This is a genomic window from Falsochrobactrum ovis, from assembly GCF_003259955.1.
GTDB classification, from domain to species: domain Bacteria; phylum Pseudomonadota; class Alphaproteobacteria; order Rhizobiales; family Rhizobiaceae; genus Brucella; species Brucella ovis_A.
This window is the reverse complement of sequence record NZ_QLMK01000008.1, coordinates 1-57,671: the sequence shown is the minus strand read 5'-3', so window position 1 is coordinate 57,671 and position 57,671 is coordinate 1. Positions and strand designations below refer to the sequence as shown.

Here is a 57,671-nt window from a genome sequence, read left to right as displayed (position 1 = left end):
CTGCACAGCTTTGGAAATCTTTGGCCATTCGGGCGATGGCCCACGGGGTTGGGCATATTGCAACTGCTCAACAAAGACTTTAAGAGCTGCGTCCTTCTTTTCGTTACCCGTCGTCGGCGCGGGGATATCAGAGCGAGCAGGCAACTGCCCAAAATTGCCAAACATATCCTTGTCCTGAGACACGAAATATTCAATTACCTTGAATGCCTCGTTCGGATGCTTGCTGTTGGAGAAAATCGCCCAGTTGTAATCTCCCATAGCCGATGATCGCGGAGCATCTGCACTCGGTACGGGAAGTAGTGCTACACCCCAGTCAAATTTTGCGTCTTGCACCATACGATCGATCTCCCATGGGCCAGAAATTGCCATAGCCGCATTCCCCGCATTGAATGTGGCAGTGGCATCCCATTGGCTACGGGTTAGCGTATCCGGGGAAGCGAGTTTTTCGGATATAATCTTCTGCCACAATTCCAGCGCCTCCACAGCGCCGTCCGCATTGATATTGCTATAAGAACCGCCCCCCATCTGCACCCATGGCAAAAACTGGAATGTTCCTTCCTCATTGGCCTTTGCAGAAAACGCTAGGCCGTATATGCCCTTTGAGGCATCCGTTAGCTTACGCGAGACTTCATAAAGTTCATCCCAGGTTTGAGGCGGACTATTAGGATCAAGACCAGCAGCTTTAAACATATCTTTGTTGTAATAGAGCGCTATGGTGTTGGTAGCTTTGGGAACACCAAAATATTTGCCATCCCACATCGTCGACTTCAGTGGCCCCGGAAAATAGTTCTCGGTTCTCACAACATCTGATGCCGCAATTTTATCGGTCAGATCAAGGAAGGCGTTTCGTGCCGCAAACATAGCGTGGTACGGATTATCAATAGCAATAACGTCAGGCGCATTACCTGTTGTATATGCCCGCATGGCTTCGCTGGTGAGGTCATCAAACGGGACCTCACGGAACTCGACCCGAATACCATTGTTCAGTTTATTGAATGCTTTCGCTAAATTCGGGGTTGGCTGGCTGTCTCTGTCCACGGCCCATACGTTAATAGTCACCTCTTGCGCCTGAGCGGAAGATCCGACGAACGAAATGCTGGAAAATGCCACAGCCCCAGCAATCAGGTATTTTACGATCCCCATAGTCTCCTCCTCTTTGGTTCTCGTGTCACAGAATTAGAACTCCGATGCTCCGCAGGACTTCACACAAGTCGTTCTAACCTTTTAAAAGCAGAGCATGATTTATCCTAGATTGTGCCCGCATTACCAAAATCTGTTCTAAATAAGCGACCGCTCCTCTGGCCGCTTATTTGTCAAGCCGTACCGGTCGGTTATTCGGGGTCAGCGATGAAAGTTCCGCCACGGCAATTTTTGAGATAGTTCATCGCATGCACCTGTCCGGTCATTTCAAGTTCATCCCGATAAACCGGATCGTGCCAACCTTCGATGTCTATTGATCCCGACCAGCCAGCCAGACGCAATTCTGAAATAACATCTGTCCAGTTCGTGTCGCCAAAGCCCGGCGTCCGCATGAAAACAAATTTTTCTTTCCCGAAAATTCCATGCTCTCTAATGACGTCCCAGCGAATAGTCGCATCTTTGCCATGGACATGGAAAATTTTACTGGCCCATTTGCGGATCTGCGGTATCGGATCGATAAGATAAACCATCTGGTGGCATGGCTCCCATTCGATACCAATGTGATCATCGGGGGTCTCATTGAACATCAGTTCCCAAGCATCTGGGTTATGAGCGATATTCCAATCACCGGTTGCCCAATTGCCGTCCATTGCACAATTTTCAAATGCGATTTTGATCCCCTTATCAGCAGCCCGCTTACCAAGCTCGCTCCAAATTTCCTTATAGCGCGGCAGACTGTCCGTCAGTGGTTTACCGCGTATACGGCCTGTAAAGCCCGCAACACATGTGGCACCGAAGTGATGTGCATTGTCGATGCAATCTTTCCAACCTTGTAGGGTTTCAAGATCAATATCAGTTCTTTCCAAAGGATTGCCGAACATGCCAAGCGTAGATATCGTAATATCACGATCGCCAATCGCCTCAATACAGCGTTTGCCTAGCTCTGCTAAATCCTGACCATTTGTCGTTTGCCAGAAAAAGGGCTGAAAGCTCTCGAAACCCAGATCAGCGATCTGCGCGATACGCTTTGCGGCGTCACCCTTAGTTCCGTTAACCATCGTGCCGATGCGAATGGACTTTACCGGATTACTCATTATTTGCACCTCATGTTGCGATTGTTACGCGTTGATGCAGACGTGCACTTTCAATCGCGCCAATCACCATCGCCAGACTGTTGATATTGTCGACGGACGCGGTTTCGGGCACCGTTCCGTTATGGATTGCATGCAGAAACGACGAGATAACACTCGCGTGACCATGTGTTTCCTGTTCGTTTATGGATTCAGAAACGTTTACGGTATCAAAGCCCTTTAAGAGCCCCTCTTCATTACCCGCGACGGTGGCACGAGGCTCGTTCTCACCATCCCAGGTAATCATTCCTTTTGAACCGACGAGACGCCAGCAACTTTCCCAGCTCGTCCGCTCTCCTTCGGCGCACCACGAGCCGCGATACGTAAACACCACACTGTTGGAAAATTCAAAAATCGCATTGGCTGCCGCACCATGCGTATACCACGACCCCGCCGGATTGGTTTCAAGACAATAGACCGCTTCAGGCTTCTCTCCCGCCACAAACCTTGCCGCATCGAAAGTATGTATCGCCATATCGAGAAGCAACACATTTTGCATTTCTTCTCGAAATCCACCAAAGTGTGGACCGATAAAAAAATCACAATGTATGGCGGAGAGTTCGCCAATCAAACCCTCTTCCACGGCACGCCGCAAACGGCGTATCTCCTTGATAAAACGTCTGTTTTGTACAACAGCGTGAACTTTTCCGGACTTATTTGCCAGATCAATCAGCTGATTTGCTTCAGTGAGCGATGACGCCATCGGCTTTTCGCTCAGCACATGACATCCTGCCGCTAGGCCGGTCGAAACAACTGAAAAGCGCGCCGCGGGGACAACAATATCAAACAGAATATCGGCATTTGTAAGCCTGAGGATTTCCGCAAGATCAGACCCTATGATTGCGTCGGACAGGTCAAACTCTTCCGCTAGCTGTTCCGCTATTTCCCGGCGCAGATCAACCAGCCCAACAACGCGGATCGCTGAGGACAATTCCGGAGACGATCCAATTGCGCGCAGCCATCCCTTAGCCATAGCTCCGCACCCGCATATAACGGCATTCAATGTCACGATTTCCTCCCGATTACAGCGCGCATTCTCCTTAATGCGCACGACCTGTAAACGTTTACGACGCTATGAGATTAATGCTATATGTGTCAAGAGCTGAATAACAGAACGGGAAAATACTATTTGGGAGGGAATAATAATGAGCGGCATACGCCAGCTTGCAGAGCATCTGAATATTTCGATCGGCACTGTTTCACGAGCGCTGAACGGGAAGCCGGACGTCAGCGCAAAAACGCGTCAGCGTGTGCTCGAAGCGGCGGAAGCTCTGGGTTATGTTGCCAATCAGTCGGGGCGCAGCCTGCGGCAAGGCGTGACCAATGTTGTCGGGCTTATGACGGGGAGCACACCGGAATCCGCTGAGAATTCAGACAATTTCTTCATAGGGCTGACGGACGGGCTTCAGAGTGTGTTATCGCAACACAATCTTGATCTTATTATTCTTCCCTGTCCTGAAGGAGAAGATAGCGACGAATACATCAAACGTATGGTCGCCCGTCGTATAGTGGACGCTATGATCATTTCTTCGACCAAACGCATCGACCGACGTATCGATTTTCTGATTCGTGCACGGCTGCCGTTCGTTGCTCTCGGACGCTCACAGTCGGGCGGTTCCCATGCATGGATTGATTTGGACTTTGAAGGGGTGGCGCGATCTGCCGTCAATCGGCTTGTAGCCAACGGGCACAAGTGCATAGCTCTCGCAGTCCCTGACGACGAGACTAATCTCGGCTATCTTTTCCTTGATGGCTATAAAATGGGCCTTGCCGAAAATGAAATTTCATTTGATCCATCTCTGATTATACGCGCAAAATCAAGCGAACAGGGTGGCTATCACGCAGGAAGTGAACTGCTTCAAATGAAACCGCGCCCAACCGCAATTGTGCTAATTTATGACCTTATGGCGCTGGGATTATACAGGCGGCTTGAAGAAGCAAGCGTTTCTCCCGGAACGGATATTGCAGTGATAGGCTTTCGCGAAGAGCCGCGTGGTCGCTTCCTGCAACCAGCGCTGACAAGCTTTCGGCTATCGTTGCACGAATTAGGCGTCTCAGTTGGCCAATTATTGCTCTCCACGATGCCGTTATACAGTTCTGCCTATCCAGCTCAAGAAAAACAGATCATCTGGCCGATGAAACTTATTGAGGGCGAAAGCGGATAGAACATATTTCATCCGCACTGACTAGAAAATTCGGTTTGAGCAGGGGCGAGGCGGTGCGAAAAAATCCGTCTCGCCCCTTAGAGCCCTAACCGTTAACTAGGGGAGACCCCAGCCTGCTGTGGAATGTCGAACGCTGCCATGTAAATAGCACAATTACTGAATGAGCATCAAAAATGCCCATCAGAAACGATTCCTCCAGCCGGTATATTGAGTAGTTAAACCAGCTATTTAATTGAAAGACCCACTATCGCCTTTGCTTTCGGGGCGTTGCTTTGCGAGTTTTTCTCTGTAACCGCTCGCCCGGAAAGCCGCGATTGGTTCTATCGCACCTCCGGCGCGGCGGCGCGCTTCTGCCAAAATTGGTTCAACATCGGTACGATAGGCTCTTTTCAAAACATCCGTCGCCATAAGGGCGTCATTTTCTTCCTGATAAGCCTCCAAAGCTTCACGGTCCACCAGCAGAGCTTGCGCATAGGCGCGGCGGATTTCATTAGCGGATGAAATCAGGCTTTCTAACGGGTCAGTAACATTATGGCACTGATCAATCATATGTGCCGGACTGAAATTTTTTACCCCGCGATATTCAGCATCCACAAGCTCATTAAAAACCAAAAATAACCGATAGGGATCAATCGAACCAGCATCCAGATCATCGTCTCCATATTTACTATCGTTAAAATGGAAACCACCAAGTTTTTCGAATTGGATAAGCCGCGCAACGATCATTTCGATATTGGTGTTCGGTGCATGATGGCCAAGATCAACCAGACATTGTGCTTTAGGCCCTAATGTGGATGCGATCAGATAGCTGGTCCCCCAATCCTGCACCACTGTAGAGTAGAAGGCGGGCTCATACATTTTATGCTCTGTAAAAACTCGCCAATCATCGGGCAACGCTTGGTAGACCTTAGCCATGGAATCAAGATAGCGCTCAAAAGCACGGGTAAAATTCTGCTGACCAGGAAAATTAGATCCGTCCCCTATCCACACCGTCAGCCCGTTTGAACCTACTGCTTGTCCGATTTCGATACATTCAAGATTATGTTCAATCGCCTGTTCGCGAACAGCTTTATCGACATGTGTTAGCGATCCGAATTTATAGGACAATTTCTGTTCACTCGTATCGGCAAATGTATTGGAATTTATAGTATCGAAAGACAATCCCAGCGCATCTGCATGCGTTTTTAACTGTTTAGGATCGGCTTTATCCCAGGGTATATGCAAGGATACAGTGGGAGTTGCACGACTAAGCTGATTGATAATGGCACAGTCATCTAGCTTGTCAAAAATACTTCGCGGCTCGCCCTTACCCGGAAATCGTCCGAAACGAGTGCCCCCGGTCACGGTGCTCCATGAAGGCACTGCAACAAAATATTCCGCCACTTTGTCGGTAATTTTGTCGATCTCAATGCCGCGACGCAAAAGCTGCTCTCCAAGCGCCTGATAGTCGCTATTTAAAGCACGGTCGAAACCGGAATTATGCTCGGCAATAAAGTCAGCCGGAATAAGATGCTCGGACATATTTCCTCCCAGATTGCCCAGATTTTTCATTATGAGACCAGTTTTTCATTGTGGAACATGGCCTCATTTCTGCTGTGATTTTCGCGATCAACGCGGGAAGCTTTGCTGGTTTCCTGCGTCGACATTGATAATATTCCCGGTGGATTTGGCCGATGCATCGCTGGCAAGAAAATAGATGGCCTCGGCAATATCTTCCGGGAAAACATTTTGTTTGAGCATTGAGCGCTTGCGATAATGCTCTTCCAGCTCAGAAACCTCGATATTGGATGAAACAGCGCGCTGCTCGCGCCATTCTCCATCCCAGATTTTTGACCCTCGTAGCACCGCGTCTGGATTGACCACATTCACTCGAATACCGGCCTCAGCACCTTCCAGCGCTAAGCAGCGCGCAAGATGAATTTCGGCAGCCTTGGCCGTGCAATAGGCAGCCGCATTGGGAGATGCGGCAAGACCGTTTTTGGACGCGACGAAGACCACATTGCCGCCAATTTTCTGGCGGCGGAACAGACGAAAAGCCTCACGCGAAACAAGGAAATATCCAGTTGCCAGAATATCCATATTGCGGTTCCACGCACTCAATTCAGTCGTCTCGATGGAAGCTGAAGACGCAATCCCGGCGTTGGAAACCAAAATATCAATGCCACCAAATTGAATGATTGCTTCACTAAAGGCATGCGCAACCGCATTTTCATCGGTCACATTCATCACAATACTGCTAACTTGATCGGGGCCAAATCGCTCAGCCAGCCGCTCATGAGCGGATTTGAGCGATATTGCGTCAATATCAGCAAGAACCACGCAAGCTCCCTCCCCCGCCAAGCGTTCAGCTGTGGCAAATCCGATGCCGCCTGCGCCGCCCGTTATAAATGCAGCGCGTCCAGCAAGGCTTTTCGGCTTCGGCATTCGCTGTAACTTGGCCTCTTCGAGCAGCCAGTACTCGATATTGAAAGCTTCTTGTTCCGGTAAGCCTTGATATTCCGAGACGCTGGAAGCCCCACGCATCACATTAATAGCGTTGACATAAAATTCGGCTGCAATACGCGCAGTCGCCTTGTCACGTGCAAAAGATAGCATTCCCACGCCCGGGATTAGGAAAATCACCGGGTTAGGATCACGCATTTTGGGCGAATTATCGTGCTTGCATGCCTCATAATAGCGCTCATAATCATTGCGATATGCTTCAAGCGCATCTTCCAATTTAGAGATTACAAGATCGACATCAGGCTTGGCCGGGTTAAAATCAACAACCAGCGGCCGGATTTTGGTGCGCAAAAAATGGTCCGGACAGGATGTTCCAAGCGCTGCGAGCTTGCGCAAATCTTTGGAATTGACGAATTCAAGCACTGCATCTTGATCGTCAAAATGCCCGAGCTTTCGTTCATTCTGACCAATAAGTCCGCGGATCTCAGGCATGAGACGGGCGACAATGGCGCGTCTTTGGGATGCCGAAAGACTTTGGAAAGCTGCGCCCCCGAAAGCAGGCTTGCCTGCGGTCTGCGCGTCAAGCCATTGAATAGCCTTGTTAATTGTTGAAAGCGTGGTTTCGTAGCAAGTTTTGGCGTCGTCAGCCCAAGTAAATAGACCATGGCTTTCGAGGATAACGCCCTTAGCATTAGGATTGGCTTTTACAAACGCCTCCAAATCCAGACCGAGCTGAAAGCCAGGTCTCCGCCAAGGCAGCCATCCGATTTCATCGCCAAAAATTTCCTTGGTCAAGCTGCGCGAGTTTTTAGACGCTGCAATTGCAATGATTGCATCAGGGTGCATATGATCCACATGGCGAAACGGTACAAATCCATGCAGTGGCGTATCAATCGAAGCCGCTCGCGGGTTGAGATTAAAGGTGCAATGCGGAAGGAAACCAACCATACGGTCTTCATCTTCAACACCTTTATAGATGGACTTCAATGATTGAAGTTTTTCCTGATATAATGTGGCAAAGCCATCCAGTTGCATGGTTCCAACATCGCCACCGGACCCCTTAACCCAGAGAACCGTTACCTCCTCACCGGTCAAAGGATCGGTTTCTTCTACTTTTGCTGACGTATTCCCGCCGCCATAATTGGTAATACGCTTGTCGGCACCAAGCAGATTTGAACGATAGAGCAGCTTGCCTGGCTCATCCATAATAGCCGCTTTGGCATCATCCCATCTATTTTCGAGAATTCTGCTTTGAGCCACCTTATTCTCCTCCCAAACATCACTGGCAGATCGCTATGCGTCTTTAGACTCCGCCGCAAGCGATATTGCTTTGAGGCGAATATGACGTATTAAAAGAATTAGAGTCAATCAGAAACAGTCAAAAACAATCATTAACCTTATAATATCGATCAAGTTTGATTGTTTGTGATTGACAAGAGCGGTATTTATGCCCGATACACAAATAAGGAGGAGCCATGCACGAACGCGAACGCCACCGCATTATTCTGAGCGCAGTTCAGGAAAAACCGGTGATAACCATTCAGGATCTAGTGGAGCTGACGGAGGCGTCGGTTGCTACATTGCGTCGAGATATTGCATCGCTCCACAATCAAGGCAGGATCAAACGCGTTCGTGGTGGCGCGGAGGCCATTCACCCCCCACAATTTGGAACTCTCACCGGTCGCCCGTTCAAAGTCTCGGAATCCGAAAATCTTGATCTAAAACGTGTGATCGCTCGCGAAGCCGTAGCGCTGTGTGAAGAAGGCGACAGCATCATCATCAATGGCGGCTCCACGACTTTTCAGATGGTTCATTTTCTCGCATTGCGTCGCTTGCAGGTTCTTACCAATTCTTTTGCCATCGCCGAACATTTGTTGCGGCAGTCGAAAAGCACCGTGATTGTACCCGGTGGAGCTATCTATCGCGACCAGAGCTTGATTCTTTCGCCCTTTGACAACGACGTTATCCGCAATTTTTACGCACGGCGTATGTTTATGGGCTGCCAAGGCATCGGCCCTTTGGGGGTGATGGAATCGGATGCGCTGATCATCCAGAGCGAACAAAAGCTGATGGGCCAAGCAGACGAGCTTGTTTTGATGGTCGATTCAACAAAATTCACGCGTCGCACCAGTCTCATACTTTGCCCGCTTGAGCGTGTAAGCACGCTGATTACAGATGATGGCATCTCCGATGAGGCGCGGCGCATGGTGGAGAATGCGGGTATCAAGCTCATTATTGCGCAAGGATCCGCTAATACCGGGAAGGCTGATTCACATGGAGGTTCGGTAGAACTGGCCTGAGCGGATAGAATAAACTGATGTCTTTACTGGGAGGAACAAGACATGAAATTATTTAAAGCATTAGCAATTGGCACAGCTTTAGCGGTGGCTTTCATGGCAAATTCCGCACAAGCTGCAGATATGAAAATCGCGCTTGTCGCCAAATCCCTTGGTAATGGCTTCTTTGAAGCTGCAAATAAGGGTGCGCAGGAGGCAGCAGAAGAGTTGGGCGGTGTCGAAATTATTTATACTGGCCCAACCTCTACGACGGCTGAGGGCCAAATCGAGGTTATCAACTCGCTGATCGCGCAGGGCGTGGACGCTATTGCTATTTCAGCCAATGATCCGGATGCGGTCGTTCCTGCTTTGAAGAAAGCAGCGCAGCGCGGCATCAAAGTAATCTCTTGGGATTCTGGTGTCGCACCTGAAGGCCGCATCGTGCACCTCAACCCATCTTCAAATGAACTGATTGGTAAAATGTGCCTTCAGCTCGCAGCAAGTCACCTTCCCGATGGTAAGGGAGATTTTGCAATTCTGTCGGCGACCACCACTTCGACAAACCAGAATATCTGGATCGACGAGATGAAGAAACAGCTCGGCGATTTCCCGGGTCTTAATCTGGTTACGACAGTCTATGGCGATGATCTAGCCGATAAAAGCTATCGTGAAGCGCAAGGATTGCTGACCTCACATCCCAATGTGAAAGTTATTGTAGCACCTACAACAGTGGGGGTACTTGCCGCCTCACAAGCGGTGAAAGATGCAGGGAAAATTGGCGAAGTTTACGTAACTGGCCTGGGTCTTCCATCAGAAATGGCTGGAGCCATCAAGTCTGGTGCGACCAAGGAATTTGCAATCTGGAATCCTATTGATCTGGGCTATTCTGCCACCCAAATTGCCTATCGTCTTGTCAAAGGCGAGACAGACGGCAAGCCAGGCTCAGAAATAGAAGCCGGGCGGATGGGTAAAATTAAAATCGGCGAAAATGGTGAAGCCGCGATGAGTGATCCTTTCGTCTATGACGAAACCAACATCGATGAATTCTCCAAGATTTTTTAATCCAGCTAGGCGGGATGCGCCCAAGCATTCCGCCTTTTCACTCAACTGATTTAGACAGTTGTGATTTGACTTCAGGTATTGCGATGAATGCAGCTTTTCAAACTGCCGAGCGCCCGGGAGCGGCTGTTTCAAACACGCCGCTTCTTGAAATGCGCGGTATCACCAAGACTTTTCCCGGTGTGCGAGCACTGGATAACGTCAATATTGCGCTTTATCCCGGCAAAGTAACTGCATTAATCGGCGAAAATGGCGCGGGCAAATCCACGCTGGTTAAGATCCTGACAGGAATTTATCAGCCCGACGGTGGTGAAATCCGCATCGATAACAAGCCTGTCAATTTCAACTCCGCACAAGATGCAACCAATCACGGCGTCACCGCAATTCATCAAGAGACCGTGCTTTTCGATGAGTTGTCGGTCGGTGAAAATATTTATCTTGGTCATGCGCCGCGTACAAAATTGGGCTTCGTTAATTGGAAAGCTGTGTTTGCGCGCTCACAAGCCTTGCTATCCTCGCTGGAAACAACAGTGGATGCGCGGATCAAACTCAAAGAACTTTCAATAGCTCAGCGTCACCTCGTAGCGATTGCGCGCGCACTTTCGGTTGATGCGCGTATCGTCATTATGGATGAGCCCACCGCGGCTCTTTCGCACAAAGAAATCGAGGATCTGTTCCGAATAGTGGACCGACTGAAATCACAGGGAAAGGCAATCCTTTTCATCAGCCACAAATTCGATGAAGTCTATGAAATAGCAGATAATTACGCTGTCTTTCGTGATGGGCAAGCCGTTGGCAGCGGGGCTTTAGCCGGCACCACGCAGAATGATATCGTGCGTATGATGGTCGGAAGAACGGTAGAGCAAGCATTTCCGAAACAAAATGTGAAGATCGGAAAGCCCGTTTTAAGGGTGGAAAACTATTCGCATCCGACTGAATTTAGAGACATTTCTTTTGAGTTGCGAAAAGGCGAAATCCTAGGATTTTATGGTCTTGTTGGTGCTGGTCGGTCCGAGTTTGCACAATCCCTTTTTGGCATAACGCAGCCATCGACCGGCAAGGTGGTGCTGGAAGGGCGCGAGATCAGCATCCGTCGCCCGGGAGACGCCGTGGCCAATGGCATCGTCTATGTGCCTGAAGAACGCGGCCGACACGGCGCGATACTTCAACTCCCTATCTATCAAAACATCTCTCTGCCCTCACTATCTCGCACCTCCCGTCAAGGTTTTTTGCGGATGGCAGAAGAACTGTCGCTCACGCGCAAATATGCTGAACGTTTCGATTTACGTGCGGCCGCTCTCTCGGTGCCGGTAGGCACCTTGTCGGGCGGCAATCAGCAAAAGGTGGTGATTGGCAAATGGTTGGCCACAAATCCGAAAGTCGTCATTCTTGATGAACCCACCAAAGGTATCGATATCGGCTCGAAGGCGGCTGTGCACGCTTTCATAAGTGAACTCGCGGCTGAGGGTCTCAGCATTATTATGATCTCATCGGAGCTGCAGGAAATAATTGGCATGTCTGACCGCGTCATTGTCATGCGCGAAGGGTTGATGGAGGGCGTTTTTGAACGTGCCACTCTTGACGCAGAATTGCTGGTACGTGCAGCAACTGGAAATGTGGGGTAGTCAATGAAACAGTTGCTCAAGCAGCGTGAACTTCTGCTCCTTATCATCATTGGAGTTATGATAGGGCTTTTTGCCAGTCGCGCGCCGGGCTTTGCTAGTCCGAGTAACCTTGCAATTATTTTTAACGATACCTCAATCTTGATCATTATCGCACTTGGGCAAATGGCTGTCATTCTCACCAAGGCGATTGACTTGTCGGTTGCCGCAAATCTTGCCTTTACCGGCATGGCAGTCGCGATGCTAAACGCAGCTTTTCCCGAACTACCGTTAGTTTTTCTGATCATCTCAGCGATAGGAATTGGCGCGATTCTTGGGGCCATCAACGGAATTCTTGTATGGAAACTCAATATTCCGGCAATCGTGGTGACGCTCGGCACACTTACGATCTACCGTGGCATGGCCTTTGTTCTTTCCGGCGGCTCCTGGGTGAATGCCCACCAGATGACCGCATCCTTTCTTAATACGCCGCGAAGCCTATTATTCGGCCTTCCATTACTCGGCTGGACCGCAATTTTCATCATAATTGCAATCCATATCATCATGACACGCAGTTTTTTCGGGCGCGCGCTATACGCATCTGGTGGAAACCCCACAGCCGCTGTTTATACCGGCATTGATGTCGGGCGCACTCGGTTCTTTGCCTTTGTGCTTTCCGGCGCTTTGGCTGGGCTATGCGGTTATCTTTGGGTCTCGCGCTATGCCGTCGCTTCTGTCGATATCGCCGCTGGTTTTGAGCTAGACAGCGTTGCAGCCTGTGTTATTGGCGGGATTTCCATACTCGGCGGCATTGGCTCCGTTGCTGGCGCTGTGCTGGGCGCGTTGTTCCTTGGCATAATCAAAAACGCTCTCCCTGTAATTAACATTTCTCCCTTCTGGCAGATGGCGATTTCAGGTTCCGTGATCATCCTTGCCGTCATCTTTAATGCGCGACAAGAAAAGCGGAGCGGCCGCATCATATTGCGCGATAAGGCGGCAAAAACTTACGAGGAGGCAGCCACATGAGTAACGAGCAGCACCGTTATATTCCTGATCGCTTGGGCACACCTCTGTCGCGCTTTTTCGGAAGCTGGGAAATGCTATTGCTAAGCGTTGCGATAGCGATTTTTATCATCAATTCTTTCGCTTCCCCTTACTTTCTAAATGCCTGGAACCTTTCAGATGCGACCTTTAATTTCACAGAGAAAGCAATGATCGCTTTTGCGATGACACTGCTCATCATCTCTGGGGAAATCGACCTATCGGTTGCCGCCATTATCGCACTTGCATCAACAGCCATGGGCGCTGCTGCTCAGCTAGGCGTCGGCACATCTGGCTTGGCGATGATTGGCATCGGGACGGGTCTGATTTGCGGCGCGGTGAATGGTGGTCTAGTTTCTGGCCTGAGACTACCTTCAATTGTCGTGACCATTGGCACGATGAGCCTGTTTCGAGGCATTTCCTATATTGTTCTCGGCGATAAGGCTTTTGGTGGTTATCCAGAAAGTTTCGCCTATTTTGGCCAGGGCTATATTTTTTGGGTTATCTCGTTTGAATTCGCATTATTTGTGCTTTTTGCGGTCGTTTTTGGGGTTCTGCTCCACGCAACCAGCTTCGGTAGACGTGTCTATGCCATAGGCAACAATGAGTTCGCAGCCCGGTTTTCAGGCATTCCCGTCGAAAGAACGAAATTTACCCTATTTCTGCTCACCGGGCTTATGAGCGGAATTGCTGCCGTCTGCCTCACCTCGCGTTTAGGGTCTACCCGCCCATCCATCGCACAAGGATGGGAATTGGAAATTATAACTATGGTCGTGCTTGGCGGTGTCTCAATCTTGGGCGGCTCAGGCACAATTTTCGGCGTGGTGATCGCCGCATTTGTTATGGGGCTGGTCACTTTTGGCCTCGGCTTGCTCAACGTACCGGGCATTGTGATGTCAATCTTCATTGGCTTGCTACTGATCATCACAATTTCACTGCCTACCATTCTTAGGCAATTCAAAGTGAGGCGTGCAGAATGACACAAGAACGTTATGCATTTCGGATGAAGCTTAATGCCGGAATGGAAGCAGAATATCGGCGTCGTCACGATAATATATGGCCAGAGCTCGTTTCTCTCCTACGGGACGCCGGCATTTCAGATTATTCCATCTATTTTGACGAAGAAACCAATTGCCTATTTGGTGTGCTGACACGCACAGCAGATCATAAAATGTCCGCCCTGCCCGATCATCCAGTAATGAAAAAATGGTGGGCTTATATGGCGGACATTATGGCGACAAATCCCGATAATTCGCCAGCTTCCATTGACCTCAAACCCGTTTTTCATATGCCATGAAACATATCGCCATTCTCGATATAGGCAAAACAAATGCAAAACTAGTCGTTCTGGATGCCAGTTCCGGCGAAGAAATTGCATCTCAACGCATACCCAACGCGGTGGTGCACTCTGGCCCGTATCCGCATTACGATATTGAAGCATTATGGCGATTTTTTTTAAAAAGTCTTACTTCTTTCGCCCATGACCCGGGATTTGATTCCATCTCAATCACAACGCATGGAGCATCAGCAGTTCTCGTTAGAGAGGATGGCAATCTGGCTTTGCCCATGCTGGATTATGAATTCAATTTTACTGACGAAATCCGCAACGAATATAAAGCTATCAAGCCAGATTTTAAAGAAACCTACTCGCCTTCTTTATCCCATGGTTTAAATTTAGGATTACAACTTTATTTTCTAAGTAAAACTTTTCCTGCTGAATTCGCTCAGGCCAAATTTCTTCTTACCTATCCGCAATATTGGGCATGGCGGCTAACCGGCTGCGCAGCAACTGAAATTACCTCGCTTGGCTGTCATACCGATTTATGGCTTCCAAAGTCAGCAAAATTCTCATCACTTGTGGACCGGTTGAATATCCGCGATAAAATCCCACCTTTGCGCTCCGCTTTTGACAGGCTTGGTCTCGTTTTACCGGAAATAGCTGCGAAAATCGGACTGGAAAAACCTATTCCAGTTCATTGTGGCATTCATGATTCCAATGCTTCTTTGCTTCCACATTTGATGAGCCGGAAGCAACCATTTTCAGTCGTGTCATCCGGAACCTGGATTGTCAGCTTTGCCGTTGGTGGCGATTTGGACAGGCTGGATCCAAAGCGGGATATGCTCGCCAATATTGATGCTTATGGAAAAGCTATTCCTTCGGCCCGCTATATGGGTGGTCGCGAATTTGAGCTTATGACCGAAGGATTAAAGCCCAAACTGCCAGTGGGCGCCGATCTTGCGCAACTCATTTCACAGGTAATAGAAAAGCGCATCATGGCTGTGCCTTCGGCGGTACCAGGCTGCGGCCCTTATCCAAATTCACATCTGCGCTGGCTTAACTCTAGCACCGCAAGCCAGTCAGAACTCTATGTCGCCGCCTCTCTCTATGCCGCGCTGATGACGCGCACCTGCCTGCAATTATTGGGTGCTTGCGGTCCGATCATCGTAGAAGGGCCTTTTGCCGCGAACCCTATCTATACTCAGGCACTGGCAAATTTTTCGCGTAAATCGGTGGAAGCGATAAGAGGGTCCACCGGCACGTCACTTGGGGCTGGCCTGCTTGCCGGTGCACATCTCCCTGCCATCAGAGGCAAGATTTACCAAGCTGAATCTTCGCTTTATGCCGAGTACGAAAGGGAGTGGCTGAAGAATACAATGTCCCTATTGTGACTACTTTAAATGAAATCCTATTAAGATCACGCTCTATTGCAAAATCGCATCGGTTAGCCGCGCTGCTGCTTTTTGAGCCTTAGAGCAATTTTTCTCGCGCGCCGGGCTGTCTTTTCATCACAAAAAAGCACATTGCCGATTCCCGCAAGAAGAACTGCCGCAATGGCATTAGCTTTGTTTAATCCCCCCGAGGTGAAAACAACTCGTGGGACTTTTCGGAGCTCCTCGAATGAGGGAGCAATAGCACGTTCATTGATGGAATGTTTGATAGGCTTTCCGTAGCAATCGATAAATTGCGCAACAACGTCGCCACATGCGCCCGCAGCCAAAAGTTCATCCACTGTCACATCGGTTGGAAGACCATAGCGCATCAGGAGCGAACTATCTGTCATATCTCCTATGGTAAGAACCATTATATCATTGGTCTTAATACGGCGAAAAGCTTCTTCGAAAACATCCTGACTTATAATCGCATCGCGCGACCGCGCGCTTCCAGCGTAAATTGGTGCCGCAAGATATGCACATTGAGCATTCAACTGGCGCGCCAAATCGCTCGCTATATCGAATGTATTGATTTCAATACCATGAGTAAGCCCGCCCATAACCGAATTAACGCATATTTCCGGTCGTTTTAATGCCGGTATACACCTGACCATTTCCCGCAGCGTCGCGCCCCAGCCGACGCCAAGGCCGGTAATTTTTGTCGTATTGATCTGCTGCACAAGATAATCCGCTGTCGCCTGGCCCAACAGCGCCGGAATTAACTTTGGATTTTCCGGAGTGGGGATGATCGTTACATGGTTGAGGGAAAACTCTGCCATGAGCTGCTGTTCAAGCTCGACACAGGATTTTAGCTTCGAATTTAGAGTTATTGTTACCAATCCTGACTTGCGCGCTTCGGCAATGATCTTGTTTACACGCAAACGATTGGTTGAAAGCATATCTGCAATCTCTAACTGAGTGCAGCCTTCCATATAATAAAGCCAAACCACCCGTACCTGCATTTGCTCATCAGAGGACGCAGCCATCATTCGGGAAACAACTCTGTCGCTTGTCATTCAGTCCTCGCAAATCATGTCGAGTTCTAGGGACGATCGGAAAGCCGGGATTATTATTTCCAGCGAGTAGCACGAAATTCAACTGCGTGCATCTGCCCATCATTATCTTTCATATGTAAATGCCTGTTTACATATGAAAGATAATGAGTACTCTGCGGCAAGTGAGGAGGAATCGCGAAATGCTCTCAGGATTCGACAAGTGTCGAATTCGGTCTGTGCTCTCTATCACGGGCCAATGAAACATCGCGTTCCGTTGGAAACCGGCAATGTGTGAGACGAACTTAGCTGATATGTTGAAGAGAGATGCCGAGGCTATTGGCCCGCTTAATAATATCGACCTGGTGATTTTCGATTGCGATGGTGTGCTAATCAACAGTGAACCCATTGCAAGCCGGACACTGGCAGAAATGCTACAGGATGCCGGTGTTTCCATTTCCGCGGAAGAGGCGCATGTGAAATTTACCGGCAGTTCGGAATCTATCATCCGAGCCATATGCGAGAAGGAATACGGCCTTACGGACATCGACGCCCGGTTTAAAAATTGGCATGCAGGGCTTTTTGCCGAGTTTGCCCGCTCACTTGAGCCGATGCCCGGTATTTTCGAAATTGTAAACAGTATCGACCGGCCCAAATGCGTTGCTTCAAACAGTACTTTGGAGAGATTGCGCGAAAGTCTGGGTAGGCTACCGCTGTGGGATCAGTTCGATCCTCATATTTTTAGCGCAGAAATGGTCGCAAGACCCAAGCCCGCCCCTGACTTGCTTCAGCTATGTGCGGAAAAATTCGGTGTGCGGCCTGAACGCTGCGTGATGATCGACGATAGCCCCCATGGCGTGTCTGCGGCTGTCTCGGCTGGTATGATGGCGATAGGTTTTGTCGATCCGCTCGATCCGCGGCCCGGTCGAGCGCCGTTACTATCTGCTGATGGCGCCCAAATCGTTGTCGAAGGCGCAGCCGAACTGCCAGCCGCGCTACAATCGATAAATCTTATGCTGGGTAAAAAATGACCATGTGCTACTCATGCTTGGCGGCGCTAAAAGACCGAGATTTAAGGTCCGAAATGGAATCAAAATATCCTGCAAAGCAAGCAGTGCATTTGCAAACCTTAACAGACAAATGTAAATTAGCGCATGACACTATATCCGTTAGCGGAGTGCCAATGTAATGGTTTGTGTAATACAAATTACCGATACGCATCTTGGTCGTGACAAAACTCATTTTAACGAGAATTGGGAGCCTTTAGCTGCTTGGCTTTCCACTCAAGCGCCTGATTTGATCATCCATACGGGAGATATCAGCGTCGACGGTGCCGATGTGGAAGAGGATTTCTCATTTTGCACTGAGCTTATGGAAGAGCTTGCAGCCCCTCTGCTCGTAACCCCGGGCAACCACGACGTTGGCGAACCAAAGAATCAGCATCAGCCTACTAATGTAGACAGGTTGGATCGGTGGAACCGCTATTTTGGCGCTGATCATTGGGTCAAAGATATTGAAGACTGGCGCTTGCTCGGATTCAATTCGATGATTTTCAGCTCCGATCTCCCGGAAGAGGAAACACAATTCCGCTGGCTCGAAAAACAGATGAGTGAGGCCGAAGGCCGCCGTATTGCTTGGTTTACCCATCAACCTCTTTTTATCAATAATTGGAACGATGCCGATAATGGCTATTGGTCAGTGAAAGCGGGTCCCCGCGCTCGTTTACACAAGCTAGCCGAACGCTTCGACGTCGGTCTGATTGCTAGCGGGCATCTACATCTTTCCCATGATTTCACGCTGGATGGCATACAATTTGTCTGGTGTCCTGCGGCGGCATTCGTCGTTGGCCCGCAAATGCAACCCCCGCTTGGTGGGGAAAAACTACTCGGAGCAGTGAAATATATATTTTCTGGCCGGGACGTTACTTTTGAACGCATCCACTTGCCACAGCTCAAAGAGATGTGGATCGATGATGTCGTCGCTGAAGTCTACCCACCTCGGTAAACATAAACCACGTTCGGAACGATAAAGGTCGTGAGCGTGGATAAGGCAATTGGAGGAAAGCCTTTGTCGCAGGTTGATATTCAAAATATCACCAAGTCATTCGGAAGCCAAAAGGTTCTCGAGGACATAAATATTTCCATTCGTGACGGCGAATTTCTCACCCTTGTGGGCCCTTCTGGCTGCGGTAAATCTACTCTGATCCGCATTATTGCGGGACTTGAGCGCCAGACTTCGGGAACCATCGCGGTAGAGGGTCGAACCGTAGATCATTTGCGTCCGCACGAACGCCAGCTTTCGATGGTTTTCCAAAGTTATGCGCTGTACCCGCATATGACGGTCTTCGATAATATCGCCGTACCGCTGACGGTGCAGAAACTTAACCTGTTCGAACGATTACCTCTGATAAAGCATCTCTCGCCACGTCGGCGAAACGTGATGCGCGAAATTACGGATCAGGTTGTATCCGTTGCCGAATTGCTGAAAATCGACACTTTGTTGCATCGCAAACCAGCCCAACTCTCAGGCGGGCAGCGACAACGCGTAGCGCTGGGCCGAGCAATGGTGCGGGATCCTTACGCGTTCCTGATGGACGAACCTTTATCCAATCTGGATGCCAAATTACGCGTCCATATGCGTACGGAACTGACAGACCTGCACCGGAGAATGGGTGCCACCTTCATCTATGTCACCCATGACCAGGTCGAAGCCATGACCATGTCAGATCGAGTAGCAATGATGGATGGCGGGAGAATACAACAGCTTGGCACTCCTGCCGAACTTTATGAAACGCCCGCTAATCTGGAAGTAGCTCGTTTTATTGGCAGTCCCATTATCAATACGATGCCTGCCCATGTCGGATCGTCTGGCCGGGTTGAAATAGAAGGGAAAGATGTTGGTATCATCGTTGATTTGCCCCAAGGCACCCAAATAACGCTCGGCATACGGCCAGAAAATTTAAACATCCACCCTGTAACTGATGAGATAGAGACTGGTTATTCATTCGAGGCTTGCCTACGCCGGATCGAAAACCTTGGAGCGGAGCTGCTTTACCATTTCGATGTAAAGGGCCTGGAAGGAACAGGGCTTGTTACGCGAACCCAAGCTCGTTTCCCGGACTTGGCTGAGGGAGAAGCTGCAAGACTGGCATTTGAACCTGCATCTTGTCATGTCTTCGGACCAGATGGCCAACGGGTTCAGCAGCAGGGTGAAGTCAAGAAAATCTCCGCATCGGGAAGAGTGAGCCATGGTTGAAAATGCTGGTATAGCCAGAAACAACAATGTGGCGTTTCGGGAATTCATCGAAAAGATAAGAGGGTTTGGATTTGCCGCCCCGGCATTTTTGCTCCTTTTATTGCTCCATATTATCCCATTACTCGTGCTGGCAGTGCTGAGCCTCACCGACTACCAGTTTGGCGATTTGTCGTTGAATTTTATTGGTTTGAAGAATTTTGCCAACGCCATGCAAGACGATGCCTTTCGGCGATCTATGGTAAATACCTTCATTTATGTAGCCATTGTCGTTCCCGGTTCCGTGGGATTTGGACTGCTTTTTGCCCTTTTGGTGCATGGGCGCACAAAGAGCCGACCAATTTATGAAGTGATATTCTTCCTACCCGTCACAGCAACGCTTATTGCAATGGCCTCGGTTTGGAAATTTCTTCTCCATCCTTCCTTGGGGCCGATCAATGCAATCATCACCATGATGGGCTTCCAACCAATCAACTTTTTGAGTGATCCAGTCTATGCACTGCCCACATTAGCGGTCATTGGCATATGGCAGTTGGTTGGCTTTAATATGGTGCTATTCCTTGCAGGGCTTTCCACCATTCCTAAAGACCTTTACGAAGCTGCGGAAATAGACGGTATTGCAGGTCCGATAGACCGCTTTTTGACCGTAACCTGGCCGATGCTCGGGCCGACCACCATGTTCGTGCTGATCACCACTTCGATCACCGCTTTCAAAGTCTTTGATACGGTTGTCGCGATGACGCGGGGCGGACCACAAGGATCGACAGAAGTCATTCTTTACGCGATCTATCTTGAAGGTTTTCAGTATTTCTCGACTGCCTATGCGGCTGCACTGACATTGGTTTTTCTCGTATTTGTCCTGATCTTCTCGGGAATGCAAACCTTCCTCATTGATAAGAAAGTGCATTACTGATGACGGTTCAAGCAACATCCAGACGCACTTACGCCGGGCGCTCGAAAAGGGCAGTCCAATTTCGGCGTCTGCTATCTTTTCTTCTCGTCCATAGCATTTTGATAATCGGGGCCATTTTCATTGTGGCGCCATTTGTCTGGATGTTGGTCACCTCGATCAAACCACCTAATGAAATTTTCAGCGCACAATTGCGGTTGTGGCCAATGCAATTTTATGGGTTGGAAAACTATAGTTTCGCACTCAATAGCGCGCCGCTTCTTCGTTTTGCCCTCAATGGTGTCATTGTCTGCGTTGGAATCTTAGTGGTGCAATTGCTCATCGCAATTCCCTGCGCCTATGCGCTCGCTAAGTTGAAGTTTGCCGGTCGCAATCTCCTTTTCATATTAATATTGCTGGCGCTGGCAATTCCCATTCAGGTTCCGGCGCTGCCGCTTTATATTGCGCTTGCTTGGCTCGGTCAGTTGAATAGCTATTTCTCACTGATGGTGCCTTTTTTCCTGTCTGCCTTTGCAATTTTTCTGTTTCGGCAGTTTTTCCGCAGCTTTCCCGACGATATTATCGACGCGGCCCGCCTAGATGGCATGGGCGAATTCGAAATTATTTGGCGCATCGTGACACCAAGTGCAATGCCAGCGATTGCTGCATTCTCGGTCTTTTCGGTGGTCGCTCACTGGAATGATCTTTATTGGCCGCTGATTGTCATTTCTAACAATCAACTGGCAACGCCCCCATTGGGCATGCTGTTTTTCGCTGATGCTGAAACCGGTTCAAATTACGGAGCCCTCACCGCCGCTGCCACTATTCTCACAGCGCCACTGGTTGCCTGTTTCATTTTGGCTCGTCGGCGTTTCATTCAAGGTATCACCATGACAGGCGTAAAATAAAACAAGCGGACAAACCGTTTTTCAAAGGAGGATCAGATGAAATATTATGCAACCATCGTTGCTGCGGCTGCAATGACGATGCAGCTTACAAGCAGCGCATTGGCCGAAGATGTCACCCTTGACATTTTATACGCTCAACCGGGCTTCGCGAAGTTCCATGATCCAATCGCCGATGCGTTTATGAAAGAGCATCCGGACATCAAAATAAACTTCCTTGCACCGGCTAAGGATTACGATGAAGGGCATCTGCAAATGCAGCGGCTGGCGGTTACAAATCAGCTGCCGGATTTGTATTTTCCTGGCTATCATTTGTTAGGAGAGCTTGCCCGCACGCTGGCTCAGCGCGATCAGATTATCGACCTACAGCCATTGCTTGACGCTGAGTCAGACGAGTGGAAAACGGAAAATTATACGGACTCAATGCTACAATTGGGGATCGTCGACGGCACCAAATATGGCATGGCGTTTAATGCGTCCTTACCTATTCTCTATGTCAACGAAACCGCAATCGAGAAAGCTGGCTTAGACCCCAAGGATATCCCCAACAACTGGGATGAACTGCTGGAGCGCGCCAATAAAATTCACACAGCCGATCCAAATGTCTCCGGGATTGGTTACACGATTTATGACTGGCCGGATGATTGGCTTTGGCAGACTATTTTGCGCCAACAGGGCGCGCAGCTGGTTGACCCAGAGACTGGAAAAGCCGGTTTCGATAACGAGAATGGACTTGAAGCACTTAAAATTCTTCGCCGTTTCGTAACCGAAGGTGGTGAATCCTTGCTCGAATTTGAACAGGCACGCCAGCGTTTTGCTGCCGGACAAACGGCATATTTTGTCGATACGCCCGCACGTCTGGCCCAAATCATCGACCTTGTTGGCGATCGCTTTACGTTGAATACCGCTAAGGTCCCACTCAACAATAAGGAAACAGGCGGTTTTCCCACCGGCGGTAGTGCTGGCATTATCCTTACGGATGACGAAGCCAAGCAGAAAGCTGCATGGGAATATCTGAAATTCGCCACCGGTCCAGTGGGCCAAACAATCGTGGTTGAAACCACCGGCTACCTACCCACCAACAAACTGGCTCAAGGCCCCGATTATTTGGCGCCCTTTTATGAAAAAGAACCACGTTTCGCAACTGTCGCGTCCCAGATGGAACTCGCGCGCCCATGGGAGGGATATCCAAAAGGCTCGTCAGTACGCATATGGCGGGCACAACGCGATATTATTGGCAATGTCATGCGGGGGGAAATCAGCCCTGAGGATGGTCTGAAGTCGTTGGTCGAAACAACCAATGGCTTGATTAAGTAAAGCGCGGTTTCGTGGCGGGTTACCCGCTCAGAAATGGTCAAAAGCAAAGTGAAGGCGGTCAAGCCGCCTTCATTTTACGGCTGGAAAACCGGATCAGACTTTAAACAAATGTCTCGCTACAGCAGATTGTCCTGCCCATAATATGAGATTTATGGGCTCGGTTAGGGTAAACTGGAAGAACGCGAAACCGCATTATGGGCGGCGATCATTTGTGACTTAGTATACATCATTGCGTGCTGGACAAGATCATCACCGTCATCCCACGTCTCGCGCCAAATTCCTAAAATCCCGGATAAAGGCTGACCAACAACGCGAGATGAGAACGATTCATAAGTGATCGGGCCCTTATAATCGATCCGGGCCAATGCCTGAAAGATCGCTTTGAGGTCAATCGAACCCGTGCCCATATAGCCGCGATGGCTTTCGCCAGTGTGGAAATAACCAAGGCGGTCGCCCGTGGCATGTATGGCTGCAACGGCATCAGCTTCTTCAATGTTCATATGATAAACATCAAGATGCACTTTCACATTATCCGCCCCTACCCGGCGGCAATATTCAATGGCCTGCGCCGCTGTATTGAGCACATTTGACTCATAGCGGTTCACAACCTCCATCCCGAGCGTGATATCACTGGCCGCAGCTTTTTCCGCAATGCGGGCCATAACCTCGATTGAAGATGCGACCCCAGCTGCTGTTGCGGGCTCGGTATATTTCTGAAATGCGGAATAGAGAATACCGCAAACATGCGTAGCGCCAAGATCGCGAGCCATTGAAACCACATCCATCAAATGCGCCTCTCCTGCACGCACGCGTTGCGGATCGGTTGAAGAAATATCTTGCTCCGCCGCAAGACCAAGCGACATTGTCACACCGATACCCGCTTGCTCCAGCCGGCGGCGTGTCAGATCAATGTTCATCAGATGGGGCGCCATTGCGGAAATCTCTATGAGATCAAAGCCCTTTTCTGCGGTTTTATCGATCGCACGAATGGCTTCTTCGTCGCTCCACCCTGCCACCCATACATTGGCGTGTAGACCTAAACGGTTTCGCATTCATTCCTCCTCAGCCAAGTTATTCACCCCGCTACACGCCAACGCACCAATAGTTTTTGAGCTTTCCTCCGACGCAGCTTAGCGAATTTCTTTGGCTAGTTTTTGCAATTTTAGAAATGCGCTGTATCGATTGGCATGCAATGCCTGCAGTTCACCATCGCTCGGCAAATAAGTTGCACCAATGCGGCTTGTTTTCGCCATTGCTGTGCGTAAATCAGGAAAAACCTCACCGGCTACCGACCCCAGCAATGCCGCACCCAGTAGCACCGGCTCTTCTGCATCAGAAGCAAGCACCGGCTTTCCGGTTGCATCGGCAAGAAGCTGACGGATCAAAGCCGATTGACCCGCGCCACCGGATATTACAACCTTATCAATCGGCGCGCCTGCTTCCGTTTGTGTGTCGATGATCTGTCGTAATCCGTAGCCAATGCCAAGAACTCCTGCAAGATAGAGCTTGGCGAGACTTTCAATATCACGCTCAATACCCAGTCCGGAAATGATGGCGCGGGCATGAGGATCAGCATTGGGCGCACGATTCCCCAAAAACTCCGGTACCACATGCAGGCCGGAGACCTGATATACAAGGTCGGAGACGGAGGTGACCGTTGCCATCAATATTTCTGTAAGCAGCTCATTGACGGAAATTCCGCGCTCCTGCGCGATTTCTTGCGCTTTTTGACTGGCGGGGTGCCCGTCAACAAGTCGATCTATGGCAGCACCAGCAGCCGATTGCCCGCCTTCATTTAACCACATGCCGGGAATCATCGCTGAGAAATATGGCCCCCACACGCCCGGGATGAAAACCGGATTAGCAGTTGTGGTCATGGTGCAGGAAGAAGTCCCAAAAACATAAGCCATATGCGTTTCCGGGTTGCCTTCAATACCGACTGTGCCGATGCCGCCTGCATGGGCATCAATCATACCAGCGGCAACTGGGGTGCTCTCAAGCAAGCCCAGATCGGATGCTGCAGCAGGCGTCAAACCACTGCCAAGCCGGGTTCCCGGCTCAACAATTTTCGTGCCAATTCTAGCAAAACCTTCATCAGCTAGTTCCCCCAGTCCGATCTGGCGGAAATAGGTTTCATCCCAGCGCCGTTCATGCGCAAGATAGGTCCATTTGCAAGTAACGGTACAGGTCGAACGGGATAGATCGCCAGTCGCTTTCCATGTGAGAAAATCCGCAAGATCAAAAAACTGCCAGGCGCGTTTAAAAATTTCAGGACGCTCCTCTTTCAACCAAAGCAGTTTGGGCGTCTCCATTTCTGGAGATATACGGCCCCCCACATATTTTAGAACATCGTGACCCGCCGCGTTGATACGCTCAGCCTGCCCCACAGCTCTGTGATCCATCCAGACGATTATGTCGCGGTTTGGATCTTCTGATGGCCCCACCGCGAGAGAAGAACCGGCCTCCCCCAAAACAACAAGCGAGCAAGTTGCATCAAAGCCGATCCCTGCAATCCGTGCAGGATCAGCTTCCGCTTCTTTCATCGCAGCGCGAACGGCACCACAAACTGCATTCCAAATATCGGATGAAGATTGCTCAACAATTGAGCCAGGTTCGCGCCAGAGCGAAATATCCTGTTTAGAAGTGGCAACCATTCGACCGGAAAGATCAAACAAGCCGGCGCGCGCGCTGCCCGTGCCAACATCTATTCCGAGGATGAGTGGGTCATTCATATCTGCTTTTTTTACCATTTCAGTCCCGATTAGAGATCCAAGCTTGTCGGCACAATCACCAGATCACGAACGGTCACTGTGCGCTTTCGTGTCAGCATGAATAAAACCGCATCGGCCACTTCCTGTGGCTGCATCAGACTGCCATTTGCCAAGGCTTCTTCCATTTTTGCTTTAGGCCAATCATCAAGCAAAGCTGTGACGACGGGGCCGGGCAAAACCGCACCTACACGAATACCATGAGGAGCGACTTGGCGACGGGTTGAATGCACAAATGCCTGCACGGCAAATTTGGAAGCCGTATAAATAGGTTCCCATACAACCGGGACGACGCCAGCCACCGAGGATGTGAAGACAATGTCACCGCTTTTCTGTGCGATCATATGTGGCAATACGGCATGAACGGAGCGGAAAGCCGCATTGATATTGAGATTGAGCATCTTGTCCCAGGCATCGGGATCGCCTTCGGCAACCGCGCCACCAATATAGGAACCAGCATTAGCGTAAAATACGTCAAGCCTGCCCGCAATTTCCAAGATGCGTGGTAACATTCCAGAAACTTGCGCACCGTCCAACAGGTCCACAACGAGCGGCAATGCGTTGGGTCCGATTTCCTCACAGAGCTGCTTTAGCCTATCTTCGGCTCGGTCAATCAAAACAACCGTTGCGCCTGCCTCTATCAACGTCCGGGCGGTTTGCAGTCCGATCCCCGATGCTGCACCCGTAATAGCAACGACCTTGCCATTCATTTTTTCAGACATATTTCTCTCCAGGAAGATAGATCAGCCGCGACCATGACTTGCTCGTGAGCGCCGGGCCAGCGAGTCAACAATGACTGCGATAGCAAGAACGCCACCGGTAATCATGTAGCGTAGGCTGGATGGTAAATTTAATAGGGTCAGACCGTTGGAAATTGCCTGAATTACTATCACTCCCAACAGGGCCGAATAAGCGCTACCACGTCCACCAAACAGACTTGTGCCCCCAATCACTGCTGCGGCAATTGCATTGAGGTTAACATCTCCGGTGCCCGCTTGTTGACTGGAAGAAGCCAGTCGTGAGGCCGCCATTATTCCGCCAAGGGCCGCTAATGTCGAACACAGCATGAAGGCGGAAAGGTAGATCCGCTTGACATTAATACCAGCACGGCGCGCTGCCTCGCGGTTGCCTCCAACAGCAAATACCGAACGTCCCCATTTGGTGCGTTTTAATGCATAATTCATTATAACAACCAGCAGGACGAACAGGCCAAACATCCACGGAACACCTCGACCAAGGTTGAGATACCACACCGCAAATTCCAGGACGAATGTAAGCGCGATAGCGCGCACAAAAAGCATGCTTAGTGGCTGAGCGGTCAGCCCCACCGCTTTGCGCTCTTTCGAGACACGCAATCCGGTATAAAAAGAAACGGCACCGGGCAATAACGCAATAAGATGCGAGAACCAGGCTGGCATGATGAGCAATTGGCCAAACTTAACGAGCGGAGAAGCATAGGGCAGATTAATCGAACCGCTATTGCCAAGCAAATAGAGCTGGCAACCTAAAAGTGCCAGAAGCCCCGCTAAAGTAGAAATAAAACTTGGCATACCGATCCAGTTAAACAGCGTTGCATAGACCACGCCGACCAGCGCACCCGCAAACAGCGCCGCTAGAATAGCCAGCGGGATCGGTACCCCCATATTGACCCAAAGAACGCCGAGCAATGCAGATGCAAGCCCGCTCATAGAACCTACCGAGAGGTCAATTTCACCCAGCATCAAAACGCAAACAACGCCAAGCGATATAACCCCTACGGTAGCGCAATCGAATAGAAGATTGACCAGATTGTTCGGCGCCAGAAAAAGTGGATTTAAGCTGGTGAAAACAATCGAAATCACCACCAATCCGACAACAACAGGCACCATACCCAAATCGCCCGTCCGCACACGATCAACAAAGCCCGATAGCGAACCCATAAAGCCGTCATTGTGGCTTACGCGTTCATCAGCGCGGTCCAGAGGCTGGTTCTCTATCTTGCTCATGCCCGCGACCCTTCACTCTCACGCATTTTACGCTCACTTCGCCGCGAGACAGAGTTTTCGGTCGCTCCCGTTATGGCCGCGATCAGTTCTTGATTACTTGAATCTGGTTCAAATATGCCGTTATTTCTTCCCAGACGAAGCACCACAATGCGGTCCGCTACCGCGCGCACATCTTCCATATTATGACTGATGATAATCACGCCTAGGCCACGATCACGCACCCGCTCGATGAGGTTGAGCACTTCCGCAGTTTGCGCAACACCGAGCGCTGCCGTCGGCTCATCAAGCATAATAATTTTGGGATTGAGCAAAAGAGATCGGGCAATAGCAACCGTCTGGCGTTGCCCACCTGAAAGAGACGCTATCGGCTCACGAACCGAAGGAATTCGAGCTGCCAGCTCTTGCAACAAAGTCCAAGCACGAACTTCCATCTGCACTTCATCCAGACGCAAAGGATTGAGTTCGTGACCAAGAAACAAATTCGCAACCACATCAAGATTTTCGCATAGCGCAAGATCTTGAAATACCGTTGCTATTCCCAAATTCAATGCAGTGGCCGGATTATCAAGGCTGACGAGCTGATCCATGAATTTGATCGTTCCGGACGTGGGCTGATGAACCCCCGCCAGGATTTTGACCAAAGTCGATTTTCCAGCGCCATTATCCCCCACCAGCGCCACCACTTCGCCAGCATGCACTTCGAGATCAATATCAGTCAAAGCAGAGATCGCACCAAATTTTTTTGATACTCCGCTAAGACTAAGTATCACTTCACCTTTAGCGGGTGATTGACTTGAAAGTGTCATCTTGGCCTCAATAGCTTATTCCAAAAGCACTGATTTTACATCGTGTTAAAACAACCACTAGCGGCTGCTACCTGCCGACAAAATAGCCGGCAGGTAATCTGCTTAATTGGTTATCCCGAGTGCTTTGCATGGTTCAGCATATTCGCCAGTACAAACTTCTTCAGGGGTCTGAATCCCTTTATCAAATATTTCTGCCTTGATGTTTTCAGCCGTAACAACCGCCGGTACGAAAAGCTCTGACGGCGTATTGTAAAGCGTGGTCTTAGCTTCAGGCGTTTCTCCGTTGAGAAATTTGACTGCAACATTGGCAGCCGCCGCCGCAACAATTTCGGAAGGTTTTGAGATCGTATTATATTGATCACCCGAGATGATTAGTTGCAGCGCTGCGATCACCGCATCGTTTCCGGTCACGGGCGGAACCGGATCAACACCCGCAGCCTTGAACGCCGCGATTGCGCCGCCGCCGGTGCCATCATTCGCTGCCGCAACACCTTTGATATCATCACCAAAGCGCGTGATTTGTCCGGCTACCCATTCCTGTGCCTTGCTCGGCATCCAATCTGGCGTATCAAACTCTGCTAAGATTTTATAGCCTGAGCCTTCCAATCCACGGTGAATACCATCACGGATCAGGCCTGCAGCCGCATCGGTGGGCGAGCCATTGACTTGCAGCACGCCCGAACCTTCGGGTATCCCCTCAGCCTTCATATGATCGACCAAAGACTTTGAAAGCGCATAGCCTAAGCCTTCATTGTCAAAGGATACGTAGTAATCGGCTGGGGTATCAGGGATAGGGCGATCATAGGCAATCACCTTCACCCCCTGAGACTGCGCCAATGTCACAAGTGCAGCCGCAGCGGATGAATCTACAGGGTCAAGAACAATGACCTTCGCACCTTGAGTGATTGCGGAATTGAACTGCTGCTGCTGAAGCGATGAGTCTGCATTAGCATTCTGATAGATGACTTTACAATCAGGGCAGAGCTTGGCCATCTCAGCTTTAAAACCGGGATAGTCATGCTCTTCATAACGAGTTGACCCCTGATCCGGCATCAAGAATGCCACTGTTCCACTCGTCTGTGCTGATGCGACACCACAAACCACAAAGGCCGCGACGCCCACAGCGGCGTACAAAGCTTGTTTTTTCATTTTGTTCCTCCTCGGGAGCACGCCTTTTAGCCATCTCCCCGACCCCTAGCGTCCACAATTTTGCGATTACAAACGCCGGTCGAATGCAAAGATAGCCGCCCCTCCTGGCTTAGCGTTATATTTGCACAACCGATAGAGCTGTTTTGCTCAACCGATGTAGCAGACTTGCATAAGCATTTATACCCTGTCAAGTTTGCCATTCAGGCAGGAGATAAAATTGACAAAGCCCCGCAGAAAATTTGGTAAACGGCTAACGATCTATGACTTGGCTAAACTCGCCGGAGTTTCGCCAACTGCCGTAAGCTCAGTTTTAAACGGAACTTGGAAAAAGCGTAGGATCAGCGCAAATTTGGCTGAGCGTATCAAGCATATAGCGGATGAAAACGGCTATGCTTTAAATATGCAAGCGAGCGGGCTTCGTCGCGATAATTCACGCTTAATTGGCATGATCGTACCGAAATATGATAATCGCTATTTCGGTTCGATCGTCGAAAAATTTGAGAGCATGGCCCGTGATCGGGGACTTTTTCCGATTATTACCTGCACTCAGCGAAATCCAGAATTAGAAGTACAGGCGGCACGAGCGATGATATCGCATCAGGTGGATTGTCTTATTGCAACTGGTGCCACGGACCCTGATCGCATAACCAAAATTTGTTCAAAGGCAGGGGTTCGATCGCTTAATCTTGATCTGCCGGGTAAATTAACATCATCGGTTATTTCAGATAATTTTCATGGCGCTTTTGAGCTGACAAAGCGTATTCTTTCCGCTTCCGCAGGAACCCGTCAGCCCGATGAGCCGCTACTCTATATCGGCGGCAGAACGGATCACAACACGCTTGAGCGCATCAAGGGGTTCAGCAAGGCGCATGAAGAAGCGGGAATTCAAGTCGATAATAACTTAATTCTTGCCACCGGATACGCACCAGAAAAAGCACAAATTGCACTCGAGGAACTCGCTGCAACACGCGGAAAGCTTCCATCAGCAATGTTCGTCAATTCCACAATATCACTTGAAGGGGTAATGCGATGGATTAAAACCACCGGTCACTACGGCAAGAACATACCCCACATTGGCTGCTTTGATTGGGATCCATTGGTTTCAGTCTTTAATGAAAATATTTTGATGGTTCGGCAGGACGTTTCGACGATGCTTCAAACATTGTTTCAATTGATCGATAAAGGAACCGAGTCTCCCCAGCTCATCAAAATTCCGACCATTTTTGATTCATCAAAATAAGCCTTACACGAGAGCGTTTGGCCCATACGGACGCACATCCAAGCTTAGCCATCTCGCCTCCTCTCATTGCCATCTCTGGCAGTTTAGATATAATCGTAATGGCCTTGGAAGGAAATTAGGAATGTCCGAACCGCAATTATCTGTACGCAGCAGCAAAGCGCGCGATCTTGCGCATGCATTAGCTAAACGCACGGGTCAGCCGATCAACAGGCTCGTGGAACGAGCGCTTGAGCGCTATGATCAGGAATTGCGCCAGCAACAGGCTTCTACCCCGATGCACGCATTGTTGGAGCTCATGGCTGAAGGTCGGCAATCCGTTCCGGCAGGCACGACTTCTGCCCATGACGATCACTATGATGAGCATGGATTGCCGCGTTGATCGCCATTGATACGTCTGTAATCCTAGCCCTGGCCTTGGGCGAACCAGAAGCGGAACAATTTCAATATCTGCTGCAACGTGAAGCGATCATTATAGGTTGGCCTACCCTTTTGGAGCTGCGAATGGTGCTCACGGGCAAGGGCTTTGCGAACGCCAGCGCAATAGTCGATCAGCTCACCAATTTACCTAATGTCACAGCGGTTGCCTTTGATCAGGCCCATTATCGTGCGGCAGAAAAGGCTTTCGAGAAATTCGGCAAGGGCCGTCATCCTGCAGGGCTGAATATGGGAGACTGTTTTTCCTACGCGGTCGCTGAGGTTGCTAAGGCACCAATCCTGTTTAAAGGACATGATTTTGGCCAAACCGACCTCGAACTCCATCCGGAATCTGCCGTGCAATAACCAAAAGACAGTTGCTGGGACGCTTAAATATGCTCTAGCAGCACTACTGCAATTGGCTGGCCGAAGATCTGTAAAGAGTGGTTGTAATAACGTCTGCCGACACCGAAACCGCGTCTAATTGCGGTGCACGCTGGAAAGTTACGCGCACCTTGAAAGCTTTAATAAGGCGTGGATGTTTCGCTTGAAACCTCAGCAAATCATTACGGCTTACGCTCCACCAAAAGGATATGATCACAGGCCAAAACAACCTCATCGCGCTGGTTTAGCACCTCGCATCGTTCTGTAACCCGACCCATATTTGGCCGTTTTGGATCATCTTCTTTTGCACTGATTGTGACCCGCGTTCTGATTGTATCACCGATATGCACCGGGCGCACAAAGCGAAGGCGATCATAGCCATAAGAAAAAGCCACCGGGTTAATCAGCGTCGCTGTTAATCCGACACCGATAGAAAAGATCATAGTGCCATGCGCGATGCGCTGTCCCCCGGGCAAGGATTTTGCAAATTCGACATCCATATGGTGCGGAAAGAAATCCCCGGTATGGCCGGCGTGAACCACGAAATCCGTTTCCGTGATAGTCCGACCATAGGTCACCCGCTCGTGCCCGAGCTCATAATCTTCATAGTAAATTACCCGTTCGGTCATTTTAAAACTCCGGTTTTGCAGGAAGCGGGGTCGCGGGCGCCGCACTTGATTGATAGCCAGCTTCAACTAGGGCCATTGTATGCCAAGCATCTTCGACCGAACCGATTAGCTCGGAGTCTTCGCCGCTTGCAAAACGCTGCAACTGTGCCATGCGGTTAAGAAAAGCGTCTGGAAACCACGCACCTTCAAGCGGAACCGATACCCAGTCTTCATCAGTTTTTGTTTTGATCCACAACTCGTCGGGTTCGCCGTGCGGATAGTCGAGATTGACACCCAACTTAACATAGGCCGCACCTTCAGTCCCGCAGATGCGGAATTCGCAGGCCTGGAATTTCCGGCCAAAATCATGATCATGGTTGATCGACAATGCACAGCGTATGCGATCGCCATAATCAAGAATGGCCGCGGTGCGTGTTTGAGCCACTTCGTGGTTCGGATGACCAATTGTCTTGGCATGAACGCCTTGCGGATTACCAAGCAGACCACGCACGAAATCCAGATAATGGATCGAATGCATTGCAATCTCGATGCGCGGCAGACCTTTTAAGAAAGGCCATAGCCCCCATGGCGTAGCAAGTGCCAACCATGCATCAAAATCGACCACATCACCTAATAATCCCTTATCAACGGCATCATAGAGCGCAAGCATCATCGGTGCGAAACGCAGCTGGAAATTAACCGCCGCTTGCAAATTGCGCGCACGGCAAAGTTTTAGAATTTCCGTCGCAGCATTGAGATCGCTACCCATCGGCTTTTGGATAAGAGCGGCAGCACCATGAGGCAATTGTTCAAGAATTGAAATATGGACCGAAGGTGGCGTCGCAAGATCAAAGATTGCATTTTCGACAGCGAGGGCTTCTTCAATGCTGGCAAAAGCTTTCACATCCCATTTTTGGGCAAGCCTGCTTGCCTTGTCAAAATTAGGATCGAAAATGCCCGCAACCGGGAAACCACCTTTCTGATAAGCAGGCAGATGCGCATCGCCAACAATACTGCCCGCGCCAAAAATAACGATAGGTTTTGGTTGAGACGGCTTCGCCCACCATTGGCGCAGAGTTTTGGGATCAAAAACATCAGTCATAATGGAAAACCTCCTCCATCATTGCCCACCACTCGCCCTCTTTACGAGTTTCTAACGGTATCTGGCATGGCATACAGACCGACCACCATTCTTGGTTTTTGGGATTATTAGCCATTTTTTTCATGTCGGCTTCAAAATCTGTGCCCACATATTCCCACGTACCGAATAAAAGATTCTCAGGCTCTTTAAGAAAGATGGTGTAATTTGTGATGTTACATTCGGAAATAAGCGCCAGAATTTCCGGCCACACCTTTGCGTGCAACTCTTTGTATTCGGCGACTTTTTCAGCTTTCAGCCCAATCACCATACCCATTCGCTGTGTCATGAGCACCTCACAATCTCGCGGGTGAATTCGGGTATGGAGCGCGCAGCGATAGCATCCCAATCCCACGCAATACCAATACCCGGCTCGGATGGCGCAATCGCATGACCGTCACGGATTTCCATGCCTTTGGTGGTCAATTCATCAAGCTGTGGAATATATTCGACATAGCGGCCGTTCGGAACCGCGCAGGTAAGGCTAACATGAAGCTCCATCAGGAAATGCGGACAGACCGGAATATCAAAAGCTTCTGCGGCATGGGCCACTTTCAGCCAAGGCGTGATCCCTCCAATGCGGGCCACATCAACCTGAACGATGGAGCAAGCACCCTTTTGCATATATTCTCGGAAATGGCGGATTGAATAGATCGATTCACCAATTGCAATCGGTGTTGCCGCCGAACGCGAAAGACGGATATGGCCATCAATATCATCGGCGGGAAGCGGTTCTTCAATCCATGCAAGATCAAGTTCCTTCAGCCGTTCCGCACGTCGGATTGCTTCATCGACCGTAAAGCCCTGATTGCAGTCAGTCATGATTTCAAAGCCATCTCCGACGGCTGCACGCACCGCCGCAAGACGCGCATAATCTTCAGAACCGTGCGGTTTGCCAATTTTCACCTTGGAGCCGGAAAAACCCATGGACTTCGCCAGTAAAGCGTCTTCAACCAGCGCTTCTTGCTCAATATGTAGCCACCCACCTTCTGTGGTGTAGAGCGGGCACCGATCCTTAGCGCCACCCGCGAGCTTCCACAAAGGCAGGTTTTGCTTCTTGGCACGCAGATCCCAAAGCGCGGTATCAATAGCCGCAAGCGCCAAAGCGGTTATCGCACCAATCGTTGTGGCATGGGTTGCAAATTCAAGCTTGCGCCAAATCGCCTCGATACAATCCGCATCCTCACCAATAATCAACGGCACCAGATGGTCGTTCAGCAAACGCATGACCGATGAGCCGCCTGTACCGATAGTATAGCTGTAACCGGTGCCGACCGCGCCATCACTGTCAGTGATGGTAACGATTGGTGTCTCCTGGCTAACAAAGCTTTGGATTGCATCCGTGCGCTTGACCTTTGGCGGGAGGTCCACCATGCGCAGTTCGACTTTCTCAATACGTGCCATGATTACGTTCCCACGTTCTGAGCCAAACTCTTGCCGCTGGTTGCATCAAACAGATGCGCCTGTGACAGATCAAAATGCATAGGGATTTTTTCACCGGCATTAAGATGACGTGGGTTTAGCATACGAGCCACCCATTCTTTGCCGCCAAATTCGGTAAAGACCAATGTCTCATTGCCAAGAGGCTCGGTGATCGAGACACGCATCTCTACCTCATAAATGGTATCACCCGAGGAAAGCCCATGTCCTTTTGGAAAAAGATCGTCCGGACGCAGGCCGAAAATAACCTTTGCGCCCTCTTTAACCTGCGCCTTGAACTGTTGCGGTAATGGAAGACGTTCACCACTGATGAAAACCAACTCCGATCCCTGCACGGTAGCTTCTGCCATATTCATCGGTGGCGAACCGATAAATCCGGCAACAAACTGCGTTGCAGGGCGCTTGAACACTTCATCAGGTGTTCCGACCTGCTCAATATGGCCGTCACGCATGATAACGATACGGTCGGCTAAGGTCATTGCCTCAACCTGATCATGCGTCACATAAACAACGGTGGACTGTACTTTCGCATGGAGTTTTTTGATCTCCGTGCGCATCTGTGTGCGCAGCTTCGCATCCAAGTTCGATAATGGTTCGTCGAACAAAAATACTTCCGGATTGCGAACGATTGCGCGACCCATTGCCACTCGCTGACGCTGTCCGCCGGAAAGCTGTGCCGGGCGGCGTTCCATCAACGTTTCCAGACCAAGAATAGCGGAGGCTTCGTTGACGCGGCGGTCGATTTCTGCCTGGGGCTGTTTCGCAATTTTCAGCGAGAACCCCATATTCTCGCGCACCGACATATGCGGATAAAGAGCATAGGACTGGAAAACCATTGAGATATTACGATCACGCGGCGGTAGATCATTAACAACCTTGCCGCCGATCTCAAGCGTGCCATCGGATATGGTTTCAAGACCCGCAATCATGCGCAGCGTGGTCGATTTCCCACAGCCTGAAGGGCCAACAAGTGCAACAAATTCCTTATCAGCAATTTCGAGATTAATGCCATGAACGACTTCGACACTGCCGTAGCGTTTGACGAGATTTTTAATGGAAAGCTGGGCCATTGTACTATCAACCTTTAACCGCGCCGAACGTCAGACCAGCAACAAGATGCTTCTGAACGATGAATGTGAGGGTCAACGCCGGAATAATCATCACAACCGCCAACGCGCACATGCCGCGCCAATCAATAGTGAATTCAGCGGTGTAATCTAAAAGACCAACAGGAAGGGTCTTGGAATTAACGGAACGGGTCAGCTGGGAAGCCAGCGCATATTCGTTCCATGATGTGAGAAAAGCAAAGATGCCCGCCGTCGCAATGCCGGGACCTGCCAGCGGAAATTCTACCTGCCAGAAAGCCTGCCAGCGAGTGCAGCCGTCAATCTGTGCTGCCTCAGCGAGATCTTTTGGAACTTGACGGAAAAATCCGTCAATCAACCAGATCGTGAAAGGCACATTCAGCGCTACATAGGTGATAATCAGCCCAAAATGCGTGTCGATGATGCCAATGCGCGAATAGAGCATGAACAATGGCAACGACAAAGCAATGCCGGGAACCGAACGGGTCAGCATCAGGCCAAGAAAGGTGGTCGACTTGCCCCAGAACCGAAAACGCGCAAAAGCATAGCCACCAGATACGCCAACGATCAGCGCAATGATTGTTGATGTGATTGAGATAATCAGCGAGTTGCGGAAATAATCCCAGACTGGAATACCGCCGCCGCCCGCGCCAGAAAACATCGCATAATAAGCGTCGAGCGTAATGGTTTCCGGTATCCAAACGGGCGGTTTTGCCATGATTTCCACCGGCGAACGCAGCGACGACAGCACGATCCACAAACCCGGTAGACAAATGATTGACATCGCAATGAACAAGCCGACCAGATAGGCGAATTTTTTAACCCGGCGCAGCAGGCGATGCTGATTATTGGAAAGTGTATTTGTAGCCATGATTACCACTCCGCTCCGATTTGCGCACGTGCGGAAGCAAGCTTGCGGAAGAACATTACGGTGAAGATGATAGAAAGCAGGATCGCGATATATGCCATGGCGTTTGCCATGCCCATTTGCGCATCGGAATAGGCGGTTCGTCCCACCAGCGTCCAGATAAGCTCGGTACGACGTGCCGGGCCCCCGTCCGTCATGATCTTCACAATGTCGTAGGCCCGCGCCACATCAAGCGAACGTATGGTCATCGCGATAAAGGCAAAGGGCATCAAATATGGCCAGACCACATAACGGAAAGTTTGCCACGGCGTGCAGCCATCCACCCGAGCCGCCTCTACCGGATCTTGCGGCATGGACAACAGGCCCCCAAGGATCAGGATCGCAAAGACCGAAGTAGACATCCAGACTTCCGCCGTCAAAATAGCAAAGAGCGCCAGATTGCCATCAATCAACCAAGGAATAGCCGTATCGGTGAGCCCCAAGGATTGCAGGGCATTATTCACCAAACCGATATTATCGTTGAACATGAATTTGAACTGAAAGCCGACCAATACAGGCGAAAACATCATTGGGAACATCATCAACGTGCGCAATACACGTTGCCCATGGGTCGCCTTATTGACCAGCAGAGCCAGGCCGAGGCCCAATAGCATTTCCAGATTGAGGGCGATGGTGAGAAAAATCACCGTGCGGATGAATGCTGCCCAAAACACCCAATCACTCATGATACGCTGATAATTGCGCAAGCCGATGAAATTAAAAAGGCTATCGGGACGCGTCAGCCGAAAGGGGGTGAAGCTTGAATAAAGCGACAGCGCGAGGGGAAACAACACGACCGCCGCGAGAATGATGAAGGCCGGAAGCAAAAGCAAAGCCGGCGGAGAAATTCGTTTAAACATTGTTCTTCCGAAGCGGTGAAACCAGCCAGAAACCTATCAAAAAGGCCCGCCAATCGGTTCCCCAAAAGGCGAGCCATAGGTTCACGAAGCGAAATCAGAGTTCGCCAGCATCCTCAAGGATCTGCGTTGCCGTCTTGGCGGCATCGTTAAGCGCCTGCTGCGAGGTCTTATCGCCGAGGATCGCCGCCTGAAGCTCAGGATAGACGGCATTAGAAATTTCAATCCAGGATGGGGTCTGCGGAACTGGAAAAGCGGTCTTTGCCGTTTCCTGGAATACCGAGAGCACTTCCTTCTTATACGGATCGGAAGCAGCCTGTTCGATGACATAATCCCAAACAGCGTTACGTGTTGGCAGCGTGCCCGCAGCCGATTCCTGCTTCTGGGACTCCTCATTGGTCAGAAACCAGACCAAGGATGCGGCGGCTTCTTTATTATCGCAAGTTTCAGTAACAGAGAAACCGTGATGGCCAGACCAACCCGTGCGTTTGCCTGCTGAGCCTTCCGGTGCCACTACAACGCCGACATTGCCTGCAATTTTTGAGGATTCCGGATCGTTGAAATAGGCCGCCCAGCCTGGCCAATCGAGATTAAGCGCAATAGTGCCTGAAGCAAATCCGGCACCCAGTTCATCCCAAAGATAATTGGTCGTGCCAGCAGGAACTGCCTTATCCTTATAAAGATTAACGAACCAATCAAGCGCACGCACCCCGGCTTCAGAATTGAAAGCGGGCTTACCTTCGGCGTCGAGATATTCCCCGCCTTCGGCAACTAACAATTCATAGAACCGACCGTTGATCGCCTCTTCTTTTCCGGCAAATTGCGTGCCATAGAAATTAGGCGGATCGGCAAAGAAAACAGCCTGATCAGAAACTTCTTTCCAAGTTTTGGGTGGAGTTAGATCGTAACCGTATTTGTCTTTGAAAGCGACCTTCTTTGCTTCGTCTTCGTAGAGGCTTTTCTGATAATAAAGCGCCGATACGTCGAATTGTGCGCGCGGCAGCATCACCAGCTTGTCGTTAAGCGTGGAAGCCTGGATAACGGAAGGCACGAAACCTTCGATTTCTTCTTTGGGAAGCAATCCGTTCAGATCGACAAAAAGATCGGGATATTGGGGGGCAAAAGACGAGTGATTGGAGCCTACGCACCAATTGATCGAACGCGAAGCAATGTCCGATTTGATTTCTTTATCAAGCTCAAAATGGTTTTTCTTAGATAGAATACTTACTTTGGCGCCTGTTGCCTGTTCCCAATCAGCGATTCGCGAATAAAGCGCTTCATATTGCTGCCCGCCGATAAGCTTAGCATTGATGGTGACGCCTTCGAATTTGCCGGGAAGATCTGCTGCTCCGGCAGAAACTATACCTGTCGCCAGCAGAACCGATCCTGCCAGCATAAATGTCGTAAAATTTCTCATTCTTGCCCTCCTACGAGAACACCGCGCATCTTAGTAGACGCATCCTACGGCGCTCTAACCTCCTTCACCCCGAGGAACATAAAGGTCCGAAACCTACTTTGATTTCAGACCGGTGGCTGCGGACGGCTCCTCTGTCCTACAGCATGTCTCGGCTCTAATATTTATATGCAAACATACTATTTATAATTGGTCAAGATATTTTCGGTAGAAACGTTTCACAGAACGCCGAGCTAAAAACATCCGGCCCGACCAATAATTAAAACTGTACGGCATGAACTCCCAGTATGCGGCGCGGTGTCCGGCGATATATCCGACGGTGAATTGTCATTTGAAAATACGACACTTTTTTGGAACGATGAGCTTTGAGGAGAGCTAGATGATTATTGATACCCATTTACACCTGATCGACAGAACCGCGCTGGATTATCCATGGCTGAGCGATGTTCCTGCGCTAAACCGTGACTTCTTGTTTGAAACCTATCGCAAGCAAGCGGAGCGGTGCGGAATTACAGCCGCACTTCATATGGAGGTCGATGTTGACCCCGCCCAAATGGCCGCTGAAACGGCCCATATCGAAGCCTTGGCCAAAGAATCGAAAGGCTTTCTCAAAGGCGCCATCGCCGCTTGTCGGCCAGAAGAGCAAGGCTTTGCCGATTATCTGGAACAACAATGCAGCAATCCTTTTGTAAAAGGTTTTCGTCGCGTGCTGCATGTCGTGCCAGATGATGTTTCCGAAAGAGCCCTTTTTCGTGAGAATATCCGCCGGTTAGAGGGTACCAATCTCACCTTTGATCTTTGTACCCTGCCCCACCAGATAGACAAAGTACTTGCTTTGGCCGACCTCGCCCCCGCAGTTCAATTTGTGCTGGATCATTGTGGTGTACCAGATATTAAATCTGGCGCTTTGGAAAGCTGGCAAAAGGGTATCAGTGAGGCGGCAAATCGTGAAAATATAGTGGTGAAAATTTCCGGTGTTGTCGCCTATGCGGATGCGGATAATTGGACCGTCGAAACGCTGCGGCCCTATATCGAACATGTCATCCAATCATTCGGCTGGGAGCGTGTGATCTGGGGAAGTGACTGGCCCGTCTGCACCTTAGCAAGCTCCGTGGATGCAGGGCTCTCAACATGGGTTGCGGCAACCCATGCATTGCTTGAGGGATGTAGTGCGGAGGAAAAAGCGCGCTTATTTTCAGAGAATGCAAAGCGCCTTTGGCAATTGTGATACTAGCAGGTGATACTAGCCGGGCTGTCGCTGAAACGACAGCCCGATTTGATCAAAAGCTTTCGCTAAAAAGCCGGTTAAGATCGGCAATGACCGTTTCGGCTTTTTCATTATTTTGCAGACCTTTATTGATGCGTTCAGAAGCGCTTTCTTGGAACTGCATATAGCCATCGTGGCGCGGCCGCACCCATGCACCTTCCAATGTCGCCCGCGTATCGCGGTAGAAATTAGAAGTTGCTTCATTCACACTATCGTCTTCCCAAGCCGCCGCATGGCCCGGCTGACCGTTTGAACCCGCATATAGCGCTTTTTGCACATCACCGCTTGCGACCCAATAAGCAAAATCAAGGCATGCTTGGCTGTGCTTACTAAAGGCAGATATTGCGATACCTGTCCCTCCCAAAGCGGAGCCTGCAACGCCGGTCGCTCCCGATGGGATATCAGCAAAGCGGATTAGATTGTCTCGGAAGCCCGGCATTGCATAATTCACATAGCCGTAAATTAACGGTGAGCAGGCAATCTCTGATTGAGGTTTTGCCATTTCTTCCAGCACTGCTATCGGATCCATGCTGAAACATTCAGGCTTCACCAATGATGCGATTTCGCGCAATTTCTCATATGCTTTTATGCCATCGGATGCAGCGATAAGAGAGCCTTCAGTGGAACAAGGCGTCCCCGCATTCGCGGCAAGCGTGTAAAAACTCATCAATGAATGCGGCGAACGCAGCGGCAATAACACTTTTCCCGCGTGTGCGAGCTCAAGTACCTCATCCCAGGAGTTTGCAGGCCTGTCGATCAAATCCGGTCGCCATGCTTGAACCTGAGTTGCGGCATCCAACGGAAAAGCCCATTGTCTACCTTGCCAATTATAGCTCGGAAAAGACTGGCCGACTGAACCAGCCGCAAGGGCTTTAAACTCGGCGTCCCTTTCCGGAACATCGAGCGGCATCAAGCAATTTTCCTTGGTGATCTGTCCGACATGGGGATGATCAATCACAATCAGATCAAAATTACGCGCCAGTTCCTCGACCGGATAGGTCTCAAAATCCTGAAGCGAGCGCTTTTCCCATTCGATCTCAATGCCCTTATCCACGTGCCACTGTTTTGCGGCCGCGACCATTGGATCAAAGCCACGGGGATGGCTCCAGGTCATGCCTTTCAATTTGGTTCCACTCATAGGCCAAACTCCTCACGGATTTGGTTGCTGTTTTCCCCTATGCGCGGGGCTGCCCGCGACACCTTTGGTCGCTGCCCATTGATGCGCAGTGGCGAGCATGTGGTAACAATGGAAATATCATCTTCGCGCGTTACGGTCTGAAGCATATCAAGAACCGAAAATCCTTCGCTTGAAAGTAGCTCTTCCCAATTGAGAACGCGGGCACACCAAATATCGGCTGGCTCCAGAATCGAAAGCCATTCGTCTACAGTCTTTTCCGCAACACGATTTGCGATAATTCGTTTAATTTCATCACGTTTGCTAAATGCGACTTGCGGATCATCCGCGTAGGGAGCCAACGCTTCTGCTTCAAGCAAATCGACAAGTTTCGAAATCGGCATCATCGCAATCGCAAGATAACCATCTGCAGCAGGATAGACCCCATAAGGTGCAGCCAAATAGGCGTGAGCACTGCGAAACTCGGACCGCTTCGGCAAACGACGTCCGTCATTGAGATGCGTCGTCAAAACTTCGAACTGAAAATCAACCAATGCCTCAAGAAGACTGGTTTCCACGTGAGACCCCTTGCCCGAGATACCACGTTTTACCAGTGCTGCCAGAATGCCTTGCGCAATTGCGGCCCCTGCAAGCATATCAGCAACTGCCAGTCCGAACGGCACCGGGCCCTGGCCCTCGTCACCGTTGAGCCACATCAAGCCGGAGCGCGCCTGAGCCAGAAGATCCTGCCCCGGCCGTCCAACCCACGGTCCTTCTTCCCCATATCCACTAATCGATGCATAAACGAGGCGAGGATTGATTTGCTTTACGTCTTCATAGCTCAAACCAAGACGCTGAATGACGCCTGGTCGGAAATTCTGAACCATCACGTCAGCTTGCGTCAGAAGTTTCTTCAGGGCAGCAAGATCATCCGGATTTTTCAAATCAATGGTCAGACTATCCTTGCCACGATTTATGGCGTGAAAAATCGTGGAATCGCCACCAATCTCTGTGTCGCTAAGATAAAGTCTGCGTGAGAGATCACCGGTATCGGGCCGTTCGATCTTTATGACCCGCGCTCCTAAATCCATCAGCCGCAAGGTGCAATAAGGCCCGGATAAAAACTGACTCATATCGACAACGACAAGTCCGCTCAGCGGCAGATCGCTTTCCGACATTCTGAAATTCCCTCCTAATGAATTTCTTATGTGAATATAGTCTTCACATATGGATTACCAGAGTGCAAGTTGAATTGCCGTGTCGATGGCGCGGTTTTGCCAATAACCACCAAATATGTTGGCTGGAATTAAACAGGATCAGACCTGTTGGAGCAGAAAGCGGTTGAAAACAAAATCTCGCCGTCCGACTTTCGATGCCGCGCGAGCGCGGCTCGGCAAACCAAAACATGGATGAAGCACGTCCCTCCACTCATGCTTTATTTGGTGGAGTGAACTTTCACGAACGGTACGGTTAGAGCCAAAGAAACTGTCGAAGACGCGCTTACAATGCCACGCAAACCCGCTACCAACCGACTTTCTGCAACAGCTGATAGTCGGATCCTAGCTCCCAAAACGCTGCCTTAGCGCCCGGTCGGATAAATCCATAAAGCTCATCTTGCCCGATTAAACCGGCAGGAATGGCTGAAGCCATCCTCAAAGCCCTTGCGGGCGGAATTCCCAACACTTTTATAAGTCGACTAACCGCTTGCGGAAGCGTCAGGTCCGCGCCGGCCAATGTCCCGTCCTCTAGCGTCAATCTTCCGTCTTGTCGAATGACTTTGCGGCCATGCAGCTCCATTTCGGTTAGGTCAGTGCCTGCAAAAGACATACAGTCTGTAACAAGAAAAATTTTGTCATCCCGTGCGGCCAAGGCAATTTTCATCATCGCATCATTGACGTGCACCCCATCGGCGATCAGTCCTGCTGCTGCTGAACCGCTGAGCACAGCGCCCACTAGCCCAGGACTGCGATGGCCCATTTGGCTCATCGCATTAAATAAATGGGTCGCACAAACCGCGCCTGCGGCAAAAGCTTCTTCCGCCTCATAATAGCTGCAGTCACTATGACCCAAACTAACAATAGCACCAGCCGCGCTTAACATCGAAATTTGCTCCAGACTGGCCGCTTCTGGTGCCAGAGTTACCATCAAAACCGGTAATTGCCGTGCCGCATCACAGAGTAGTTGCAAGTCGTCTTCATTCATCGGACGGATGAGAGCGGCATCATGAACACCTTTACGGCGTGGGTCTAAATGGGGCCCTTCCAAATGCAGCCCAAGAAAACCTGGCACCTGAGTTTTGGCTGCCAAAATGCCTGCATGAACGAGTGCAGCAGTTGCCTCTGGCGTGTCGGTTATCAATGTCGGCAAAACGCCAACCGTGCCAAGTGCCTGATGCGCCGCACAAATTCTGCGCAAACCTTCAACCGTCGTTGCGCCGTTGACCATATAGCCCCCGCCGCCATTGACTTGAAGGTCTATAAAGGCAGGGACCAATAGACCAGTAATATTAATGTCGGGCTTACGAGCATTAGACACGGGAACAACGGCCTCTACTCTCCCCTCATTGATGAGAATGGCCCGGTCAGACAAAAATTCTTCGCCATTAAAAATATGTTTGGCTGCAATAACCTGCTGCACTATTCTTTCCTTTGTCTGGTCCTTGCTGTTGTCGGAGCCTCATTATTGTCCCGACCTTTTGCCCGAAATGGCTTGCCCAGCTTTCAAACTGTTTCTGTAACCTTATGAAGATGCGGCGGCATATCCGGGTTATATCCTCTGCGGCGGGCGAGAATTTCAACCATTCTGTAAAATGAAACCGCCAAAATGATGGGCTGCATAAGAGGGTGAACCGTAGCAATTGAGGGCAAAGTTACAACGCCTGGCACCTCTGCGCCGGTAAGAAAAACGTCGGCCCCCTGTTCAAACAAACGTCTGACGGTGGCTATCATCTGTGGCAGTGCTTCATCCTGAACGCCAAGGGTAATGACCGGAAAGCCCGCGGCGACAATAGCCGAAGGGCCGTGGAGAACCTCCGCAGCGCTGAATGCCTCGGCATGTAACCCGCAGGTTTCCTTCAACTTTAACGCCGCCTCACAAGCAATGGCAAAGGCCGGCCCCCGCCCTAGCAGATAGGCCGATTGCGCTTTTGAAAGCCGCTCGACCAGCGGCGACCAATCCTGAGCAAGAGCGGCCTCAAATGCAGAAGGTAAAGCTTCCACCGCAGCCATAAGTTCGGGATCGTCTCGCCAATAAGCCAGCAGCGCCAAACCCGCAACAACACTGGTGACAAATGTTTTTGTAGCGGCAACGCTTTGTTCCGTCCCTGCTTGTAATGGAAAGCAAAAATCAGAAGCCAGTGCCAGCGGACTATCGGCTAAATTGGAAATTGCCAAGGTTCGAGCACCGCTTTCTTTCGCTGAGCGCATCATTTCGACAATATCCGGGCTGCGCCCGGATTGCGAAATTCCGATGCACAATGCCGAGCCAAGTCGCAGACTGCGCTTATAAATTGAAGCGATTGACGGTCCAATCGAGGCTACTGGAAGTCCTTTTTCCAGTTCAATCGCATATTTGAGATAGGTTGCAGCGTGGTCTGAAGACCCGCGAGCCACGGTCACAACGAGATTGAAACCGCTATTTTTTAGCGCTTTGGCTGCGGCATGCAATGCTTGACGATTTTCAGACAGAAATTTCGTAGTAACGGCTGGAATTTCCGCCACTTCGCACGCCATATGGCTTTGGGTCATTCGGCAATCCTTCCAGTTGGATAAGCTTTAACTCCACCGCAAAATCATATGCATTTCCACGATAAACCAGATCACGCCACAAAAATCATGCAGACGATGCCCGCTTTCGTTTCAACTTTTGCTCCCGGAAGAAGATAAATAGTCCGGACGCAACAATGAAGATCGCACCAATAATCACGTTGAGTGTCGGAATTTCGTCAAAGAAAATCCACCCAAATACCACCGCCCAAAACAGCAGCGTATATTGCAATGGAGCGACTGTGGCGGCATCAGAAATCTTTAACGCCCGGTTTACCAGCATATGCGCACCCGTTGCCACTATTCCTAGCAACAGCATCAAAACCAGCTCGAAACTTGAGGCAAGGGGTGCCCAATCGAAAGGAGCAAATATCAGCCCCGCCACAAGCGCTCCTAATAGCTGAAAAAAGGCAAGCGTTCTATCAGGGGTACCGCGCAACTGGCGACCAGAAATCATCATGAATGCAAAAGCCATTGTACCAGCAACGGATATTAAGGCAGGCGCGGTAAACATGGTGCTTGATGGATTGAGCGCAATTATCACTCCGACAAAGCCCACAAAAATGGCAAGCCACCGTCGCCAACCGACCTTTTCACCAAGCAGAAAGGGTGAAGCTGCCGCAACATAGATCGGCGCTGCAAGCCAATAAGTCATCACATCTGCTAGAGGCAGATACATTACAGCATAATAAAATGCGAATACCTCAAACGTTGAGAAAAATACGCGCGCAAATTGCAGGCCAGGTTTTTCAGCGGAAAATATGGGTGTCAATCCAGCCCGCCAGATGAAGGGCGCTAAAATACAAAGCGCAGCAATACTACGGATTAAAACAACCTGTCCCACACCGTAACTTGCAACCAGCCATTTCCCCATCACATCGTTCATGGAAAACATCAGCATGCCAAGAAGCATTATGGCTGGGCCAGACAATGCCAGGCCTGTGTAAGCACCAACTGGTTTTGTATTATTTAACATGGAGTTCCTGGGGAATAATTAGAAAGAAGAGATCCGCGCCAGCCTAATAACTATACGCATTACTGCTTTGCTTGGTTTCTCTTTGAGTTTCAACTGATATTATTTTGATGAAGACAAAGAGCCGATTTTCAAACTGCTAAAGGTGGCCCGACCCCGCATAGCCGATGCTCACATGGTTCTGCCTTTTGCCAGATGACGGTCAGATAAATGCAGCAAACCTTTCTGAAGCAGAATAAAGGAAAGCAGCAATATGCCGATGACAATTTTTGTCCACCAGCTCGATAGGCTACCGTCAAAAACGATGTAGGTTTGGATTAAACCCATGGTTAAAACGCCAACGAAAGTGCCGAACATATAGCCAGCGCCGCCAGTCAGCAATGTGCCACCAATAACCACAGCCGCAATGGCTGTGAGTTCGGTTCCCACGGTCGCCAGTGAATAACCTGAACCCGTGTAAATTGAAAAGACAATGCCCGCCAACCCTGCCATTGCACCGGAAAAGGCATAAACTAAAACCGTCGTTTTTCCCTGTTGTACACCCATTAGCCGTGCGGTGGCCTCACCGCCACCCAAGGCATAAACACTGGCACCAAAACGAGTTTTATGTGCAATCAACATGCCAATGGCAAAAATCACCAGCATCGTTACGGCGATCAGGGTCAACCTACCGCGACCCGGCATCAACCAATAAGCACTTTGAAGCGTCTGATAAAACGGGGCATGAATGGGCACTGAATCGATCGAGATAAGATAGGCCATGCCACGCGCAAAAAACATGCCAGCAAGAGTGACAATAAAGGCGGGCATTGCCAAAGCATAGATTATCCACCCCATAGCGGCGCCAAAAGCTGTTGTGAGGCACAACAGCATCGCAAACACTAACAGCGGGTGGATTGAAGTATCTCGCAGCATTACCGCGATAAACACCCCCGAAAAAGCAATGACTGATCCGACAGAAAGATCGATCCCACCCGAGATAATAACCAATGTCATACCGACGGCAACGATACCTAAATAGGCATTATCGGTGAGCAAATTGGCGATAACGCGTGTAGAAAGCATGGCTGGAAACTGCATCCAGCAAATGGCATAGGCCACTATGAAAATGGCAATCGTGACATAGAGTGGCAGTGCGCGGATATTCATAGTTTCCTCCCCTGACGCGCAAGCTCCATGCGCCAGAATTGCCACTCGGTCGCAAGGCGGGGCGATTGCACAACCAGAATAATCAAGACCAAAACAGCCTTGATAACGAGGTTGTATTCAGATGGGAAACCGATCAGCCGAACGCCTATTGAGATAGCTGAAATAATTAGCGCGCCCAATACGGATGCAATAATGGAAAAACGCCCCCCAAGTAACGAATTACCACCAATGACAACCGCGAGGATCGCATCCAGCTCAAGCCAGAGGCCAGCATTATTGGCATCGGCCCCACGAATATCGGCAGCAACAATCATCCCGGCCAAGGCAGCACAAACCCCCGCGCAGATATAGACCGAAATAAGCAACACGGTAGCGTTTACGCCCGCCAAGGCGCTGGCGCGCCGGTTAATACCGACAGATTCTATTAAAAGCCCAAGAGCGGTCTTGCGCAACACAAACGCCACCGCAACCGCCATGATCAGCCATATCCATATTGGCACCGGCAATCCCAAAAATATACCAGAGCCAATCCAAGAAAAAGCCGGATCATTAAATGTCAGAATACGGCCTTCAGTAATTAATTGCGCAATGCCCCGGCCCATCGTCATCAAAATAAGCGTGGCGACAAAAGGCTGTACACCAATCAGCGCTACAAGGGCGCCATTCCATAAACCGGCTAAAACACCGGCTAGCAAAGCTAGCCCGACCGCGGCGCCAATCCCCCATCCGGCGGAAATTGCGAATGCAGCCACAGCGCCACAAATTGCCATGGTAGCACCAACGGAAAGATCTATGCCCCGCGTCGCGATAACCAAAGTCATGCCAATAGCCAGTAAAGCTACCGGGGCGCTCCGTTTCATCACGTCCACTACTGGCCCGACCAACCTGCCGTCATGAAAAGACATGGAAAGAAAGCTGGGATAAAAAACACTAATCAGGGCAACAAGTGCCGCCAGTGCGATGAGTTGTGGTGCAATACGCCTAAGCAGCTGAATCACGCGGCCTCCTTTGCAATTCCGGCAATTGCACGCATGATTGAGCCACTAGAAATTTCTTCGCCGACCAGCTCAGCTACGTGCTGACGATCACGTAAAACAATGATGCGGTTTGAAACAGCAATCAGTTCATCAAGCTCAGAAGAAATCACCAGCAATGACATTCCTTGCTCAACAAGCTGATGAATAAGCTGGATAATCTCTGCATGCGCACCAACATCAATGCCCCGCGTCGGCTCATCCAGAATGAGAAAGCGTGGGTTCATTGCCAGCCAACGTGCGAGCACAGCTTTTTGCTGGTTGCCGCCTGATAATTCACCAATCGCTTTTTCTCGGCCTGAAGTGCGGATATCAAGCCGCTTGATATATTCATCGGCAATGCGATTTTGCTCTGAACGTGAAACCGGACGCATCCAGCCACGCCGTGCTTGAAGCCCCAAAATGATATTTTCCCGAATGGATAGATCGGACACTATCCCATCGGTCTTGCGATCCTCTGGAGCAAAACCAAAGCCTTGCCCGATGGCTGCGCGAGGAGACGATAAATCAAGTCGTCCGGTTTCGTCATAGGCCTCCCCACTCGTCGGCTTTGTCAAACCAAACAGTAATTCAGCACTTTCTGTCCGCCCAGAACCAAGCAGTCCGGCCAGACCAACGACCTCGCCCTTACCGACGGACAAATCAAATGGCTCAACGACTGCGCGGCGGCTAAACTTTTTAAAATTCAGCATTGGCTTTGGCGCCTCGCGTGCGGGCGGCCTCGTATGAATTGCATCCTCCGTTAATTCCCGGCCCAGCATATGCTCGATAAGTCGCATCCGATTTAAGGTAGCAGTTTCTTCGGTAATTATATTTCGACCATTGCGCAACACCGTAACACGGTCTGTCAGATCAAAGACCTGATCTAAAAAATGTGAAACAAAAACAATTCCTAAGCCGCGATCGCGAAGTTGGCGTACGACACTGAACACCATTTCCACTTCGCGCGCGTCAAGACTAGCGGTCGGCTCGTCGAGTATGAGTACTTTGCCAGAGAGCATGACCGCGCGTGCAATTGCTACAATCTGGCGGATCGCAACAGAATAGCTGCCAAGGTCGCGTTTTACATCGAGCTCTAACCCATAGGGCCGCAGCATTTCTTCCGCCTGCGCATTCATGGCGCCGGAATTGATAAAACCAAAACGTCGCGGCTCCTGGCCAAACAACAGATTTTGCGCAACGGTTAGATTTTCAAGAAGATTGACTTCCTGATACACCGTGCCAATGCCTAAGCTTTGCGCTTCGAGCGTGGAGTGTGGAGAAATTTTTTGCCCATCGAGTGAAATCGTGCCTTCATCTCGGCGATATGCGCCGGTCAGGCATTTGATAAGGGTCGATTTACCCGCGCCATTTTCGCCTAACAAAGCATGGACTTCCCCAGCGCGCAGGTCAAAATCCACATTATCAAGCGCAAGCGTGCCCGGAAATGATTTGGATAGGGAGCGGATAGATAAAAGCATCTTGACCTTTCGCGGCGAACAGCATGGTTCAGCAGTCCGTTAAGAAATTTATCAATCGGTTTCCAAGAAACCAGTCGACCAAATTATGCGTAACTTTGTTAGATGCAGGCAGCGAAGGCAGGCCGACATCGTCGCCCTGCCTTCCCCATTAGCGTGGACTAATAGCCCAGGCCCTTACGCTTTTCATATTCTTCCGCAGGATTGTCATCCTTGGTGTAGAGCTTGGATTCCGTCTGAATGAATTTTTCAGGCTCCGTACCATCCTTCCAATAGGCTTCTAACGCATCAAAGGCCGGACCCGCCATATTCGGTGTCAGTTCAACCGTCGCGTTAGCTTCCCCTTCAGCAATGGCCTTGAAAATATCCGGAACGCCATCGATTGAAACGATAAGGATATCTTCACCGGGCTTCAGGCCTGCTTCTTTGATAGCCTGAATCGCGCCCACAGCCATATCATCATTATGGGCGTAAAGTGCGCAGATGTCTTTTCCGCCATTTTCAGCTTGCAAGAAGCTTTCCATTACTTCCTTGCCGAGAGCACGCGTAAAATCGCCGGTTTGACTGCGGACAATTTCAATATTTGCATGGTCTTTAATGGCGTTTTCAAAGCCTTTCTTACGGTCAATCGCCGGGCTCGATCCAGTGGTCCCCTGAAGCTCAACCACACGACAATCCTTGTCACCCACTGTATCAACCAGCCATTTTCCGGCTACTTCGCCTTCGTGGACAAGGTTTGATCCAACAGCTGTCAAATAAAGCGACGGATCACTGTCAACCATACGGTCCAGAAGCACCACCGGGATCTCTGCCTCTTGTGCTTCCTTCAAAATGGAATCCCAACCCGTTTCGACCACCGGGGCGATCAGAATGGCGTCGACATCTTGCGCAATGAAAGTACGCAATGCAGCTATCTGATTTTCCTGCCGCTGCTGCGCATCAGAAAAACGAAGGTCATAGCCACGCTCTTCCGCCTGATTGCGCGTTAGTGTGGTTTCCGCGGCTCGCCAGCCGGATTCGGACCCGATTTGCGAAAAGCCGATCGTGCGGCTTTCGGCATTGGCGGCAGAAGTAAATGCCGCAGCACTCATCATAAGTGCAGCAACTGTTGCAAGAATAGTTTTCGTTCTCATGATATTTCCTCCCCTGTCAGATGCGAAATGCCCGCCTTGAGCGAAGTCCGCAAATGAGCGTTAACAATTCATAAGTTTTTCTTCACTGTTCCCATCAAAAGCAGCCTTCAATTTAATCAATAAGCTGTCTAAGATTTTTATATTTCAACTGAGGTTGGACCAACTTCCAACCTCAGACATTTCCCTTTAAGTTTTGTTTTCTCTTGCTCCTCGCGATGTAATGCCAGCAATTTTGCCTGGCAGAATTAAACCTAAAACGAAAAAGGATCGACCGTTACTCGACGCCCCATTGTGAATGCGTCCGCAACCAATACCATGGGCGACAAATCAACGTCGCTTTTTCCCTCAGTCACAAGCTTGGCCATGTGAGCGTAGAGTGCTGGATATTCACCCATTATGGTATTCTCACCGGCGACAGCTTGGCCGTTCGTCTCCAGAATATTGCCCCCCATTCTGAGTGCGAGATCACCACCATCGGTTGAAAGTTCAATATCCCAAGTTTGCTCACCTTCCTGACGAAAGTCAAAATCCGCGCGGATATTGCTTGTCAAAGATAAACGCGCAGCGATCGGAGCATCGCGATTGGCGGGAAAATCGAGTTCAGCCGAGGTAAGATGGACCGGTTGCGGCAATATTTCCGTGAGAATTGAAAGCGCATTGATACCAGGGTCAAAAACGCCCATTCCGCCCGGTTCAAATATCCAGTCCTGACCGGGATGCCATTTGCGCACATCTTCGCGCCAGATAATACGACCTGAATGGACCTTGCGATCTTTGAGCCACTCTTTTGCTAAAGCGACAGCCTGAGCTTCGCGTGAATGCCATGAAGCAAACAGTGTAACGCCGGCTTTTTTCGCCAATGATTCAAGAGCATGCACCTCCGCCAATGTCGCGCCTGGGGGCTTCTCCAGCATCACATGACGGCCAGCTTTTAGTGCCGCTTCTGCCACCGCATAGCGTGGAACCGGTGGCAAACATAGTGAAATAACAGATATATCCGGACGTGCCACAAGCATGTCTTCGATATTTGAAAACCAATCAACACCATCGAGTTCCGCCGGTTCACTGCGAGAAACCGTGGCCCCCAGCTCCCAATCAGAGCTGGCGCTTATGGCTGGCAAATGCTGATCTCTCGCAATTTTTCCGATACCGACCAGTGCAAGCTTCATGGCTGGCTGTCCTTTTTTATCAATGTTAGAGGGCAACCTATGCGCATATCAATATCCCTGTCTAAATTGGTACATAAAGCTGAAAGATGTGCACTGAATAGTTTAATCTCAGGGAGAAACAATTCACGCCCCCTTCTTTTTATTATAAACATCGAAGAATACCGCAGCGAGCAAAACAAGCCCTTTAATGACTTGCTGATAATCAATGCCGATGCCGATAATCGACATTCCGTTATTCATCACTCCCATGATGAATGCACCGGTTACGGCACCAATAACCCGGCCCACGCCGCCCGACATAGATGCGCCACCGATAAAGACGGCGGCGATTACATCAAGCTCCACGCCAAAACCTGCTTTGGGTGTTGCTGTGTTGAGCCGTGCTGCGAATATTAATCCCGCAAGGGCTGCAAGAAAACCCATATTGACGAAGGTCAGAAAGGTGAGCCGCTCTGTGCGTATGCCTGAAAGTTTTGCTGCTTTAGCATTGCCCCCAACCGCATAAATGCGACGACCTATAGTGGTGCGCTCGGTCATGAAAACATAGATGACACTTAACACGACCATTGAGACCAAAACGTTGGGCAGACCGCGAAACCATGCGAGTTTCCATGTTACAAACAAAATAGCAGCCGCAACGATTGCATTGCGTACGTAAAAGAGCCCAACCGGTTCGTCCTCAATACCATAACGTGCATTGTGAGCACGGCCACGAAGGCCCAGCCACAAGATCAGAATGACCGCAACAACTCCAGCCGCGATTGCGGTGACATTGGGTTTGCCGACCAGAAACAAGTCAGAGATAAAACCGGTCGAAAGTGCTTGGAAATCCCGGGGAAACGGTCCGACGGATTGTCCTTCAAGCAGCCATAAGGACATGCCACGAAAAACCAACATTCCGGCCAATGTGACAATAAAAGAAGGAATACTCCAATAAGCGACAAAATAACCCTGTACCGCCCCGATCAGCATGCCGCAAAGAAGGCAGATAACGATTACCGCCCAGACAGGCATATTGAGCGAGACCATCAGAACTGCGGCCAAGGCTCCAATAAAACCCATCACCGAGCCGACTGAAAGGTCGATATGCCCGGCCACGATGACCAGCAGCATACCCAGCGCCATGATGATAATGAAACTGTTTTGCAGAAACAGATTGGTAATATTTACAGGTCGTAAAAGTGTCCCGCCCGTAACGATCTGGAAAAAGACCATAATGGCAATAAGCGCCATCAATAGCCCATACTCACGAATATGGTGTATGAGATAGGTTTTGACCGATGTTTTTCCCGATACAGTTCTCGAACCCATATCGTCGGTGTTTTGTGGAGTTATATTTAACGGTTCGCTGTTCATGCTTGTTCCTGCTCTTTGACGATCAGCGACATGATGCGCTCTTGCGATGCCTCGGCTCGGGACAGCTCGCCTACAAAGCGTCCTTCGTTCATGACATAAATGCGATCGCACATTCCAAGCAGTTCGGGCATTTCAGACGAGATGATGATCACCGCCTTACCCGCCGTGCTCAGATCATTGATAATTCCGTAAATTTCGTATTTCGCGCCTACGTCAATGCCACGCGTTGGCTCATCAAGGATCAAGACTTCCGGATTAGTGAACAACCACTTTGAAAGCACTACTTTTTGCTGGTTGCCGCCGGAAAGATTCATCGCTCGCTGAAAAACCGAAGGGGTGCGAATTCGCATCGCCTTTTTATATTTCTCAGCTACGGACGTTTCCTCTCTCTCATTGATAACCCCCCAAGAAGCCACGCCAACCAGATTGGCCAGGGTCGTGTTGCACCGCACTGTTTCATCTAAAACCAGCCCTAGACTCTTGCGGTCCTCGGTGACATAGGCAATCCCTGCATCAATCGCTCGCGGCACGTCAGACACATCAGCGGGTTTGCCGTGAATAAACACTTCACCGGAAATATTCCGCCCCCATGAACGGCCGAAGATCGACATAGCGAGCTCGGTTCGACCAGACCCCATAAGGCCCGCAATCCCAACCACTTCACCCGCCCTGACGTTCAGCGATACATCTCGAATGACCTGACGGTCGGCGTGTTCGGGATGCCAAACGTTCCAGTTGCGCACTTCTAAAACGTTTTCATCTGCCCGATAATCGCGTTCTGGGTAACGATTTTCCATAGTGCGCCCAACCATATCGCGCACAATGCGATCTTCCGTGATTGCTTCCTTATTCACGTGGAGCGTTGAAATGCTTGCACCATCTCGTATGACTGTAATCGTATCAGCAACCCGACGCACTTCATTGAGCTTGTGACTGATAATAATTGACGTCACGCCCCGCGATTTAAGTTCTAGCAAGAGGTTTAGTAAAACTTCGCTGTCTTTCTCGGAAAGAGCAGCCGTGGGCTCGTCTAGGATCAAGAGGCGAACATTTTTGGATAATGCTTTTGCAATTTCCACTAATTGTTGCTTACCAACCCCAAGAGATTCAACTTTCGTTCCGGGAGCTTCGTTTAAACCTACTTTCCGAAGCAACCCTTCAGCCTCGCGGAAGGTTTCGGCCCAATTAATAATGCCAGCTTCTGCCCGTTCATTTCCTAAGAAAATATTCTCGGCAATAGATAGTAACGGTACCAGCGCCAGTTCCTGGTGAATGATTATGATGCCACGTTCTTCACTGTCGCGGATTGAGCGAAATTGTGTGACTTCGCCATCATAAATGACCTCACCTTCATAGCTGTCTGAAGGATAAACTCCGGACAGAACTTTCATCAAAGTCGACTTGCCCGCACCATTTTCACCGCAAATTGCGTGAATTTCACCTTCCTGGACCGTGAGATTAACACGGTCCAGTGCCTTTACCCCGGGAAAGGTCTTGGTGATCGAGCGCATTTCCAGAAGAGCGGTCATCAGACTCTCTTATTATTTCGCTTCTGGAAACTGATCAGCGGTATAATAACCAGAATCGATCAGTGCTTCTTTCCAGTTCGACTTGTCGACAGAAACCGGCTTTAGCAGATAGGATGGCACAATCTTCACACCATTATCGTAGGTTTTGGTGTCGTTGATTTCTGGCTCTGATCCCTTCAGCAATGCATCAACCATGCCAACCGTTACACGAGCCAATTCGCGCGTATCCTTGAACACGGTTGAATATTGTTCGCCCGCCAGAATGGACTTGATAGAGGGAACTTCCGCATCCTGTCCGGTGACGATAGGCATAGGCAAATCGCCTGAACCATAGCCAACTCCCTTCAATGAAGAGAGAATACCAATCGACAGACCATCATAGGGCGAGAGAACGCCATGGACCTGCTGATCAGTGTAATTGGCTGATAGAATATTATCCATTCGTGCCTGTGCCGCCGCTCCGTCCCAGCGCAACGTGCCGACCTTATCCATCCCCATTTGGCCCGAAACGATTACGATATCGCCGGCGTCAATCAGGGGCTGCAAAACCGACATTGCGCCATCATAGAAGAAATAGGCGTTGTTATCATCCGGGCTGCCGCCAAAAAGTTCGACATTCCAGGGTTTCTGGTCGCCAAAACGCTCTTTCAATCCGGCAAGAAGGCTTTCTGCCTGCAAAACACCGACCTGAAAATTATCAAAGGTGGCGTAATAATCGATATTATCGCTTTCCCGGATGAGGCGATCATAGGCAACGACTTTAATGTCGGCCGCCGCAGCATTTTCCAACGCATTTGACAATGTCGTGCCGTCAATCGATGCGATGACCAGAACATCAACACCCTTGGTGATCATATTTTCGATTTGGGAAAGCTGGTTGGGAATGTCATCCTCAGCATATTGGAGATCGGTGTCGTAGCCCGCTTCCTGGAATTGCTGGACCATCGAATTTCCATCAGAAATCCAGCGCGCCGAAGATTTGGTCGGCATGGAAATTCCCACCGTCTCCGCTAAAGCACCAGAGCCTATAAAAGATGTACTTATTGCCAGTGCCAAAAGCGCAGTTCTTATTCTCATATTTTCCTCCCCCAAAACATAGAATCAAATTATGCCGTCGCGTCCTCCATGGCGCTCGACAAAACTCTAGCAATGGTTTTACATGCACGTAAAATTACATATTAAACGTTCTCCATATCGGAAATGTTATGTCTAATTTTACTAATGCACTTCTAAAGCCCACCCAGCTTCGTCTGCTGCATGAGATTGCCGCTCACGGCCAACTGCAACTGGCCGCTATGGCTATTTCCGTTAGTCAGCCTGCCGCTTCACGTATGTTGGCTGACATTGAAAAACAGTTGGGAACTCCGTTGTTTCACCGCTTACCGGTGGGGATGGAGCCGACCGATGCTGGCCGTATCGTTTTACGCCGCACTAATGGTGTGCTTCGTGAAATGCAAAGCATTATCACCGATGTGGCCGAATTGCGGGCGGGAAAGGCGGGCTCGGTCAGTGTAGGCGCGGTTACGGGACCAGCGGTGAGCTATCTTGTGTCTGCCATTCATGAGGTCAAACGCATCGCGCCCAGTGCAGAAATAACCGCAGATGTCATGCCCTCTCGCGAGTTATTGCAGAACCTTGTCGAAGGAAAGATGGATTTCGTGCTGGCGCGTGTGTTGCCCGATTTTGACGGTCGGGAATTTGATATCATGCCGATGCGCGATGAGAAAATTGCTTTTCTGGTGCGTGACTGCCACCCTCTTACGCGCGCTTCATCGGTTTCGCTGGCCGATCTTTCCAATTATGAGTGGATTCTCCAGCAACGTGGCTCCCCTATTCGCGAGGCCACTATCACGGCGTTTGCCAATGCCAGTCTGCCGGAGCCAGACAATATAATCAACAGCCCGTCAATGTTGATGAGCATCGCTTATTTGGCGCAAAGCGACGCTATTGCGCCCATGGCCGAAGAAGTGGCTGCATTGCTTGTTCGGCCTCCGGTCAGTGCGGGTTTTGTTAAACTGGATGTGCCGCTTGATATCCGTGTGGCACCCTACTTCTTGCTTAATCTACGTCGTCGACCTCTATCGCCATTGGCTGCCCGGTTGCGCGAAAAACTTATGCTTGTTTATGAATCAACCGCCGCGCATCTCGTCCCTCCTGTGACCGATGACGCGTTAAACGTGACGGTTGCGCTTAGCGAATAGTCCGCATATATGTTGCGGTGAGCGAAAATGTTCATGCGCCGTGACTGCAGCATCCACCCACAAACCCGACGCTATTCTTGGTTTATGAAAGCGTTTCGCACGCCTATGCCCTGCCCATGATTCCTGCCCTCTATGTAACGAGAACAGTAATCGAGCGCCCACATCGCGCTCGTCGAGCTTAGTTAAACTGTCCGCGATAACCGGCTGCCGGGCCTCCTGCCATCAATGCACGTTCTCGCTGACCTAGGCTCAGGACTCATTGCTCATAGCCAGAAGATAACGGTTGCGGCGAGAGCGATGGCAGAGAAGAAGGTCATAGGGCACCTGTCGTAGCGCGTAGCGACACGTCGCCAGTCTTTTAGACGCCCGAACATGATCTCGATCCGGTTGCGCCGTTTGTAGCGGCGCT

The 57,671-nt window shown here is 50.1% G+C and carries 53 protein-coding genes (1 of these 53 running past the window's edge); 19 read left to right on the top strand and 34 right to left on the bottom strand.

All coding sequences use genetic code 11. From position 1 onward, the window contains the following. From C7374_RS10600 to C7374_RS10590, 3 genes are all read right to left on the bottom strand, one after another. Positions 1-1,143 carry the 5' portion of an ABC transporter substrate-binding protein gene (locus tag C7374_RS10600; RefSeq protein ID WP_111575599.1) on the bottom strand. 90 nt of this gene lie to the left of the window's left edge, so only the first 1,143 of its 1,233 coding nucleotides appear in the window; the start codon lies at positions 1,141-1,143; its stop codon lies off the left edge, out of view. A gap of 188 nt (positions 1,144-1,331) precedes the next feature. Then, positions 1,332-2,234, bottom strand: coding sequence for a sugar phosphate isomerase/epimerase family protein (locus C7374_RS10595; protein WP_111575598.1), 903 nt, complete (start codon positions 2,232-2,234; stop codon positions 1,332-1,334). A 10-nt stretch (positions 2,235-2,244) separates the two neighbouring features. Continuing rightward, a complete protein-coding gene (locus C7374_RS10590) occupies positions 2,245-3,279 on the bottom strand; it encodes a Gfo/Idh/MocA family protein (protein WP_111575597.1) in 1,035 nt (344 codons plus the stop codon). Positions 3,280-3,415: 136 nt separating this feature from the next. Between C7374_RS10590 and C7374_RS10585 the strand changes: the two genes are divergently transcribed. Beyond that, positions 3,416-4,435, top strand: coding sequence for a LacI family DNA-binding transcriptional regulator (locus C7374_RS10585; protein WP_111575596.1), 1,020 nt, complete (start codon positions 3,416-3,418; stop codon positions 4,433-4,435). A gap of 228 nt (positions 4,436-4,663) precedes the next feature. Here C7374_RS10585 and rhaI read toward each other — a convergent pair whose 3' ends face one another. Continuing rightward, positions 4,664-5,956 (bottom strand): L-rhamnose catabolism isomerase, encoded by a 1,293-nt coding sequence (gene rhaI / locus C7374_RS10580; protein WP_111575647.1) that lies wholly within the window; start codon positions 5,954-5,956, stop codon positions 4,664-4,666. An 87-nt stretch (positions 5,957-6,043) separates the two neighbouring features. Then, the gene (locus C7374_RS10575; RefSeq protein ID WP_245412636.1) at positions 6,044-8,083 is read right to left on the bottom strand and encodes a bifunctional rhamnulose-1-phosphate aldolase/short-chain dehydrogenase; all 2,040 of its coding nucleotides are present in this window, start codon (positions 8,081-8,083) and stop codon (positions 6,044-6,046) included. A 269-nt stretch (positions 8,084-8,352) separates the two neighbouring features. Here C7374_RS10575 and C7374_RS10570 point away from each other — a divergent pair, with 269 nt between their 5' ends. From C7374_RS10570 to C7374_RS10540, 7 genes are all read left to right on the top strand, one after another. Beyond that, the gene (locus C7374_RS10570) at positions 8,353-9,177 is read left to right on the top strand and encodes a DeoR/GlpR family DNA-binding transcription regulator (RefSeq protein ID WP_111575594.1); all 825 of its coding nucleotides are present in this window, start codon (positions 8,353-8,355) and stop codon (positions 9,175-9,177) included. A 42-nt stretch (positions 9,178-9,219) separates the two neighbouring features. After that, on the top strand, positions 9,220-10,215 hold the full coding sequence (gene rhaS, locus C7374_RS10565) for a rhamnose ABC transporter substrate-binding protein (protein WP_111575593.1): 996 nt from the start codon (positions 9,220-9,222) through the stop codon (positions 10,213-10,215). 83 nt (positions 10,216-10,298) lie between these two features. Beyond that, positions 10,299-11,837: a sugar ABC transporter ATP-binding protein gene (locus C7374_RS10560; protein WP_111575646.1), complete on the top strand. Its 1,539-nt coding sequence runs from the start codon at positions 10,299-10,301 to the stop codon at positions 11,835-11,837. Positions 11,838-11,840: 3 nt separating this feature from the next. Next, on the top strand, positions 11,841-12,839 hold the full coding sequence (locus C7374_RS10555) for an ABC transporter permease (protein WP_111575592.1): 999 nt from the start codon (positions 11,841-11,843) through the stop codon (positions 12,837-12,839). Further along, positions 12,836-13,834 (top strand): ABC transporter permease, encoded by a 999-nt coding sequence (locus tag C7374_RS10550; protein WP_111575591.1) that lies wholly within the window; start codon positions 12,836-12,838, stop codon positions 13,832-13,834. Before C7374_RS10555 ends, C7374_RS10550 begins: the two co-directional genes overlap by 4 nt. Then, positions 13,831-14,151: an L-rhamnose mutarotase gene (gene rhaM, locus C7374_RS10545; RefSeq protein ID WP_111575590.1), complete on the top strand. Its 321-nt coding sequence runs from the start codon at positions 13,831-13,833 to the stop codon at positions 14,149-14,151. The genes C7374_RS10550 and rhaM overlap by 4 nt, the downstream gene beginning before the upstream one ends. Then, a complete protein-coding gene (locus C7374_RS10540; RefSeq protein WP_111575589.1) occupies positions 14,148-15,524 on the top strand; it encodes an FGGY-family carbohydrate kinase in 1,377 nt (458 codons plus the stop codon). The genes rhaM and C7374_RS10540 overlap by 4 nt, the downstream gene beginning before the upstream one ends. A 53-nt stretch (positions 15,525-15,577) precedes the next feature. Here the strand turns inward: C7374_RS10540 and C7374_RS10535 are convergent, their stop codons facing one another. Continuing rightward, positions 15,578-16,582: a sugar-binding transcriptional regulator gene (locus C7374_RS10535; protein ID WP_111575588.1), complete on the bottom strand. Its 1,005-nt coding sequence runs from the start codon at positions 16,580-16,582 to the stop codon at positions 15,578-15,580. A gap of 266 nt (positions 16,583-16,848) precedes the next feature. Here C7374_RS10535 and C7374_RS10530 point away from each other — a divergent pair, with 266 nt between their 5' ends. The 6 genes from C7374_RS10530 to C7374_RS10505 all read left to right on the top strand — a co-directional run bounded on the left by C7374_RS10530 (position 16,849) and on the right by C7374_RS10505 (position 22,921). Next, positions 16,849-17,589 (top strand): HAD family hydrolase, encoded by a 741-nt coding sequence (locus C7374_RS10530; RefSeq protein WP_374850442.1) that lies wholly within the window; start codon positions 16,849-16,851, stop codon positions 17,587-17,589. Positions 17,590-17,746: 157 nt separating this feature from the next. Then, positions 17,747-18,562, top strand: a complete 816-nt coding sequence (locus tag C7374_RS10525; protein ID WP_111575587.1) for a metallophosphoesterase family protein — start codon at positions 17,747-17,749, stop codon at positions 18,560-18,562. A 30-nt stretch (positions 18,563-18,592) separates the two neighbouring features. Further along, entirely contained in the window at positions 18,593-19,813 is a 1,221-nt protein-coding gene (locus C7374_RS10520; RefSeq protein WP_245412627.1) for an ABC transporter ATP-binding protein, read from the top strand. After that, positions 19,806-20,723, top strand: a complete 918-nt coding sequence (locus tag C7374_RS10515) for a carbohydrate ABC transporter permease (protein ID WP_111575586.1) — start codon at positions 19,806-19,808, stop codon at positions 20,721-20,723. The genes C7374_RS10520 and C7374_RS10515 overlap by 8 nt, the downstream gene beginning before the upstream one ends. Positions 20,724-20,863: 140 nt before the next feature. Beyond that, positions 20,864-21,607, top strand: a complete 744-nt coding sequence (locus C7374_RS10510) for a carbohydrate ABC transporter permease (protein WP_245412635.1) — start codon at positions 20,864-20,866, stop codon at positions 21,605-21,607. A 36-nt stretch (positions 21,608-21,643) separates the two neighbouring features. After that, positions 21,644-22,921 carry an ABC transporter substrate-binding protein gene (locus tag C7374_RS10505; RefSeq protein ID WP_111575584.1) on the top strand — a complete coding sequence of 426 codons (1,278 nt, stop codon included), beginning with the start codon at positions 21,644-21,646 and terminating at the stop codon, positions 22,919-22,921. Positions 22,922-23,082: 161 nt separating this feature from the next. Here the strand turns inward: C7374_RS10505 and C7374_RS10500 are convergent, their stop codons facing one another. From C7374_RS10500 to C7374_RS10475, 6 genes are all read right to left on the bottom strand, one after another. Further along, a complete protein-coding gene (locus tag C7374_RS10500) occupies positions 23,083-23,973 on the bottom strand; it encodes a sugar phosphate isomerase/epimerase family protein (protein WP_111575583.1) in 891 nt (296 codons plus the stop codon). Positions 23,974-24,051: 78 nt separating this feature from the next. Continuing rightward, on the bottom strand, positions 24,052-25,671 hold the full coding sequence (locus C7374_RS10495; RefSeq protein ID WP_111575582.1) for an FGGY-family carbohydrate kinase: 1,620 nt from the start codon (positions 25,669-25,671) through the stop codon (positions 24,052-24,054). A gap of 11 nt (positions 25,672-25,682) precedes the next feature. Continuing rightward, on the bottom strand, positions 25,683-26,411 hold the full coding sequence (locus tag C7374_RS10490) for an SDR family oxidoreductase (protein WP_111575581.1): 729 nt from the start codon (positions 26,409-26,411) through the stop codon (positions 25,683-25,685). A 21-nt stretch (positions 26,412-26,432) separates the two neighbouring features. Next, positions 26,433-27,674, bottom strand: a complete 1,242-nt coding sequence (locus tag C7374_RS10485; protein WP_111575580.1) for a sugar ABC transporter permease — start codon at positions 27,672-27,674, stop codon at positions 26,433-26,435. Next, positions 27,671-28,480: an ATP-binding cassette domain-containing protein gene (locus C7374_RS10480; protein ID WP_111575579.1), complete on the bottom strand. Its 810-nt coding sequence runs from the start codon at positions 28,478-28,480 to the stop codon at positions 27,671-27,673. Before C7374_RS10480 ends, C7374_RS10485 begins: the two co-directional genes overlap by 4 nt. 102 nt (positions 28,481-28,582) lie before the next feature. Further along, positions 28,583-29,629: an ABC transporter substrate-binding protein gene (locus C7374_RS10475; RefSeq protein WP_111575578.1), complete on the bottom strand. Its 1,047-nt coding sequence runs from the start codon at positions 29,627-29,629 to the stop codon at positions 28,583-28,585. A 217-nt stretch (positions 29,630-29,846) separates the two neighbouring features. Between C7374_RS10475 and C7374_RS10470 the strand changes: the two genes are divergently transcribed. The 3 genes from C7374_RS10470 to C7374_RS10460 all read left to right on the top strand — a co-directional run bounded on the left by C7374_RS10470 (position 29,847) and on the right by C7374_RS10460 (position 31,649). After that, positions 29,847-30,869 (top strand): LacI family DNA-binding transcriptional regulator, encoded by a 1,023-nt coding sequence (locus C7374_RS10470; protein WP_111575577.1) that lies wholly within the window; start codon positions 29,847-29,849, stop codon positions 30,867-30,869. Positions 30,870-30,990: 121 nt separating this feature from the next. After that, on the top strand, positions 30,991-31,248 hold the full coding sequence (locus tag C7374_RS10465) for a type II toxin-antitoxin system VapB family antitoxin (protein WP_111575576.1): 258 nt from the start codon (positions 30,991-30,993) through the stop codon (positions 31,246-31,248). Further along, positions 31,245-31,649: a type II toxin-antitoxin system VapC family toxin gene (locus C7374_RS10460; RefSeq protein WP_111575575.1), complete on the top strand. Its 405-nt coding sequence runs from the start codon at positions 31,245-31,247 to the stop codon at positions 31,647-31,649. Before C7374_RS10465 ends, C7374_RS10460 begins: the two co-directional genes overlap by 4 nt. A 200-nt stretch (positions 31,650-31,849) precedes the next feature. Here C7374_RS10460 and C7374_RS10455 read toward each other — a convergent pair whose 3' ends face one another. The 8 genes from C7374_RS10455 to C7374_RS10420 all read right to left on the bottom strand — a co-directional run bounded on the left by C7374_RS10455 (position 31,850) and on the right by C7374_RS10420 (position 39,098). After that, positions 31,850-32,296, bottom strand: a complete 447-nt coding sequence (locus C7374_RS10455; protein WP_111575574.1) for a MaoC/PaaZ C-terminal domain-containing protein — start codon at positions 32,294-32,296, stop codon at positions 31,850-31,852. A gap of 1 nt (position 32,297) precedes the next feature. Beyond that, complete coding sequence (locus tag C7374_RS10450) at positions 32,298-33,377, bottom strand: Gfo/Idh/MocA family protein (RefSeq protein ID WP_111575573.1); 1,080 nt, start codon at positions 33,375-33,377, stop codon at positions 32,298-32,300. Further along, positions 33,370-33,702, bottom strand: coding sequence for an L-rhamnose mutarotase (locus C7374_RS10445; protein WP_111575572.1), 333 nt, complete (start codon positions 33,700-33,702; stop codon positions 33,370-33,372). The genes C7374_RS10450 and C7374_RS10445 overlap by 8 nt, the downstream gene beginning before the upstream one ends. After that, entirely contained in the window at positions 33,699-34,817 is a 1,119-nt protein-coding gene (locus C7374_RS10440; RefSeq protein WP_111575571.1) for a mandelate racemase/muconate lactonizing enzyme family protein, read from the bottom strand. The genes C7374_RS10445 and C7374_RS10440 overlap by 4 nt, the downstream gene beginning before the upstream one ends. A gap of 2 nt (positions 34,818-34,819) precedes the next feature. Continuing rightward, on the bottom strand, positions 34,820-35,923 hold the full coding sequence (locus C7374_RS10435; protein ID WP_111575570.1) for an ABC transporter ATP-binding protein: 1,104 nt from the start codon (positions 35,921-35,923) through the stop codon (positions 34,820-34,822). A 7-nt stretch (positions 35,924-35,930) separates the two neighbouring features. Continuing rightward, entirely contained in the window at positions 35,931-36,809 is an 879-nt protein-coding gene (locus C7374_RS10430) for a carbohydrate ABC transporter permease (protein ID WP_111575569.1), read from the bottom strand. Between the two features lie 2 nt (positions 36,810-36,811). Then, entirely contained in the window at positions 36,812-37,705 is an 894-nt protein-coding gene (locus C7374_RS10425; RefSeq protein ID WP_111575568.1) for a carbohydrate ABC transporter permease, read from the bottom strand. 94 nt (positions 37,706-37,799) lie between these two features. Beyond that, complete coding sequence (locus tag C7374_RS10420) at positions 37,800-39,098, bottom strand: extracellular solute-binding protein (RefSeq protein WP_374850460.1); 1,299 nt, start codon at positions 39,096-39,098, stop codon at positions 37,800-37,802. A gap of 397 nt (positions 39,099-39,495) precedes the next feature. Here C7374_RS10420 and C7374_RS10415 point away from each other — a divergent pair, with 397 nt between their 5' ends. Next, a complete protein-coding gene (locus C7374_RS10415) occupies positions 39,496-40,344 on the top strand; it encodes an amidohydrolase family protein (protein ID WP_111575566.1) in 849 nt (282 codons plus the stop codon). 52 nt (positions 40,345-40,396) lie between these two features. On the opposite strand, the gene C7374_RS10410 is transcribed toward C7374_RS10415, so the two are convergent. From C7374_RS10410 to chvE, 13 genes are all read right to left on the bottom strand, one after another. Beyond that, positions 40,397-41,521 (bottom strand): ABC transporter substrate-binding protein, encoded by a 1,125-nt coding sequence (locus tag C7374_RS10410; RefSeq protein ID WP_111575565.1) that lies wholly within the window; start codon positions 41,519-41,521, stop codon positions 40,397-40,399. Continuing rightward, positions 41,518-42,675 carry a CaiB/BaiF CoA transferase family protein gene (locus C7374_RS10405; RefSeq protein ID WP_111575564.1) on the bottom strand — a complete coding sequence of 386 codons (1,158 nt, stop codon included), beginning with the start codon at positions 42,673-42,675 and terminating at the stop codon, positions 41,518-41,520. The genes C7374_RS10410 and C7374_RS10405 overlap by 4 nt, the downstream gene beginning before the upstream one ends. A gap of 343 nt (positions 42,676-43,018) precedes the next feature. Continuing rightward, positions 43,019-44,134, bottom strand: a complete 1,116-nt coding sequence (gene nagA / locus C7374_RS10395) for an N-acetylglucosamine-6-phosphate deacetylase (RefSeq protein WP_210205113.1) — start codon at positions 44,132-44,134, stop codon at positions 43,019-43,021. An 83-nt stretch (positions 44,135-44,217) separates the two neighbouring features. Next, positions 44,218-45,243 carry an SIS domain-containing protein gene (locus C7374_RS10390; protein ID WP_111575561.1) on the bottom strand — a complete coding sequence of 342 codons (1,026 nt, stop codon included), beginning with the start codon at positions 45,241-45,243 and terminating at the stop codon, positions 44,218-44,220. Positions 45,244-45,328: 85 nt separating this feature from the next. Continuing rightward, complete coding sequence (locus C7374_RS10385; protein ID WP_210205112.1) at positions 45,329-46,237, bottom strand: DMT family transporter; 909 nt, start codon at positions 46,235-46,237, stop codon at positions 45,329-45,331. A gap of 168 nt (positions 46,238-46,405) precedes the next feature. Beyond that, the gene (gene yjfF / locus C7374_RS10380; RefSeq protein WP_111575560.1) at positions 46,406-47,383 is read right to left on the bottom strand and encodes a galactofuranose ABC transporter, permease protein YjfF; all 978 of its coding nucleotides are present in this window, start codon (positions 47,381-47,383) and stop codon (positions 46,406-46,408) included. Continuing rightward, the gene (locus tag C7374_RS10375; protein WP_170130240.1) at positions 47,380-48,381 is read right to left on the bottom strand and encodes an ABC transporter permease; all 1,002 of its coding nucleotides are present in this window, start codon (positions 48,379-48,381) and stop codon (positions 47,380-47,382) included. Before C7374_RS10375 ends, yjfF begins: the two co-directional genes overlap by 4 nt. Further along, the gene (locus tag C7374_RS10370) at positions 48,378-49,877 is read right to left on the bottom strand and encodes a sugar ABC transporter ATP-binding protein (RefSeq protein WP_111575559.1); all 1,500 of its coding nucleotides are present in this window, start codon (positions 49,875-49,877) and stop codon (positions 48,378-48,380) included. Before C7374_RS10370 ends, C7374_RS10375 begins: the two co-directional genes overlap by 4 nt. 158 nt (positions 49,878-50,035) lie before the next feature. After that, positions 50,036-51,007, bottom strand: a complete 972-nt coding sequence (ytfQ, locus tag C7374_RS10365) for a galactofuranose ABC transporter, galactofuranose-binding protein YtfQ (RefSeq protein ID WP_111575558.1) — start codon at positions 51,005-51,007, stop codon at positions 50,036-50,038. A 251-nt stretch (positions 51,008-51,258) separates the two neighbouring features. After that, a complete protein-coding gene (locus tag C7374_RS10360) occupies positions 51,259-52,176 on the bottom strand; it encodes a Gfo/Idh/MocA family protein (protein ID WP_111575557.1) in 918 nt (305 codons plus the stop codon). 123 nt (positions 52,177-52,299) lie between these two features. Continuing rightward, the gene (gene mmsB / locus C7374_RS10355) at positions 52,300-53,511 is read right to left on the bottom strand and encodes a multiple monosaccharide ABC transporter permease (protein WP_374850458.1); all 1,212 of its coding nucleotides are present in this window, start codon (positions 53,509-53,511) and stop codon (positions 52,300-52,302) included. A gap of 17 nt (positions 53,512-53,528) precedes the next feature. After that, the gene (gene mmsA / locus C7374_RS10350) at positions 53,529-55,061 is read right to left on the bottom strand and encodes a multiple monosaccharide ABC transporter ATP-binding protein (protein ID WP_111575556.1); all 1,533 of its coding nucleotides are present in this window, start codon (positions 55,059-55,061) and stop codon (positions 53,529-53,531) included. 12 nt (positions 55,062-55,073) lie between these two features. After that, positions 55,074-56,138 carry a multiple monosaccharide ABC transporter substrate-binding protein gene (chvE, locus tag C7374_RS10345; RefSeq protein WP_111575555.1) on the bottom strand — a complete coding sequence of 355 codons (1,065 nt, stop codon included), beginning with the start codon at positions 56,136-56,138 and terminating at the stop codon, positions 55,074-55,076. Between the two features lie 128 nt (positions 56,139-56,266). Here chvE and C7374_RS10340 point away from each other — a divergent pair, with 128 nt between their 5' ends. Beyond that, positions 56,267-57,262 (top strand): LysR family transcriptional regulator, encoded by a 996-nt coding sequence (locus tag C7374_RS10340; RefSeq protein ID WP_111575554.1) that lies wholly within the window; start codon positions 56,267-56,269, stop codon positions 57,260-57,262. Positions 57,263-57,525: 263 nt separating this feature from the next. Here the strand turns inward: C7374_RS10340 and C7374_RS10335 are convergent. Next, a partial coding sequence (locus tag C7374_RS10335; RefSeq protein ID WP_146612710.1) for a transposase occupies positions 57,526-57,671 on the bottom strand: 146 nt, incomplete at its 5' end.

Coding starts and splice junctions, on each gene's coding strand:
- C7374_RS10595 (WP_111575598.1), bottom strand. CDS start 2,234: ATGAGTAATCCGGTAAAGTCCATTCGCATCGGCACGATGGTTAACGGA.
- C7374_RS10585 (WP_111575596.1), top strand. CDS start 3,416: ATGAGCGGCATACGCCAGCTTGCAGAGCATCTGAATATTTCGATCGGC.
- rhaI (WP_111575647.1), bottom strand. CDS start 5,956: ATGTCCGAGCATCTTATTCCGGCTGACTTTATTGCCGAGCATAATTCC.
- C7374_RS10575 (WP_245412636.1), bottom strand. CDS start 8,083: ATGGATGAGCCAGGCAAGCTGCTCTATCGTTCAAATCTGCTTGGTGCC.
- C7374_RS10570 (WP_111575594.1), top strand. CDS start 8,353: ATGCACGAACGCGAACGCCACCGCATTATTCTGAGCGCAGTTCAGGAA.
- rhaS (WP_111575593.1), top strand. CDS start 9,220: ATGAAATTATTTAAAGCATTAGCAATTGGCACAGCTTTAGCGGTGGCT.
- C7374_RS10560 (WP_111575646.1), top strand. CDS start 10,299: ATGAATGCAGCTTTTCAAACTGCCGAGCGCCCGGGAGCGGCTGTTTCA.
- C7374_RS10555 (WP_111575592.1), top strand. CDS start 11,841: ATGAAACAGTTGCTCAAGCAGCGTGAACTTCTGCTCCTTATCATCATT.
- C7374_RS10550 (WP_111575591.1), top strand. CDS start 12,836: ATGAGTAACGAGCAGCACCGTTATATTCCTGATCGCTTGGGCACACCT.
- rhaM (WP_111575590.1), top strand. CDS start 13,831: ATGACACAAGAACGTTATGCATTTCGGATGAAGCTTAATGCCGGAATG.
- C7374_RS10540 (WP_111575589.1), top strand. CDS start 14,148: ATGAAACATATCGCCATTCTCGATATAGGCAAAACAAATGCAAAACTA.
- C7374_RS10535 (WP_111575588.1), bottom strand. CDS start 16,582: ATGACAAGCGACAGAGTTGTTTCCCGAATGATGGCTGCGTCCTCTGAT.
- C7374_RS10530 (WP_374850442.1), top strand. CDS start 16,849: ATGTGTGAGACGAACTTAGCTGATATGTTGAAGAGAGATGCCGAGGCT.
- C7374_RS10525 (WP_111575587.1), top strand. CDS start 17,747: ATGGTTTGTGTAATACAAATTACCGATACGCATCTTGGTCGTGACAAA.
- C7374_RS10515 (WP_111575586.1), top strand. CDS start 19,806: ATGGTTGAAAATGCTGGTATAGCCAGAAACAACAATGTGGCGTTTCGG.
- C7374_RS10510 (WP_245412635.1), top strand. CDS start 20,864: ATGTTGGTCACCTCGATCAAACCACCTAATGAAATTTTCAGCGCACAA.
- C7374_RS10505 (WP_111575584.1), top strand. CDS start 21,644: ATGAAATATTATGCAACCATCGTTGCTGCGGCTGCAATGACGATGCAG.
- C7374_RS10500 (WP_111575583.1), bottom strand. CDS start 23,973: ATGCGAAACCGTTTAGGTCTACACGCCAATGTATGGGTGGCAGGGTGG.
- C7374_RS10495 (WP_111575582.1), bottom strand. CDS start 25,671: ATGGTAAAAAAAGCAGATATGAATGACCCACTCATCCTCGGAATAGAT.
- C7374_RS10490 (WP_111575581.1), bottom strand. CDS start 26,411: ATGTCTGAAAAAATGAATGGCAAGGTCGTTGCTATTACGGGTGCAGCA.
- C7374_RS10485 (WP_111575580.1), bottom strand. CDS start 27,674: ATGAGCAAGATAGAGAACCAGCCTCTGGACCGCGCTGATGAACGCGTA.
- C7374_RS10480 (WP_111575579.1), bottom strand. CDS start 28,480: ATGACACTTTCAAGTCAATCACCCGCTAAAGGTGAAGTGATACTTAGT.
- C7374_RS10475 (WP_111575578.1), bottom strand. CDS start 29,629: ATGAAAAAACAAGCTTTGTACGCCGCTGTGGGCGTCGCGGCCTTTGTG.
- C7374_RS10465 (WP_111575576.1), top strand. CDS start 30,991: ATGTCCGAACCGCAATTATCTGTACGCAGCAGCAAAGCGCGCGATCTT.
- C7374_RS10455 (WP_111575574.1), bottom strand. CDS start 32,296: ATGACCGAACGGGTAATTTACTATGAAGATTATGAGCTCGGGCACGAG.
- C7374_RS10450 (WP_111575573.1), bottom strand. CDS start 33,377: ATGACTGATGTTTTTGATCCCAAAACTCTGCGCCAATGGTGGGCGAAG.
- C7374_RS10445 (WP_111575572.1), bottom strand. CDS start 33,702: ATGACACAGCGAATGGGTATGGTGATTGGGCTGAAAGCTGAAAAAGTC.
- C7374_RS10440 (WP_111575571.1), bottom strand. CDS start 34,817: ATGGCACGTATTGAGAAAGTCGAACTGCGCATGGTGGACCTCCCGCCA.
- C7374_RS10435 (WP_111575570.1), bottom strand. CDS start 35,923: ATGGCCCAGCTTTCCATTAAAAATCTCGTCAAACGCTACGGCAGTGTC.
- C7374_RS10430 (WP_111575569.1), bottom strand. CDS start 36,809: ATGGCTACAAATACACTTTCCAATAATCAGCATCGCCTGCTGCGCCGG.
- C7374_RS10425 (WP_111575568.1), bottom strand. CDS start 37,705: ATGTTTAAACGAATTTCTCCGCCGGCTTTGCTTTTGCTTCCGGCCTTC.
- C7374_RS10420 (WP_374850460.1), bottom strand. CDS start 39,098: ATGCTGGCAGGATCGGTTCTGCTGGCGACAGGTATAGTTTCTGCCGGA.
- C7374_RS10415 (WP_111575566.1), top strand. CDS start 39,496: ATGATTATTGATACCCATTTACACCTGATCGACAGAACCGCGCTGGAT.
- C7374_RS10410 (WP_111575565.1), bottom strand. CDS start 41,521: ATGAGTGGAACCAAATTGAAAGGCATGACCTGGAGCCATCCCCGTGGC.
- C7374_RS10405 (WP_111575564.1), bottom strand. CDS start 42,675: ATGTCGGAAAGCGATCTGCCGCTGAGCGGACTTGTCGTTGTCGATATG.
- C7374_RS10390 (WP_111575561.1), bottom strand. CDS start 45,243: ATGACCCAAAGCCATATGGCGTGCGAAGTGGCGGAAATTCCAGCCGTT.
- C7374_RS10385 (WP_210205112.1), bottom strand. CDS start 46,237: ATGTTAAATAATACAAAACCAGTTGGTGCTTACACAGGCCTGGCATTG.
- yjfF (WP_111575560.1), bottom strand. CDS start 47,383: ATGAATATCCGCGCACTGCCACTCTATGTCACGATTGCCATTTTCATA.
- C7374_RS10370 (WP_111575559.1), bottom strand. CDS start 49,877: ATGCTTTTATCTATCCGCTCCCTATCCAAATCATTTCCGGGCACGCTT.
- ytfQ (WP_111575558.1), bottom strand. CDS start 51,007: ATGAGAACGAAAACTATTCTTGCAACAGTTGCTGCACTTATGATGAGT.
- C7374_RS10360 (WP_111575557.1), bottom strand. CDS start 52,176: ATGAAGCTTGCACTGGTCGGTATCGGAAAAATTGCGAGAGATCAGCAT.
- mmsA (WP_111575556.1), bottom strand. CDS start 55,061: ATGACCGCTCTTCTGGAAATGCGCTCGATCACCAAGACCTTTCCCGGG.
- chvE (WP_111575555.1), bottom strand. CDS start 56,138: ATGAGAATAAGAACTGCGCTTTTGGCACTGGCAATAAGTACATCTTTT.
- C7374_RS10340 (WP_111575554.1), top strand. CDS start 56,267: ATGTCTAATTTTACTAATGCACTTCTAAAGCCCACCCAGCTTCGTCTG.